Origin of the sequence: Intestinimonas sp. (genome assembly GCF_026169115.1) — a bacterium.
Classification (GTDB): domain Bacteria; phylum Bacillota; class Clostridia; order Oscillospirales; family Oscillospiraceae; genus Intestinimonas.
In genome coordinates this window covers 1-56476 of sequence record NZ_JAPFEA010000153.1, presented here as the reverse complement: position 1 = coordinate 56476, position 56476 = coordinate 1, and the positions used below count along the sequence as shown (strand labels likewise).

Annotated in this window: 52 protein-coding genes, 1 other RNA gene and 1 riboswitch (1 of these 54 cut by a window edge); of the genes, 21 read left to right on the top strand and 32 right to left on the bottom strand. The window is 62.1% G+C overall.

Annotated elements, in window-relative coordinates; genetic code table 11:
* Positions 1-833, top strand: partial view of a PepSY1/2 domain-containing protein gene (locus Q0Y09_RS12840; protein WP_297722488.1) — the 3' portion only. 538 nt of this gene lie to the left of the window's left edge; only the last 833 of its 1371 coding nucleotides appear in the window; its start codon lies beyond the left edge, outside the window; its stop codon occupies positions 831-833.
* 70 nt (positions 834-903) lie between these two features.
* Here Q0Y09_RS12840 and Q0Y09_RS12835 read toward each other — a convergent pair whose 3' ends face one another.
* From Q0Y09_RS12835 to Q0Y09_RS12820, 4 genes are all read right to left on the bottom strand, one after another.
* On the bottom strand, positions 904-1314 hold the full coding sequence (locus Q0Y09_RS12835; RefSeq protein ID WP_297722486.1) for a GNAT family N-acetyltransferase: 411 nt from the start codon (positions 1312-1314) through the stop codon (positions 904-906).
* A gap of 8 nt (positions 1315-1322) precedes the next feature.
* On the bottom strand, positions 1323-4010 hold the full coding sequence (locus Q0Y09_RS12830; protein WP_297722484.1) for a DNA translocase FtsK: 2688 nt from the start codon (positions 4008-4010) through the stop codon (positions 1323-1325).
* Positions 4011-4066: 56 nt separating this feature from the next.
* A complete protein-coding gene (locus Q0Y09_RS12825) occupies positions 4067-4912 on the bottom strand; it encodes an undecaprenyl-diphosphate phosphatase (RefSeq protein WP_297722482.1) in 846 nt (281 codons plus the stop codon).
* Between the two features lie 221 nt (positions 4913-5133).
* Positions 5134-5832: a hypothetical protein gene (locus Q0Y09_RS12820; RefSeq protein WP_297722480.1), complete on the bottom strand. Its 699-nt coding sequence runs from the start codon at positions 5830-5832 to the stop codon at positions 5134-5136.
* Between the two features lie 194 nt (positions 5833-6026).
* On the opposite strand from Q0Y09_RS12820, the gene Q0Y09_RS12815 reads away from it, so the two are divergent.
* The 8 genes from Q0Y09_RS12815 to Q0Y09_RS12780 all read left to right on the top strand — a co-directional run bounded on the left by Q0Y09_RS12815 (position 6027) and on the right by Q0Y09_RS12780 (position 14875).
* Complete coding sequence (locus Q0Y09_RS12815) at positions 6027-6893, top strand: class I SAM-dependent methyltransferase (RefSeq protein ID WP_297722477.1); 867 nt, start codon at positions 6027-6029, stop codon at positions 6891-6893.
* A gap of 37 nt (positions 6894-6930) precedes the next feature.
* On the top strand, positions 6931-7806 hold the full coding sequence (locus tag Q0Y09_RS12810; protein ID WP_297722474.1) for an energy-coupling factor transporter ATPase: 876 nt from the start codon (positions 6931-6933) through the stop codon (positions 7804-7806).
* Positions 7807-7820: 14 nt separating this feature from the next.
* Positions 7821-8687, top strand: coding sequence for an energy-coupling factor transporter ATPase (locus Q0Y09_RS12805; protein WP_297722471.1), 867 nt, complete (start codon positions 7821-7823; stop codon positions 8685-8687).
* Positions 8687-9493 (top strand): energy-coupling factor transporter transmembrane protein EcfT, encoded by an 807-nt coding sequence (locus Q0Y09_RS12800; RefSeq protein WP_297722468.1) that lies wholly within the window; start codon positions 8687-8689, stop codon positions 9491-9493. The genes Q0Y09_RS12805 and Q0Y09_RS12800 overlap by 1 nt, the downstream gene beginning before the upstream one ends.
* Positions 9494-9533: 40 nt before the next feature.
* A complete protein-coding gene (truA, locus tag Q0Y09_RS12795; RefSeq protein ID WP_297722464.1) occupies positions 9534-10286 on the top strand; it encodes a tRNA pseudouridine(38-40) synthase TruA in 753 nt (250 codons plus the stop codon).
* Between the two features lie 42 nt (positions 10287-10328).
* Complete coding sequence (locus Q0Y09_RS12790) at positions 10329-11504, top strand: DUF5711 family protein (protein WP_297722461.1); 1176 nt, start codon at positions 10329-10331, stop codon at positions 11502-11504.
* Between the two features lie 28 nt (positions 11505-11532).
* Positions 11533-12279: a CvpA family protein gene (locus Q0Y09_RS12785; RefSeq protein WP_297722458.1), complete on the top strand. Its 747-nt coding sequence runs from the start codon at positions 11533-11535 to the stop codon at positions 12277-12279.
* A 103-nt stretch (positions 12280-12382) separates the two neighbouring features.
* Positions 12383-14875 carry an ATP-dependent Clp protease ATP-binding subunit gene (locus Q0Y09_RS12780; protein WP_297722455.1) on the top strand — a complete coding sequence of 831 codons (2493 nt, stop codon included), beginning with the start codon at positions 12383-12385 and terminating at the stop codon, positions 14873-14875.
* A 51-nt stretch (positions 14876-14926) separates the two neighbouring features.
* On the opposite strand, the gene Q0Y09_RS12775 is transcribed toward Q0Y09_RS12780, so the two are convergent.
* From Q0Y09_RS12775 to Q0Y09_RS12765, 3 genes are all read right to left on the bottom strand, one after another.
* A complete protein-coding gene (locus Q0Y09_RS12775; RefSeq protein WP_297722452.1) occupies positions 14927-17125 on the bottom strand; it encodes a M23/M56 family metallopeptidase in 2199 nt (732 codons plus the stop codon).
* Complete coding sequence (locus Q0Y09_RS12770) at positions 17122-17502, bottom strand: BlaI/MecI/CopY family transcriptional regulator (RefSeq protein ID WP_297722449.1); 381 nt, start codon at positions 17500-17502, stop codon at positions 17122-17124. The genes Q0Y09_RS12775 and Q0Y09_RS12770 overlap by 4 nt, the downstream gene beginning before the upstream one ends.
* A 140-nt stretch (positions 17503-17642) precedes the next feature.
* Complete coding sequence (locus Q0Y09_RS12765; protein ID WP_297722446.1) at positions 17643-18143, bottom strand: SLOG family protein; 501 nt, start codon at positions 18141-18143, stop codon at positions 17643-17645.
* Between the two features lie 163 nt (positions 18144-18306).
* Positions 18307-18449, top strand: a riboswitch (FMN riboswitch).
* Between the two features lie 125 nt (positions 18450-18574).
* Between Q0Y09_RS12765 and Q0Y09_RS12760 the strand changes: the two genes are divergently transcribed.
* The 4 genes from Q0Y09_RS12760 to dinB all read left to right on the top strand — a co-directional run bounded on the left by Q0Y09_RS12760 (position 18575) and on the right by dinB (position 22239).
* A complete protein-coding gene (locus Q0Y09_RS12760; RefSeq protein WP_297722443.1) occupies positions 18575-19261 on the top strand; it encodes an ECF transporter S component in 687 nt (228 codons plus the stop codon).
* A 138-nt stretch (positions 19262-19399) separates the two neighbouring features.
* Positions 19400-19717 carry a PadR family transcriptional regulator gene (locus Q0Y09_RS12755; RefSeq protein WP_297722440.1) on the top strand — a complete coding sequence of 106 codons (318 nt, stop codon included), beginning with the start codon at positions 19400-19402 and terminating at the stop codon, positions 19715-19717.
* Positions 19714-20913, top strand: coding sequence for a DUF2812 domain-containing protein (locus tag Q0Y09_RS12750; protein ID WP_297722437.1), 1200 nt, complete (start codon positions 19714-19716; stop codon positions 20911-20913). The genes Q0Y09_RS12755 and Q0Y09_RS12750 overlap by 4 nt, the downstream gene beginning before the upstream one ends.
* A gap of 69 nt (positions 20914-20982) precedes the next feature.
* Complete coding sequence (dinB, locus tag Q0Y09_RS12745; RefSeq protein ID WP_297722434.1) at positions 20983-22239, top strand: DNA polymerase IV; 1257 nt, start codon at positions 20983-20985, stop codon at positions 22237-22239.
* A 68-nt stretch (positions 22240-22307) separates the two neighbouring features.
* On the opposite strand, the gene Q0Y09_RS12740 is transcribed toward dinB, so the two are convergent.
* From Q0Y09_RS12740 to Q0Y09_RS12715, 6 genes are all read right to left on the bottom strand, one after another.
* On the bottom strand, positions 22308-22841 hold the full coding sequence (locus tag Q0Y09_RS12740; RefSeq protein ID WP_297722430.1) for a hypothetical protein: 534 nt from the start codon (positions 22839-22841) through the stop codon (positions 22308-22310).
* A 58-nt stretch (positions 22842-22899) separates the two neighbouring features.
* Positions 22900-23265, bottom strand: a complete 366-nt coding sequence (locus Q0Y09_RS12735) for a type II toxin-antitoxin system PemK/MazF family toxin (RefSeq protein ID WP_204739285.1) — start codon at positions 23263-23265, stop codon at positions 22900-22902.
* 196 nt (positions 23266-23461) lie between these two features.
* On the bottom strand, positions 23462-24577 hold the full coding sequence (alr, locus tag Q0Y09_RS12730; protein ID WP_297722423.1) for an alanine racemase: 1116 nt from the start codon (positions 24575-24577) through the stop codon (positions 23462-23464).
* A gap of 3 nt (positions 24578-24580) precedes the next feature.
* Positions 24581-25213, bottom strand: a complete 633-nt coding sequence (locus Q0Y09_RS12725; protein ID WP_297722421.1) for a hypothetical protein — start codon at positions 25211-25213, stop codon at positions 24581-24583.
* A 30-nt stretch (positions 25214-25243) separates the two neighbouring features.
* Positions 25244-26782 (bottom strand): NAD(P)H-hydrate dehydratase, encoded by a 1539-nt coding sequence (locus tag Q0Y09_RS12720; protein ID WP_297722419.1) that lies wholly within the window; start codon positions 26780-26782, stop codon positions 25244-25246.
* Between the two features lie 13 nt (positions 26783-26795).
* Complete coding sequence (locus Q0Y09_RS12715; RefSeq protein WP_297722416.1) at positions 26796-28178, bottom strand: MATE family efflux transporter; 1383 nt, start codon at positions 28176-28178, stop codon at positions 26796-26798.
* A 597-nt stretch (positions 28179-28775) separates the two neighbouring features.
* Here Q0Y09_RS12715 and Q0Y09_RS12710 point away from each other — a divergent pair.
* From Q0Y09_RS12710 to Q0Y09_RS12695, 4 genes are all read left to right on the top strand, one after another.
* Positions 28776-29453 (top strand): polysaccharide deacetylase family protein, encoded by a 678-nt coding sequence (locus Q0Y09_RS12710; protein ID WP_297722413.1) that lies wholly within the window; start codon positions 28776-28778, stop codon positions 29451-29453.
* Between the two features lie 15 nt (positions 29454-29468).
* Positions 29469-30494, top strand: coding sequence for a phenylalanine--tRNA ligase subunit alpha (gene pheS / locus Q0Y09_RS12705; RefSeq protein ID WP_297722410.1), 1026 nt, complete (start codon positions 29469-29471; stop codon positions 30492-30494).
* 72 nt (positions 30495-30566) lie between these two features.
* The gene (pheT, locus tag Q0Y09_RS12700; protein ID WP_297722406.1) at positions 30567-33254 is read left to right on the top strand and encodes a phenylalanine--tRNA ligase subunit beta; all 2688 of its coding nucleotides are present in this window, start codon (positions 30567-30569) and stop codon (positions 33252-33254) included.
* Between the two features lie 212 nt (positions 33255-33466).
* Positions 33467-33715 carry an IreB family regulatory phosphoprotein gene (locus Q0Y09_RS12695; RefSeq protein WP_297722402.1) on the top strand — a complete coding sequence of 83 codons (249 nt, stop codon included), beginning with the start codon at positions 33467-33469 and terminating at the stop codon, positions 33713-33715.
* Positions 33716-33891: 176 nt separating this feature from the next.
* Here Q0Y09_RS12695 and Q0Y09_RS12690 read toward each other — a convergent pair whose 3' ends face one another.
* The 5 genes from Q0Y09_RS12690 to Q0Y09_RS12670 all read right to left on the bottom strand — a co-directional run bounded on the left by Q0Y09_RS12690 (position 33892) and on the right by Q0Y09_RS12670 (position 39597).
* On the bottom strand, positions 33892-35067 hold the full coding sequence (locus tag Q0Y09_RS12690) for an aminotransferase class III-fold pyridoxal phosphate-dependent enzyme (protein WP_297722398.1): 1176 nt from the start codon (positions 35065-35067) through the stop codon (positions 33892-33894).
* A 122-nt stretch (positions 35068-35189) separates the two neighbouring features.
* The gene (argJ, locus tag Q0Y09_RS12685) at positions 35190-36452 is read right to left on the bottom strand and encodes a bifunctional glutamate N-acetyltransferase/amino-acid acetyltransferase ArgJ (protein WP_297722395.1); all 1263 of its coding nucleotides are present in this window, start codon (positions 36450-36452) and stop codon (positions 35190-35192) included.
* A 20-nt stretch (positions 36453-36472) separates the two neighbouring features.
* A complete protein-coding gene (gene argC / locus Q0Y09_RS12680) occupies positions 36473-37414 on the bottom strand; it encodes an N-acetyl-gamma-glutamyl-phosphate reductase (RefSeq protein ID WP_297722394.1) in 942 nt (313 codons plus the stop codon).
* 156 nt (positions 37415-37570) lie between these two features.
* The gene (locus tag Q0Y09_RS12675; protein WP_297722389.1) at positions 37571-38275 is read right to left on the bottom strand and encodes a DUF6320 domain-containing protein; all 705 of its coding nucleotides are present in this window, start codon (positions 38273-38275) and stop codon (positions 37571-37573) included.
* A complete protein-coding gene (locus Q0Y09_RS12670) occupies positions 38275-39597 on the bottom strand; it encodes a hypothetical protein (RefSeq protein ID WP_297722386.1) in 1323 nt (440 codons plus the stop codon). Before Q0Y09_RS12670 ends, Q0Y09_RS12675 begins: the two co-directional genes overlap by 1 nt.
* Before the next feature lie 161 nt (positions 39598-39758).
* Between Q0Y09_RS12670 and Q0Y09_RS12665 the strand changes: the two genes are divergently transcribed.
* Entirely contained in the window at positions 39759-40724 is a 966-nt protein-coding gene (locus tag Q0Y09_RS12665) for an alpha/beta hydrolase (protein ID WP_297722383.1), read from the top strand.
* An 83-nt stretch (positions 40725-40807) separates the two neighbouring features.
* Here Q0Y09_RS12665 and Q0Y09_RS12660 read toward each other — a convergent pair whose 3' ends face one another.
* The 9 genes from Q0Y09_RS12660 to aspS form a co-directional block, all read right to left on the bottom strand.
* Positions 40808-41746 carry a transketolase family protein gene (locus Q0Y09_RS12660; RefSeq protein ID WP_297722380.1) on the bottom strand — a complete coding sequence of 313 codons (939 nt, stop codon included), beginning with the start codon at positions 41744-41746 and terminating at the stop codon, positions 40808-40810.
* Position 41747: 1 nt separating this feature from the next.
* Positions 41748-42593: a transketolase gene (locus tag Q0Y09_RS12655; RefSeq protein ID WP_297722377.1), complete on the bottom strand. Its 846-nt coding sequence runs from the start codon at positions 42591-42593 to the stop codon at positions 41748-41750.
* A 285-nt stretch (positions 42594-42878) separates the two neighbouring features.
* On the bottom strand, positions 42879-44810 hold the full coding sequence (locus Q0Y09_RS12650; RefSeq protein WP_297722374.1) for a bifunctional UDP-sugar hydrolase/5'-nucleotidase: 1932 nt from the start codon (positions 44808-44810) through the stop codon (positions 42879-42881).
* Positions 44811-44898: 88 nt separating this feature from the next.
* Positions 44899-45096, bottom strand: a complete 198-nt coding sequence (locus Q0Y09_RS12645; RefSeq protein WP_297722371.1) for a helix-turn-helix transcriptional regulator — start codon at positions 45094-45096, stop codon at positions 44899-44901.
* A complete protein-coding gene (locus tag Q0Y09_RS12640) occupies positions 45093-45449 on the bottom strand; it encodes a hypothetical protein (RefSeq protein WP_297722369.1) in 357 nt (118 codons plus the stop codon). Before Q0Y09_RS12640 ends, Q0Y09_RS12645 begins: the two co-directional genes overlap by 4 nt.
* 137 nt (positions 45450-45586) lie before the next feature.
* Entirely contained in the window at positions 45587-47023 is a 1437-nt protein-coding gene (gatB, locus tag Q0Y09_RS12635) for an Asp-tRNA(Asn)/Glu-tRNA(Gln) amidotransferase subunit GatB (protein ID WP_297722366.1), read from the bottom strand.
* On the bottom strand, positions 47020-48501 hold the full coding sequence (gene gatA, locus Q0Y09_RS12630; RefSeq protein WP_297722363.1) for an Asp-tRNA(Asn)/Glu-tRNA(Gln) amidotransferase subunit GatA: 1482 nt from the start codon (positions 48499-48501) through the stop codon (positions 47020-47022). The genes gatB and gatA overlap by 4 nt, the downstream gene beginning before the upstream one ends.
* 12 nt (positions 48502-48513) lie before the next feature.
* Complete coding sequence (gene gatC, locus Q0Y09_RS12625; RefSeq protein WP_297722360.1) at positions 48514-48801, bottom strand: Asp-tRNA(Asn)/Glu-tRNA(Gln) amidotransferase subunit GatC; 288 nt, start codon at positions 48799-48801, stop codon at positions 48514-48516.
* Between the two features lie 15 nt (positions 48802-48816).
* The gene (gene aspS, locus Q0Y09_RS12620; RefSeq protein ID WP_297722357.1) at positions 48817-50139 is read right to left on the bottom strand and encodes an aspartate--tRNA(Asn) ligase; all 1323 of its coding nucleotides are present in this window, start codon (positions 50137-50139) and stop codon (positions 48817-48819) included.
* 505 nt (positions 50140-50644) lie between these two features.
* On the opposite strand from aspS, the gene Q0Y09_RS12615 reads away from it, so the two are divergent.
* The 3 genes from Q0Y09_RS12615 (at position 50645) to Q0Y09_RS12605 (ending at position 52429) form a co-directional block, all read left to right on the top strand.
* Entirely contained in the window at positions 50645-50806 is a 162-nt protein-coding gene (locus Q0Y09_RS12615; protein ID WP_297722354.1) for a DUF6440 family protein, read from the top strand.
* A 340-nt stretch (positions 50807-51146) separates the two neighbouring features.
* Entirely contained in the window at positions 51147-51758 is a 612-nt protein-coding gene (locus Q0Y09_RS12610; RefSeq protein WP_297722350.1) for a uracil-DNA glycosylase, read from the top strand.
* Positions 51755-52429, top strand: coding sequence for a YoaK family protein (locus Q0Y09_RS12605; RefSeq protein ID WP_317380333.1), 675 nt, complete (start codon positions 51755-51757; stop codon positions 52427-52429). Before Q0Y09_RS12610 ends, Q0Y09_RS12605 begins: the two co-directional genes overlap by 4 nt.
* A 48-nt stretch (positions 52430-52477) precedes the next feature.
* Here the strand turns inward: Q0Y09_RS12605 and Q0Y09_RS12600 are convergent, their stop codons facing one another.
* From Q0Y09_RS12600 to Q0Y09_RS12580, 5 genes are all read right to left on the bottom strand, one after another.
* Positions 52478-53032, bottom strand: coding sequence for an FUSC family protein (locus tag Q0Y09_RS12600; RefSeq protein WP_297722348.1), 555 nt, complete (start codon positions 53030-53032; stop codon positions 52478-52480).
* A 17-nt stretch (positions 53033-53049) separates the two neighbouring features.
* Positions 53050-53397 carry a YbaB/EbfC family nucleoid-associated protein gene (locus Q0Y09_RS12595; RefSeq protein ID WP_297722345.1) on the bottom strand — a complete coding sequence of 116 codons (348 nt, stop codon included), beginning with the start codon at positions 53395-53397 and terminating at the stop codon, positions 53050-53052.
* Positions 53398-53403: 6 nt separating this feature from the next.
* The gene (gene dnaX / locus Q0Y09_RS12590; protein WP_297722342.1) at positions 53404-55119 is read right to left on the bottom strand and encodes a DNA polymerase III subunit gamma/tau; all 1716 of its coding nucleotides are present in this window, start codon (positions 55117-55119) and stop codon (positions 53404-53406) included.
* Positions 55120-55207: 88 nt separating this feature from the next.
* An RNA gene (ffs, locus tag Q0Y09_RS12585) (signal recognition particle sRNA large type) lies at positions 55208-55472 on the bottom strand.
* Positions 55473-55760: 288 nt separating this feature from the next.
* Positions 55761-56132: a hypothetical protein gene (locus tag Q0Y09_RS12580; RefSeq protein WP_297722340.1), complete on the bottom strand. Its 372-nt coding sequence runs from the start codon at positions 56130-56132 to the stop codon at positions 55761-55763.
* Positions 56133-56476: the final 344 nt, after the last annotated feature.

The window sequence follows — 56476 nt, the reverse complement described above, 5'->3', positions numbered from 1 at the left end:
CCAGGGAGCCCGCCGGGCAGGAGCTGGCCGGCTCCGTCTATCAGACAGTGGAAAGCGACTTCCCCGCCCTCCCTGCCCTGATCTATGACGGCCCCTTCTCCGACCACATCGCCGACCGGTCTTCCCGCATGCTGGCCGGACTGCCGGAGGTCACCCAGGAGGATGCCCGCCTCGCCGCCGCAAAATTTTTCAACCTGGAAGCGGCTCTGTTCTCCCTGGTCTCCGCCGGTGAAGGAACACTGCCCGCCTACGGCTTTTCCGCCGCAGTGGACGGCGGGGAGCTGTATGTGGAGGTGACCAGGCGGGGCGGCCTGGTGCTGGAAGCCATCAGCTCCCGCTCTGCCAGCGCCGCCGTCCTCACCCAGGAGGAGGCCGCAGCTCTGGCCCGGGATTTTCTGGCCCGGCGTGGCTACCCCGACATGCGGGAGAGCTATTTCATCGACCAGGGCGGCGTGGTCACCATCAACTTTGCCGCGACTCAGGGGGACGTGATCTGTTACCCGGACCTGGTCAAGGTCTCGGTGGCCCTGGACACCGGCCGTGTGGTTGGCTTTGAGTCCAGGGGGTATCTTATGAACCACGTGGTCCGGGATCTCCCCTCCCCGGCTGTCGCTGCGGAGGAGGCCCAGACCATCGTCTCCCCTGATCTCACAGTTCTCTCTCACCAGCTCGCCCTCATCCCCACCGGAGGGGCATATGAAGTCCTCTGTCATGAGTTCAAATGCGAGGACGCAGACGGCCATCACGTCATCGTCTATGTCAACGCCCAAAACGGTCAGGAGGAAAAGCTCCTTCTGCTGCTGGAAGATGAAAACGGCACCCTGGTCCTCTGAGCCGGGTCTCTGGATACAGAAAGTCCCTGTCCTCGCGGCCCATCAGGACCGCGAGGACAGGGACTCTTCATCACTCTTTCAGCTCTTTGACATAAAAGTAGTGGCCGTAGGTCCCTGCCGCCGGCTCCACCGCACCGAAGCGCCGGTAGCCCAGCTTTTCATAGAATCCGGGGGCCTGAAAGCCGAAGGTATTGAGCTCCAGCCTCCTGGCTCCCTTCCCGGCGGCGGTCTCCTCCAGCTCTTTCAGGATACGCAGACCCAGCCCGGCGCCCCGGTGCTTTTCATCCACCCAGAGCACATCCAGCAGGGCCAGCGTACCCATACGGAAGGCGTCACAGCCGCCGATGACGGCTCCCGTCTCATCGGTCACCGCCAGGGAAAGATCCTCCGTATCCGGTACAAAGGTCCTGTTATAGGCCCTCAGACCGGCATGCACGGCCTTGGTCTCCGGCTCGCCGGCAGGTATGATCCTGTACTCCATCCGTCTCCTCACTCCATATCAAAGGGGGGCATGTCCCGGCTCTGCGGGACGGCGTCTCCCTCAAATTCCAGCTCATCGGGGACCGGCTCAGGGGCCCGGTCCACCAGACCCTGCTTGAACTGCATCTCCTGCCACTGCTCCTTGGTGATGAGGACCTGCCTGGGCTTGGAGCCCTCAAAGGGGCCCACTACACCCTTTTCCTCCATCTGATCCACCAGACGGGCGGCCCGGGAATAGCCCAGCTTCAACCGCCGCTGGAGCATGGAGACAGAAGCCATCCCTGTCTCCACCACCACCTCAATGGCGGAGGGGAGCAACTCGTCATAATCATCTCCCACTTCCTCGGGGGCAGAGCCTCCCACGCCCTTTCCGCCCTTCTCCTTCTCGGCGGCATGCTGCTCAATTTCATGGATGACAGCTTCGTCATACTCCACGGTGCTCTGCTCCTTGATGAAGCCGACCACCGCCGCCACCTCCTCATCGGAGATGAGACAGCCCTGGACACGCTGGGGCTTACCGGAGCCCAGAGGGAAATAGAGCATATCGCCCCGGCCCACCAGCTTCTCTGCGCCGGTGGTGTCCAGGATGATGCGGGATTCCAGGGCGGAGGCCACGGCGAAGGCGATCCGGCTGGGGATATTGGCCTTCATGAGGCCGGTAATCACATCGGCAGAGGGGCGCTGGGTGGCAATGATGAGATGCATGCCGGCGGCACGGCCCATCTGGGCCACCCGGCAGATGGACTCCTCCACCTCCTTGGCCGCCACCAGCATCAGGTCGGCCAGCTCGTCGATGACCACTACGATCTGGGGCAGCTTCTCCATCCCCTCTGTTTTGACGGCATGGGCATTGTAAGAGGCCAGGTCCCGGACCCCCACCTCAGAAAAGGCCCGGTATCGCTTCATCATCTCGGTGACTGCCCACTGGAGGGCGCCCGCCGCCTTTTTGGGGTCTGTGACCACTGGGATGAGCAGGTGGGGGATCCCATTGTAAATGCCCAGCTCCACCATCTTGGGGTCCACCATGATAAGGCGGACCTCCTCCGGAGTCGCCTTGTAGAGCAGGGAGATGATGAGGGAGTTGGTGCATACCGACTTACCCGAGCCGGTGGTACCGGCGATGAGCAGGTGGGGCAGCTTGGCGATGTTGCCGACAATACAGTTGCCCGCGATGTCCTTGCCCACGGCAAAGGCCACCTTGGAGCTGTGGTCCCGGAATGTTTTGGAATCAATGACCTCATGGATGTGGACGGGGCTCACCAGCTTGTTGGGCACCTCAATGCCCACGGTGGCGATCTTGTCCGGGATGGGGGCAATACGGACGCCGGTGGCCCCCAGGGCCAGGGCGATGTCGTCGGAGAGGTTGGTCAGCTTGTTGAGACGGACGCCCTGATCCAGCTCCACCTCATATCGGGTCACAGAGGGGCCCCGGGTCACATCGGTGATCTGTGCCTCGATGCCGAAGGAGCGTATGGTATCTGCCAGACGCTCCTGGTTCATTTTCAGCTCGGCCTGAGCCCCCGCCCCCACGTCGCTGCCGCCCTCGGTAAGGAGGGAGACCGGCGGATATTGGTACACGGCGGGCACCGAATCGGACAGATTCTTCTCAATGTCCTCCCCTACCTGGACTGCCTCCGCATGAGCCTCTTTGGCGGAGACCTTCTCCACCGCCGGCTCCCGGACGATCTCTGGCATGGGCTGTGGGGCCGCAGGAGCCTCGGGGGTCGGCTGGATCTCCGGCTCCGGGGCAGGTGTGGGGATGGGAGCAGGTTCCGGCTCAGGCATGGAGACTGCCACTGGCTCAGGTGTAGAAATGGGCTCCGGCTCTGCCACCATGGGTCGAGCGCCGGTGAGCACCTGATCCGGAGGCATGGCGCCGGCCTTTCGATCAAACAAACGTTCCTTCCGCGGGGCAAAGAGCCCCCGGGCCTGGGGCCTTTCCTCCTGAGGTATGGGGACGTCATCCACAGGGATATCGATGGCGCTCCGCCGCCGCTCCGGCTCCGGACGCCGGCGGACGGGCTTTTCCTCCGCCTTCGGCTCCTCTACATACTCATATTCGGGGCGGGGACGGTCACGGATGGCGTCCACGATCTCCGGAATGGAGAGGTGGAAAGCGCCCAACAGCATCAGCGCCTGGAAGAGCACCAGGATCAGACCAGCGCCGATGCCGCTGAACACCAGGGAAAGCGTCTCTGCGATGAGACCGCTCACCGCCCCGCCGCACCGGACCTCCAGGCCCAGCTTCCACAGCCCCTTGATCGCCTCCAGTCCGAAGACAAACTCCTCTTTGTAAAGGATAAGATGGAGAATCGCACCCATGACCAGGGGGGTCAGCAGCGCGCACCACAATCGCAGCCGCACCGGCCGGCCACGGTGAAACGCCAGGATATAGCTGGCAACCACCAGCATAGGGGGCGCCAGCCAAAAGCCGTAACCAAAGAGCCCTTTGAGCAGGCTGCAAAAAAAGTCAATAAAGATCGCCTGAATGTTGAAATAGCCAAACGCGGCAAAAAAGGCCAGGAGCAGACAGACCACCGCTCCCACCTCCCGCCGGATGGGCCTGGGCGGCGGCGCGGCGCTTCTGGTGCGGCTGCCGCCGCTCTTTTTGGCGCTGGAGCTTCCAGAGCCGCTCCGCTTGCTGCCGGAGGAGGCCGTCCGCTTTCCTCCTGTGGTCTTCCTTTGTGTGGTCGCCATGGAACCATCCTTTCCAGAATACGGCGGGCACGTCCGCCGGGATCAATCAGCCTTGCTCAGACCAGGAAGCTGGCCACCAGGGAGACAAGCCCCACCGCCCAACAATAGTAGGCGAAGGCTCCGAACTTCCCCTTGTTCGCCAGCAGATTCACCAACCGAATGGCGAAGTAGCCCACCACGCCGGCCACCGCCATACCGACCAGATACATGGGAAGCTTGGACACGTCCACACCACCCGCCTGAACGGCGTCCACGATCTCCAGAATGTTGGCGCCCAGCACCGCCGGCAGGGACATGAGGAAGGAAAAGCGCACCGCGAAGGTGCGGTTAAAGCCGCAGAGCATACCAGCAGAGATGGTGGAGCCAGCCCGTGAGATACCGGGCAGGGTCCCCACCGCCTGGGCGCAACCCACCAGCAGGGCGTCCATCATGGTGGCGTTGCGGGCAGTCTTCCGGCCTCTGGCCATCCGGTCAGAGAAGAAGAGCAGGAAGCCGGTGGCGATGAGGGCCGCCGATACGAAGGTCACATTGGAAAAGGCCGCGTCCACCACGTCCTTCACCAGCAGCACAGCAAAGAGGGGCAGGGTAGCCACCACGATCATCAGCACCAGCCGTCTGGCCTCCGGCGGTTGGCCCAAAATGCGCCCCCGCCCGGAGATCAAATCCCCCAGGCCCAGGAAAAACTCCCGGATCATGTCGATGACGTCCCGCCAATAATAGACGCATACCGAGAGCAGCGTCCCGAAATGCAGCAGGATGGTGAAGAGCATATCCAGCTCCTCCGGATTCTGCTCCGGGGAAAAGAAATACTGAAACAGGGTCAGATGGCCAGAGCTGGAGATGGGCAGAAATTCTGCCACGCCCTGCAAGAAGCCCATGGCGATGGAAAAGAGATAATTCAAGGTCTGGTCCTCCCAAGTTCAGATCCGCCGTACCGGCGGCCCTTCAAAATGATATGACAATATATTAGCACAGGGGGAAAAACATTTCTACCCCTATCCTGCCCGGAGGCCCCCGCTGTTCCAACGGGCAGGTCCCTTTTTCGGCACAGGCACAGAAAGACCGCCACCTCGTCGGTATCCCGGCGAGGTGGCGGATCGTCATTTCTGGGGTGATCCTGTACTTATCGTTCCTTTGAGGGCGTAGAATCAGTCGCCTTTGGAGCCACCTCGCGGCAGGACTGGAGGAGCTTTTCCAGCGCGGCGTCGTGCTCGGCAAACTCAGACCGGACCTGCTCCAGCGCCTTGTCCACCCGCCCCAGCTCTCCGCTGGCATGGGTGATGGTGGCGTCCACGTCCCCCCGCAGACGGCCATAGCCTGCCTGCACCTTATAGAGGATCTGTTCCGCCTCGGTGCGCAGCTTTCTGGCCTTTTCCTCTGCGGCACTCTCAATGGACCGGGCCCGTTGCCGCGCTTCCAGCTCAATGGTGGCGGTGCGGTCCTTGAGGTCGTCGTAGGCTTTGGCCCCGCCCTCCCACCTGGCACACTGGTCCTTGTAGCCGTCCAGCTCCTTCTGAAGGGACTCACGCTGCTCCCGTTCCAGGGTAAGCGCCGCCTGGACCTCGCCCAGCTCGGCGCCCTGGTCGGTGCCTGTCTTGCGCAGTCTGTCGCTCTCCTTCCGCAGGGCCTCGTTCTGATGCTCCAAGGCAGTCTTCTCCTGAAGGAGCTTCTCCCGTTCCTCCTTCAGCAGCTGTAACTCCTTTTGAAGGGCGGCTGTCTTCTCCCGGCTCTCCCGCACGGTATTTTCAATATAATTGAGCACATCCTGACGGTTGAATCCCCCCACCACAGCTGTGCGGAAAGCATGTTCTCCTCGCTCCATGCGCATATCCTCCATTTCCCGTTCTCCATGGGCGGTGGCCGCCCGGATCTCTTATTTTTTTTATTTTATCACAACATGTGCCGCAACTCAACGGGTTCCGACAAATCTCCCCGCAGTGGAATGAATTGACCCTCTTCCTTTTTTGTGGTATAATCAAGCGATTTGCTTGAGAGAGAATGAGGAGGCGCGATACCATGTGGGTCTCGGACAAATGGCAGGACTATGAATTGATCGACTGCGGCAGGGGCGAAAAGCTGGAACGCTGGGGGGACCGTATCCTGGTCCGGCCCGATCCCCAGGCCATCTGGGACACCCCCAGAGAAAACCCCATGTGGCGGAGGCCGGACGCCCGCTATGCCCGCTCCTCCACTGGCGGCGGACAGTGGGAAAAGAAGGACGTCCCCGAGCAGTGGAAGATCCGCTACCGGGACCTCACCTTCCAGGTCAAGCCCATGAACTTCAAGCACACCGGTCTCTTTCCAGAGCAGGCCGCCAACTGGGATTTCTGCGCCGACCTCATTCGGACCGCCGGTCGCCCCATCTCCGTGCTCAACCTCTTTGCCTACACCGGCGGGGCTACGGTGGCCTGCGCGGCGGCGGGCGCCTCCGTCTGTCATGTGGACGCCGCCCGCGGCATGGTCTCCTGGGCCCGGGAAAATGCAAAGCTCTCCGGCCTGGCCGACGCTCCCATACGCTGGATCGTGGACGACTGCGGCAAATTTGTGGAGCGGGAGATCCGCCGGGGCCGCCGGTATGACGCCGTCATCATGGACCCTCCCTCCTATGGTCGTGGTCCCTCCGGTGAGATCTGGAAGCTGGAGGAAAATCTGTGGCCCTTCGTGAACCTGGTATCCGGGGTCCTCTCCGACGAGCCGCTCTTCTTCCTCATCAATTCCTACACCACGGGCCTTGCCCCTTCCGTGCTCACCTATATCCTGGAGACTGTGGTCTCCAAACGCTGGGGCGGCTGCACCCACAGCCAGGAGCTAGGTCTCCCGGTCACCGACACCGGACTGGTCCTTCCCTGCGGCGCCACAGGCCGCTGGACCAGCCGGGGCTGAGCTCCGCCACTTTTTCCAGACTGCGAGGTCTTTTACCATGTCTGACATCATTGAGACCCGGGCCCTCCGGTTTTCCTATCCTGCCGCCGAGGGCGTCACCCCTGTGGTGCTGGACGGCGTGGACCTGAACATCCGCGCCGGCTCCTTTGTGGCGGTGCTGGGCCACAACGGTTCCGGCAAATCCACCCTGGCCAAGCACATGAACGCCATTCTCCTCCCCACCGGCGGCGCCGTCTATGTGGACGGCATCGACACCGCTGACGAGGACCGGCTTCTGGACATCCGGCGTACCGTGGGCATGGTCTTCCAGAACCCGGACAACCAGATCGTGGCAAATGTGGTGGAGGAGGATGTGGCCTTTGCCCCGGAGAACCTGGGGGTCCCCCCGGAGGAGATCCGGAAACGGGTGGACGACGCCCTCAAAGCCGTCGGCATGTATGAGTTCCGAGAGCATGCCCCTCACCTTCTCTCCGGCGGTCAGAAGCAGCGGGTGGCCATCGCCGGCGTGCTGGCCATGGCGCCCCGGTGCATCGTACTGGACGAGCCCACCGCCATGCTGGACCCGGTGGGCCGCCAGGAGGTCCTGGACACCATCAAAAAGCTCAACCGCACCGCCGGCGTAACGGTGGTCCTCATCACCCACCACATGGACGAGGCCGCTCAGGCTGACCGGCTGGTGGTCATGTCCGGCGGCAAAGTGGTGGCCGACGGCACCCCCAAGGAGGTCTTCTCCCACGTGGAGACCCTCAAATCGGTGGGGCTCACCGTCCCCGAGACGGTGGAGCTGTGCTGGACCCTCCGGCGGGACGGTCTGGATCTCCCCCTGGACGCTCTCTCCGACGAGGAATGCGCTCAGGCCCTCTATAATCTGCTCACAGGAGCGAAAAACTCCACCACTACTTCCAATATGTAAGGACTGATCCACCTTTGGACGCCATCATACAGACGGAACAACTCAGCCACATTTATTCCTCCGGCACTCCCTTTGAGCATGCCGCCCTTCGCGACGTGGATTTTGCCGCCTACCGGGGCGAATATCTGGGCATCATTGGCCGGACCGGCTCCGGCAAGTCCACCCTGATCCAGCACCTCAACGGCCTTTTGAAGCCCACCTCGGGCAGGGTCCTCTTTGAGGGGCAGGACATCTGGGCGAGCAAGGAGCGCACCCGCCAGACCCGGTTCCAGGTGGGGCTGGTCTTCCAGTACCCGGAGTATCAGCTCTTTGAGGAGACGGTCTACAAGGACATCGCTTTCGGCCCCAGGAACATGAAGCTGGACGAAAACGAGGTAGACCGCCGGGTACGCTCTGCCGCCGCCTTCGTCGGTCTCCCTGACGCCATCCTGGAGAAGTCCCCCTTCGAGCTCTCCGGCGGACAGAAGCGCCGGGTGGCCATTGCCGGCGTCATCGCCATGGAGCCCGCCGTCCTCATCCTGGATGAGCCCACCGCCGGGCTGGACCCGGTGGGCGTGGAGTCCATTCTGGGGAATATCCGGGACTACCATAAGGCCAAAAACGCCACCATCATTCTGGTCTCCCACTCCATGGAAGAGGTGGCCCGGAGCGTGGACCGTCTGGTGGTGGTGAGCAAGGGGCAGATCCCCTTCTCCGGCACTTCCCGGGAGGTCTTTGCCCACGGCGCCGAGCTGGAGGCCATGGGCCTGGGCGTCCCCCAGGTCACCCGGGTCTTTCACCGGCTGCGGGCCATGGGCGTAGACATCGACCCTTCGGTCTATACCATTGACCAGGCCCGCACCGCCGTCCGGGACTACCTGGCACGAAAGGGGGCGGTGTAATGGCCCTCAAGGACATCACTTTAGGGCAGTATTTCCCTGGCAATACCGTCATCCACCGGCTGGACCCCAGGACCAAGCTGCTCTTCACCGTTCTCTATATCGTCGCCCTCTTTTCTGCCAAAGGCATTGCAGCCTACGCCGTGCTCTTTGCGGTGCTGTGCGCCTGCATCGCCATCTCCAAGATCCAGCCCAAAACCATTCTCCGGGGTATGAAGCCCATCCTGTTTATCATCGTACTCACCGCCGTGCTCAATATCTTCTATACCCCCGGCACCCCCATCTGGCAGTGGAAGTTCCTGAAAATCACCGTGGAGGGCCTGTGGGCTGCCTTCTTCATGGTGCTGCGCATCTCCTTCCTCATCACCTGCACCTTTATGCTCACCTATACCACCTCGCCCATCATGCTCACCGACGGCTTGGAAAGGCTGCTGGGCCCCCTTAAAAAGCTCCACGTCCCCGTCCATGAACTGAGCATGATCATGTCCATTGCCCTGCGCTTTATCCCCACCCTCATCGAGGAGACCGACAAGATCATGTCCGCCCAAAAGGCCAGAGGGGCCGACTTTGACACAGGCAATCTCTTTCAGAAGGCCAAAGCCCTGGTCCCCCTTCTGGTGCCGCTTTTCATCTCTGCCTTCCGCCGGGCGGAGGAGCTGGCCACCGCCATGGAGTGCCGCTGCTATCACGGCGGCGAGGGGCGTACCCGTCTGCGGCAGCTCCGGTTCCGGGGCGCTGACGCAGCCGCCCTTCTTCTGGGCGGCGCCCTGGTGGCGGCGGTGCTGATCCTCCGGTCCATCGGGCTCTGATAATGACAAGGAGTATGGCTTTACTGCCATTGAATTGCTTATGACAAGGAACATTGCCCTCAAACTCATGTACGTGGGCACCGCCTACCACGGCTGGCAGGTGCAGAAAAATGCCGTCACCGTGGAGGAGACGCTGGAAAAGGCCCTCGCCACCGTGGTCTGCCACCCGGTGAAATGCACCGGCGCCGGGCGTACCGACGCCGGAGTACACGCCGAGACCTACATTGCGAACTTCCGCACCACCTCCTCCATCCCCTGTGACCGCATTCCCCTGGCAGTGAATACCCGCCTGCCGGACGACATTGTGGTGGTGAAGGCCACCGAGGTCCCGGAGGACTTCAACGCCATCGGCTCCTGCATCAAAAAGGAGTACACCTACCGCATCTACAACTCCCGGCTGGGCAACGCCTTTTATGTGGACCGGGCCTGGTTCTATCCCAAGCTCCTGGACGAGACCGTGATGCAGCGGGCGGCCGACTGCTTCGTGGGCACCCATGACTTCTCTGCTGTCCGGGCAGTGGGCACCGACGTCCGCTCCCCTGTCCGCACCGTCCATTATTTCAACATCAGCCGCAACGGCGAGCTCATTGAATGCAGGGTATGCGCCAACGGCTTCCTCTACAACATGGTGCGGGCCATGGTGGGCACCTGCGTCTACGCCGCCGAGGGCAAGTTCGCTCCCGAGGAGGTCAGCGCCATCCTGGAGAGCAAAAACCGCACCGCTGCCGGCCCTACTGTGCCCCCCGGCGGTCTCTATATGACCAAGCTGTGGTACAATGAGGACGTGCTGTGATCCTCCTTTCCCTCCATTCCACCACGATCAGGAGCGCATAACATGGAAGAACTCAGGCCGGTCCCGCCGGCACCCAAGAAAAAAACCAATCCCATCCTGCGCCTTCTGGCCTTTCTCCTCACACTGGCCCTCTTGCTTGGCGCGGTGGCCCTGGTGGCCTACCGGGACTGGATCAATCTGGACGCCGTCAAACGCTATTTCACCTACCGTTCCCTGGAGCGGAGCGACTCCGGCCAGATCGACGCCTTCCAGTTTGACAGCTCTGGACGGGGCGGCTTTTCCAGTCTGGAGGACGATCTGCTGGTGTGGTCCTCTGCCGGCGTCCGGCTGTATTCCTCCAGCGGCGTGGAATATCTCAATGAAGCCGTATCCCTCCTCCGCCCAGTCGCCGACGTCCGGGGCGACGCCGCTGTGGTCTACGACGCCGGCGGCACGGTGCTGCGGGTCTACGCTGACCGCAGCTGCGTCTTCTCCCTCAACGCCCAGCAGGGCCACGAGATCCTTTCCGCTCACATGGGGCCAAACGGCTCCCTCACCGTGGTCACCCGGGAGACCGGCTATAAAGGGGTAGTCACCCATTATGGGAGCGACTATCAACCCTATATGGCCATCCGGATCTCCACCAGCTACATCATGGACAGCATCCTCTCACAGGACGGAAAGACCACCGCCGTTCTCACCGTGGGACAGACCGGCAACGCCTTTGAAAGCATCCTGAATCTCTACGCCAGGGGCGACGAATCGGCCTTCGCCCAGTGTTCTCTGGGCAACAACGCCATTCTGGACCTGAGCTGTTCCGGGAACTCGTTCTGGGCCCTGGGGGAAACCGGCCTGAGCATCGTGAGCGCCGACGGCGCATCCAACGCCACTTATGATTACGGCGGGGCCTATCTGAAGGACTACGCCATGGGTGGAGACGGCTTCGCCGCCCTTCTTCTGGGCAAGTACCGGGCGGGCAGCAGCGCCGCGCTGACCACTGTGGACAGCACCGGTGAGACCATCGCCTCCCTGGAGCTGGAAGAGCAGATCCTGGATGTCTCCGCCTCTGGCCGGTACGTGGCCGTGCTCACCGCCGCCCATCTCACCATCTATACCAAGGACCTCCAGCCCTATCAGGTCCTGGACAATACCGCAGGCGCCCGGAGCGTGGTCCTCCGCAGCGACGGCACCGCCTATCTTGCCAGCGGTGAGACCGCTCAACTCTATATTCCCAACTGACCCTTTTGTGTTTTTCCGAGGTGTGACCATGCTGACGACTCCCCTTCTCATTGACATTATCCTGCTCATTCTTCTCCTGGCCTTCACCATCCGCGGCGCCTCCCGGGGACTTCTCCTCTCCCTGTGCGGCCTTGTGGCCGTTTTGGTTGCCTTCCTTGGTGCCGGTTTCCTGTCCGGCGCCCTCTCCCCCATGGTGGCTGACTATCTGGAACCCCGATTCGCCGCCGCCATTGAGGAGCATCTGGACCAGGAGATCGCCGAGCACGACCTTCTCCCTGACGGGGGCGACGATGCGCAGACCAACGACATTCCTCTCACCGAGATTCTCGAAGCCCTCAAGGACATGGGCTTCTATCAGAGCGCCGTGGACGCCGTCAACAGCGCGGTGGAGCAGGGTATGACCCAGGCAGCCGCCAGCGCCGCTGCGGCTGTGGCCGCTTCCATCGCCGGGACTGTCGCTTATATGATCCTTTTCGTGGTCTTTTTTGTCCTCATTCTTATCGTCTGGACTTTACTCAGCCACGGGCTGAACTTGGTGGCCCGGCTCCCCGGCCTGCATTTTCTCAATAAGACCGGCGGCGCTGTCCTGGGGCTGATAAAGGGCTGTGCCATCCTTTTCCTGTGCGCCTGGGTCCTCCGCTATCTGGGCAAGGTCATCCCCGAGGAGACAGTGAGACAGACCTACCTGCTCAAATTTTTCATGACCACCAATCCGGTGGCCCTGGTCCTGGGGGGACTGGCCGCTGCGGCGGAGACCGCCTCCCGACTGGCCTAAAAAGTTTTTATGCGAAATTCATCACCAGTTCATATTTCCGTGATAGATTCGATTCTCCGGGGGATGTATGCAGCGCGACCCATCTCCCGAAAAGGAGTTAAGTATGCAGCCTACACTTTGTTCCCGTTGCCATAAAAACGTGGCCGTGATCTTCGTCACTCGCATCGAAGGGGGAGAGACCAAAAACGAGGGTCTCTGTCTCAAGTGCGCCAAGGAGCTGGGGATCAAGCCCGTAGAGGATATGATGAAGAAAATGGGCATCAGTGAGGAGGACCTGGAGGGCCTCACCAATGAGATGATGTCCGCTTTCGGCGGCGCTGAAGGCATGGAGGGCCTGGCTCCCCAGCCCGACGACGATCAGGAGGACGATGAGGGCCGCACTGCCACCTTCCCCTTCCTCAACAAGCTCTTCGGCGGGCAGCCTGCCTCTGAGCCCTCCGGCGGCGAACAGACCCGCCAGCAGAGGGAGGAAAAATCCGCCGCCAAGGAGCGTCAGCCCAAGCGCAAGTTTTTGGAGAACTACTGCATCTCCCTCACCAACCGCGCCCAGGAAGGAAAGCTGGACCGCATCGTGGGCCGGGATGCCGAACTGGAGCGGGTGGTGCAGATCCTCAACCGCCGCCAGAAGAATAACCCCTGTCTCATCGGCGAGCCCGGCGTGGGTAAAACTGCCATTGCCGAGGGTCTGGCCCTGCGCATTGCCGAGAAAAATGTGCCCTACAAGCTGCTGGACAAGGAGGTCTATCTTCTGGACCTCACCTCCCTGGTGGCGGGCACCCAGTTCCGCGGCCAGTTTGAAAGCCGGATGAAGGGCCTGATCGAGGAGATCAAGAAGCTGGGCAACATTATCCTGGTCATTGACGAGGTCCACAATCTGGTGGGCGCCGGCGACGCAGAGGGCTCCATGAGCGCCGCCAATATCCTAAAGCCCGCCCTCTCCCGGGGCGAGATCCAGGTCATCGGTGCCACCACCCTCACCGAATACCGCAAATACATCGAAAAGGACTCCGCCCTGGAGCGCCGGTTCCAGCCGGTCATGGTGGAGGAACCTTCCGTGGACGACGCCATAGAGATCATCAAAGGCATCGCCCCCTACTATGAGCAGTATCACCATGTGACCATCTCTCCTGAGATGTGCCGCCTGGCGGTCACCATGTCGGAGCGGTATATCACCGACCGCTTCCTCCCCGACAAGGCCATTGACCTCATTGATGAGGCTTCCTCTGACGTAAACCTCCACAACAAGGCCCTCACCCGGACCATGCAGATCGACAAAGAGCTGGCCGACATTGCCAAGGAGCGGGAGGTCATGCTGGCCGCCGCCAACGACAAATCCGGCGAGCCCTTTGAAAAGCTGCGCCGCCGGGAGCAGGCCCTCCAGCAGCAGAAGGAAAAGCTGGAAAACACCCCCGCTCAGCCGGAGGATACCGAGCGCCAGGACAAGCTCTCCGAGCTGCGGCAGCAGCTGGAGCAGGTGAATCAGGAGCGCAATGAGCTGGAGCGCATCAACAGTGAGAAAGCCTATCAGCGTCTGGCCGTTCTCAAGAGCCAGGAACTCCAGCTCAACCAGGAGAAGGACGCCCTGGCCGATCAACTTACCCCTCCCCTCACTGTGGCCCACCTGGCCCGGGTCATTGAGCTTTGGACCAAAATCCCCGCCACCCAGATCCAGGAGCAGGAATTTGAGCGGCTGGCTCACCTGGAGGACCGGCTCAAGAGCCATATCATCGGCCAGGACGAGGCCGTCCACGAGGTGGCCAACGCCATCCGCCGGGGGCGGGTGGGCATCGCCTCCAAGCGCAAGCCCGTATCCTTCATCTTCGTGGGATCCACCGGTGTGGGCAAGACCGAGCTGGTCAAGCAGCTGGCTCAGGATATGTTCAACTCCCCCGAATCCCTCATCCGGCTGGATATGTCGGAGTTCATGGAGAAGTTCGCCGTCAGCCGCATCATCGGCTCCCCGCCGGGCTATGTGGGCTACGATGAGGCCGGTCAGCTCACCGAAAAGGTCCGCCGGAAGCCCTACTGCGTCATCCTCTTCGACGAGATCGAGAAGGCCCACCCCGACGTGCTCAACATCATGCTCCAGATCCTGGACGACGGCCATATCACCGACGCCCAGGGCCGGAACGTGAACTTTGAGAACGCCGTCATCGTCATGACCTCCAACGCCGGCAGCGACAAGGGCGGCGGCTCTGTGGGCTTTGGCCGCACCGACAAGGAGCAGGGCAAGGACAAGGCCATGAAGGCCCTGGGCTCCTTCCTGCGGCCTGAGTTCATCAACCGGGTGGACGAGGTGGTCTACTTCAACCGCCTCAGCGAGGACAACTTCAAGGAGATCGCCAGGATCATGCTGGGCGAGCTCACCGACAACCTCCGGGATAAAGGCATCACCTTCACCTGGGATGAGAGTGTTCTGGACCACCTGGTCAAGACCTCCTACTCCCTCACCTATGGCGCCCGGAACCTCCGCCGTCAGGTCCAGAAGGACCTGGAGGACCCCATCGCCACCAAGATCATTGACAGCTACCTGGAGCCCATCACCCAGCTCAAAGCCGTAAGCAAGGATGGCAAGATCGAGCTGCTGGCGCTCTAACATACAGCGTGAAAAGGCCCGCCATACGGCGGGCCTTTTGCTGTCTTTGGATCAGGTCAGGGAAAGCAGCTGGGTGCTGCTGACCTCATTCTGGGTGACGGTCACCACTATCTGAGTCTTATCATCTGTAAAGGACAAATCACTGACATAGCCATCTGTTCCAAGGTCTACTGTGGTCAGCACGGTGCCGCCCCAGGTGCAGATATCGCCCCAGAAGGCATAGACCGCCGTGGTCAGATCCGCCCCCTTCCAGATGAGGTGGGTCCCGGCCAGTTCCTTCACAAAGGTCTCGGTCCGGGGATCAAAGACCAGGTAGAGGTTGTTTTTGGGGCCGGTGTGGCACTCCAGGAGGAGCTCCTCCCCCACCCACTCCATCCGGGTCACAGCGGTGATGGCGGGCGAACGCTCGGTCAAATCGTAGTTGTGGCCATTGCAGGTCAGGGTCAGCCCCTGGAGGGTGACGGCCTCCGGCTTCAAGGCCGTCTCCTGCAGCACCTGGAACCAGCTCAGGGGATCATACAGGGCACCGTCCTGAGCCGCCTCCAGGTGGAGATGGGGGCCAGTAGCAGCGCCGGTCTGGCCTACCGTCCCCAAGACATCTCCCTGCGCCACGGCATCCCCTGTTTGGACGGAGACCGCACTCAGACAGCCATACCGGGTGGTGAGGCCCTCCCCGTGGTCCAGAAGAACGTAATTTCCATCGGTGTCATCCCAGCCGGTCTCGGCCACGGTACCGCTGCGCACCGCCAGCACCGCCGCTCCTTCCGGGGCGGCGAGGTCCACGCCGTCGTGGCTGGTGGTCTCCCCTGTAATGGGGTGGACACGGGTACCGAAGGTTTCCGTGACCTCCTGATACTCCGGCACTGGCCAGACCCAGACGGGCTCAACAGCATCAGAGTCCACCCATTTGATGATGGCATCTGCCCCATCCGTCAGAACGCCGCGTCGGAGCGCCAGCAGGTCCACCTCCCGCTCCAGCTCCTTCCCATCCTCGTCGGTAAGGAAGGCCCACAGAGTCAAGTCCTCAAACTGGTCCAGATCGTAGTCGGTGAGGGGGACGGAGTAGGCTCCCTCTCCCCCCTTCCAGCGTCCGGCAGTGCCATCGTTGCTGATGAGGTGGATGCTCGTGGCCTCCCCCTCCCCCATCTGATAGCGTCCCGACACTTGAATCCGCCAGTCGTCGGCTTTTTCATAGGCCGCAGGAATGGTAAAGGATAATTCCTTGTCGGTAATCGTCACGCTTTCGGCCAGGGTGTCCAGGGCCTCTTGGGCCGTCATGGGCGTCTCGGCCCGGGCAGGCTGGAAGGTCACCAGAGAGCCTACGGCCACGGCGGCACACAGAGCTACCGCCACCAGCAATACGCCGGTCTTTTTCTTGAGAAACAGATTCATCAGCCTTCCTTTCATCTGCCGGCCCCCGCTGCTCAGCCGGGTGGCGTACAGGGGGACGCCGGCGCCGTGGGCGGCGTACCGCAGGAGGAGCTGTCCGTACGCATGCCGAAAGGCAGCATCCCGACCATCCACCACTGCGTCGTCGCAGCAATATTCCAGGTTCTGTCCCGCCTGCCGGCACATCCACCACACCAGAGGGTTGAACCAGTGTGCGGCGTTGACCAGCAACAGGAGAAATTTATACCAGAGATCGCGCCGGCGAACATGGGCGAGCTCGTGTGAGAGGACCAGATCAGTCTCCTCCTCCCCCAGCCCAGCGGGCAGGAAGACCAGTGGCTGAACAAGCCCCAGCGACAAAGGTGCAGCCGGGTCCGCCGTCCTCAGCACCTCCGGCTGACCGTGCTCACCCGCCCAGAGAGCGGCCATCAAAGCCTGGTCTCCCGGCTCCTCCCAGCTCCCTGCCCGCAGCCGCCGGCGGGCCAGCAGGTAACCCGTCCCGTGCCACAGCAACAGCCCCAGGGCTCCCGCCAGCCAGGTCCCGGCCAGGACTTGGACCGGGGTAAGTACGGTCTGACGGGCAGGAGGCTTCGCCATTCCAGTCTCTGCCGTCGTGATGGCCGGCTCCGCCGGCGCTGCCCACACCTGGGACGTCTCCGGCACCGTGATGGTGACGGCGTGCTCCGGCAGGGACCAGTCCACCGGCAGCAGGAGCCACACTGCCAAAGCCAGCCATAGGACATAACCGGTCTTTGCAGTATAGCGTTTCTGGATGAGGGGACACAGCAGCAGCAGGGGCAGCAGGACCACCGATGTCATCAGAGAGAGGCGCACCAGCCGTCCGGCCAGTTCTGCGATCATCGCTCCCCCTCCTTCATCTGGTCCAGGAGGGCCTGGAGGGCCTCCACCTCCTCAGGCGCGATCCGTTCTCCGCCATAGAGGGCGGCGGCAAACCGGGAGAGGGACCCGCCGTAGAGCTTTTGCAGAATGCTGCGCCCCTCGCTGCGCTGGTAGTCCTCCCGGCTCACCAGGGGCGTGTAGACATTGACCTTTCCCTCCTTGGTGCAGGTGAGAAAGCCCTTTTCCTCCAGCCGCTTGAGGTAGCTGTGGAGGGCGCTGGCCGTCAAAGGCCGCTCCAGGCCCTCCAGGATGGCGGGCGCGGTGACCCCTCCCCCACCGGCCCACACCACCAGCATGATATCCAGCTCTGATTCCGGCAGTCGTTTGTTTTCCTTCACTTTGGGATCCCCCTATATTTTGCATTTGCAGAAGTCTTCTGTAAGCATATTCTACATTTGCAGAAACGAATTGTCAAGAGAAATTTTGCAAATGCAGAAAGAGACCCTGCGCCGGCGTTTACCGGCGCAGGGTCTCTTTGTTATAGATCCAGGATCACTGTCTCCAACCCCTGGCGCATGGCATAGGTCAGGGTGTACAGGGTCCCTCCCGCAGTCCTCCCGTCATAGGCGGCAATGATGCGCTGGGACCGGTCCACCATATATCGGTCCCGTCGCTGCATGCACCCAGGGGTGTACTGGTGCTGGACCAGGGTCTCATAGTCGCACCGCTCCAGCAGTGAGGCGTATCGTGCCCGGTCCCTTTCCCGCCACCGGGCAGCCTGTTCCTCGCAGGGGACAGCGGCCTCCACCGTAACCCCCTGGCGCCGGTCCCGCAGGTCCAGCACCGCTTCACAGAAATAGAGGTCGCAGCCCAAGGCCATACCACAGAGAAAATGGCGGTAGCCGTCGTCGTAGGCCACTTTTAGGGATTCCCTCAGCCGCTCCTTCAGGGCAATGCACCGGGGATCGCCCTCGTTACTCCCCCAGGAGAGCTTATTGGGCCGGTGCCCGGTGAAGCAGCAGGTGGTCTCTCTCCGCACGCAGTTCCCCCCTTTCCCATTCTCACTGTCACCTTGTCTCTGATATTGTAGTATATCCCGCCGCCCAAGTCAACGGGAATCGAACATTTGTTTTCTTGAATTTGGGGCTTGCATTTTTCGCGCGGCTATGTATAATAGCAGGTAGAGAGAACAACTGAATCAAAGATGTCTTCAGGGCAGGGTGAAAATCCCGATCGGCGGTACAGTCCGCGACCCGCGCTTCCGCGCGGCTGACCCGGTGGAACTCCGGGACCGACAGTGACGTGCTTTCCTCGGTGCACGAAGTCTGGATGGAAGAAGATGTGTTCAAACGCGCACCTCTCCCCATGTAACGTGTTTAACACCTGGAAGACATTGGGTCTTTCAGGTGTTTTCTACTTTACATAGGGCGCGGCCGAAGCAGGCCGCGTCTGGAAGGAGCGCGTATTTTCATGTCCGATCCCACCTTGGTCAAGAGCCGTTCTACTGCCAACACAAAAACCATTACCACCCTGGCCATGCTCTCCGCCATTGCCTTTGTGGTCATGCTGCTGTCCAAGCTGCTGCCCAGCGTCAACGGTTTTCTGGACTTCGACTTCAAGGACGTGGTCATCTGCATCGGCGGCTTTGTCTTCGGGCCCATGGCCTCCGCCTCCATGGCCATCGTAGTGGCCTTCGTGGAGATGATTACCATCAGCCACACCGGTCTCATCGGTTTTGTCATGAATGCTCTGGCCACCTGCGCCTTCTGCTGCACCGCCACTTTTATTTACAAGAAGCGCCACACCATGGCGGGCGCCGTCCTGGGTCTGGCCGCCGGTACGGCTGCCCTCACTGTCATCATGCTGCTCTGGAACTACTTCCTCACCCCCATCTATCAGGGAATGCCCAGAGAGGCCATCGCCGACATGCTGGTGCCCATCTTCCTCCCCTTCAACCTGGTCAAGGGCGGGATGAACATGGCCGCCACCCTCCTGCTCTACAAGCCCGTGGTCACCGCTTTGCGCCGGTCCGGTCTGATCGCCCCCTCCGCCAGTGACCAGCCCTCCCGCCGCTCCAGCGCCGGCTTCCTCCTCTTCTCCCTGGTGCTGCTGGCCACCTTCGTCCTGCTGGCCCTGGTCCTCTGGGACGTCATCTGAATCTGTCTTCCCTATTACGGTTTGCGCCCTCCGGCTTTTCCCGCCGGAGGGCGCTTTTTTGCTTGACGATATCGTGCCTCGATGTTATAATATCGATAGGCGATATCGAGATATGATATTAAGAGAGGAGGCCGGTCCATGGGCAAAAAAGCGATGGAATCCCTCACCGAGACCATGTTTTATGTGCTCATGGCCTTCCGGAAGCAGGCCCTGTGCGGCACCGAGGTGGCCGACTTCGTCGCTCGGAAGACCAAAGGCCGGGTGAACATGGGCCCCGGTACCCTCTACACCATTCTGGCCAAGTTTCAGGAGGAGGGCTTCCTCAAGGAGGTGGCCGTGGAGGGGAGAAAACGGACCTATCAGCTTACGGAATCCGGGGAAAACCGATACCAGGAGGAGGTGGCCCGGCTGCGCGCCTGCGTGGCCGACGCCGACAGCGAGGAGGGAGAGACATGAAGCAGCACGACATGGTACGCAGACTCATCCCGGTAGACTATCTGGATTTGGCTGGCGTGGAGCTGTGGCTGGAGGAGATGGCGGCCAAGGGGCTCCACTTCCAGGGGGTAGGGGTTTTCTTTGCCCACTTCCAGGCCGGACAGCCGGCTCGGGTCCGCTACCACGCCGAGCCCACGGAGGAAAAGGGGGACCTCCCCCCTGCCCAGACCGCCGAGTATGGCGACATGGGCTGGACCTATGTGGGGCGGCTGGGCCATCTGGCCCTGTTCCGGACGGACGACCCGGACGCCCCCGACTTCCACACCGACCCGGTGGCCCAGAGCTACACCCTGGACCGGATCACCAAAAGGCTGAGCCGTGCGGTCTGGCTGCTCCTGGCCCTGATGGCCGCCCTGGCGGCCTTTCTGGTGTGGGGTGCTCTGGACAGCGCTTTCGGCCCGGTGCTGCGCCTGGTCAAATTCAGCTCTCTCTACTCCGGCACAGTCCTGCTATTGGAACTGGTCTTCATCCTCCATTTTACCTGGGAAGTGTGGGGCCTGTGCCGCCTGCGGAAGCGGCTCCGGGCTGGGGTCCCGGCCCAACGGCCAGACCGCTGGCGGCACACCGGACTGGTGCGGCAGGGCTATACTCTTCTGCTGTCTGTGGCCGCCCTCATTCAGATCGGCTCCACCGCCGCCTATTTCGCCGGGGTGACCAAGTGGGATCTGGAGCTCTCCGCCCTGGACCGCCCCGCCCCGGTGCTCTCCCTGGCGGAGCTGGAGGGAGACGGCTATGCTCCAGACCCCTTCGGCTATCCCGGCTATGAGGGCCCCGACCGGAACAACTTCGTCTCCTATGAACGCAAACCCCTGGCCAGGATCTACCAGGTAGACCAGGCAGGGACCGTGGCCGGGGAGCGCCGCCGTTTGGATCTGGAGTGGTACGACCTGACCCTCCCCTTCCTGGCCGGTCCCCTGCTGGAGGACCTGATGGACTACGAGCTCTATGACCTCCGCTATGTGCCGGAGTGGTATACTGTGGAGGAGCTGTCCGCCCCTGGCTTTGACCAGCTGGTGGTGGCGGAGGACGTGGACTACGGCGGCCAGTGGCTCTTCGCCCGACTGGGGAGCCGGGTGCTCTGTCTGGACTACACTGGAGACCACGACCTGACGGAACAGCTGGACCGGGTGGCCGCCCTTCTCCAATGGGATGGGTAAGGATTCCATCGAACAGGTGTTTGACTAACTGGATTTCCTGTGATACACTGGAACAAAGGGGGTGGGGACATGGACCGGACCATTCTACACTGCGACCTCAACGGCTTTTATGCCTCGGTGGAGTTGCGGGACAAGCCGGAGCTGAAAGACAGACCGGTAGCGGTGTGCGGCGACCCGGAGAGCCGACATGGCATTATCCTGGCCAAAAATGAAGTCGCCAAGAAATTCCAGGTCAGAACGGCGGAGACCATCTGGCAGGCCCGGCGGAAATGCCCCGACCTCGTCCTCCTCCCCGCCCATCACGACCAGTACCGGCTCTGGTCCAAGCGGGTCAACGCCATCTACGAGCGGTATACCGATCTGGTGGAGCCCTTCGGCATCGACGAGAGCTGGCTGGACATTACCGGCTCCATGCACCTCTTCGGAGGAGACGGCAGAGCCATCGCCGACCAGATCCGCAGGACGGTGCGGGAGGAGACCGGCCTTACCATCAGCGTAGGGGTCTCCTTTAACAAGGTCTTCGCCAAGCTGGGCAGCGACCTGAAAAAGCCGGACGCTACCACGGTCATCACCCGGGCCGACGTGCCGGAACGGGTGTGGCCTCTGCCGGTGACTGATCTTCTTTTCGTGGGCCGGGCCTCGGCCAGAGTACTCAGTCAGTACGGCGTCCACACCATCGGGGATCTGGCCGCCTTTGGGCGGGAGGGCCTGGAGCGGCTGCTGGGCAAGCAGGGCGGACAGCTCTATGAGTACGCCGCCGGCCTGGAGCACAGCCCGGTGACCCGCGCTGGGGAGACTCCGCCGCCCAAATCGGTGGGCAACGGCATTACCTTCCGGCGGAACCTGGTGGGCTGGCAGGACGTCCACACCGGAGTGGCCCTCCTCGCCGACAGCGTAGCCGCCCGACTGCGGAAGCATGCCATGCGGTGCGCCACCGTTCAGGTCACCATACGGGACCCAAATTTCAAGGACATCTGCCGCCAGACCCGTCTGGAGGTCCCATCCTGTACCGCTCAGGACATTGGCCGGGCGGCTCTGAGCCTTATCCAGTCCTCTTGGAGCGGCAGCGCCCCCATCCGCGCCCTCACCATCACGGGACAGAATCTGATCCCCGAAGGGGAATCCGGGGAACAGCTGGACCTCTTTGCCGCTGACGCACCCCCGCGTCGGGAACGGAGGGAGCAGTTGGAGCGGACGGTGGACGGCATCCGAAGCAAGTACGGCAAAAGCGCCATTCGTTCCGCTGTCACCATGGGAGAGGACATCGACCACCCCGCCGGCCACGCCGGCAGCATCCCGCCCCCCGGCGGCTCCGGGCGGGATTAGCACACAGAGGCAAAGAGACCCTCCGCGCTTCGACGCGGAGGGTCTCTCATTTCCCGCTTTGTTTGCTTTTAAGAGATGGTGTAGCTGCCCCGGACCATCACCGTGGCGTCCGCAGCGGCCTGGAGCCCACGGCCATCGGCGGTAATCAGGTAAAGGTGATTGAGCTGGAGGGCGCCGCCGGAGACCAGCGTGGAGCCGTCCGTGGAGTCCACCAGTCCGGGGGCGGAGTCTGCCACACAGACGGCAGAGCCGCCCCGCAGCAGCAGCTCACAGCCGGTAGCGCCCAGAAGCTGCTGCCCCGCCTTTACGGTCACCACAGAAAAGGCCGACGTGGAAGTATTCGTCCCGCCGGAGGAACCCAAGAGCGCCTCCACCTCCTGGACATAGGCATCCGCAACCCCACCCAGCTTGTCCACCAGGGCCTGCTCCCGGCTGTCCAGCTTGGATTCCACCTGTTTCAGGATGGCAGGGGCGTTCACATCATTGAGATAGCTCATCGTGACCAGAGGGTCGGTCTGACCGCCAGCCGCAGCGCCCAGCAGCAGAGCCAGGGCGCCCACAGAGAGGACGGCGGTGAGGACCGTTTGGGGACGATTCTTCATATGTAACCTCCAATTTACAAAGGAGGGAGGCGGCCGGACCGATGGCCGGCCACTCCCCTTATACCAGTTCTTCCGGATGCAGGCCAAAGCTGACGGCGATGGCAGAATCCACCCGGTGCATCAGTTTTTCGTCCAGGCGGCCCATCCGTTCCCGCAGCCGCCGTTTGTCCAGGGTCCGGATCTGCTCCAGGAGAATCACCGAATCCTTGGGCAGACCATAGCTCATGGCGGCCAGTTCAATGTGTGTGGGGAGCTTGGCCTTCCCTGTCTGGGATGTGATGGCGGCTGCAATGACCGTAGGGCTGTGCCGGTTCCCGGTGTCATTCTGAATAATCAGCACCGGGCGGACGCCGCCCTGCTCACTTCCCACCACGGGGCTCAAATCGGCATAAAAAATATCGCCGCGTTTCACGCTGTTGTCCACGTATGCTCACACTCCGCTGGAAGATAGTGCCCAGCGTCACCAAGGCCAAAGCCCTATGTAACGCCGACACTATGATTCTCCCACGGGGCGGCGGGAATTATACGCCAGGTCTCTAAAATCGGGGCGCGGCGGGCCATCCCGCCGCCTGCCCGGCGGATCCTCCCCCTTCAGCATATGCCAAACAGAGGAGCTGCGTTCAGCTCTCCCGGTAGAGCCGGGGCACCCGGGGGGAGACGTCGCAGAGGAGCTCGTATGGAATGGTGCCCGCCAGCGCAGCGCCGACCTCCACCGGCACATTGTTGCCGTAGAGGGTCGTCTCATCGCCGGGCTGAACCTCCATCAGATCCGTGACATCGGCCATGCACATGTCCATACATACACGGCCCACCAAGGGGGCCTTCCCTCCCCGGACCTCCACCGCCAGCTGATCGGAAAACAGCCGGAAGTAGCCATCCGCGTAGCCCACGGGCAACACAGCCAACCGGCTGTCCCGCCCCAGAACATGGGTGCAGCCGTAGCTTACCGGCGTACCGGCAGGCAGGGTCCGCACCGCCGCCACACGGGTCTTCAGCGTCATCACCGGCTCCAGAGGACAGGTGTGCTCCATACCGGGGGCGGGATAGTGTCCGTAGAGGGCGATCCCAGGCCGGATCATATCCAAATGGGTACACGGATAGTTTAACACAGCGGCGCTCGCGGCGCAATGGCGAATTGGGAAGGTCACACCCTCCTCCTTCAAGGCGTCCAGCAGGTCCAGGAACCGGGTGAACTGCGCCATGGTATACGCCTCGTCCCCATCCGCATCGGCAAAGTGGGTGAAGATACCCTCACAGTCCAGGCCGGGCAGGGCGTACACGCGGCGGATGTCCTCCTCCGCCCCCTGGCTCCACAAAAAGCCCAGCCGGGACATCCCGGTATCCACCTTGAGGTGGACCCTGACCCTTTGGCCCGCCGCTGTACCCGCGGCGGAGAGGGCCTGTGCCGTCTCCAGATCCCCCACCGTCTGGGTGATCTCATACTCCATCAGAACGTCCGCGTACTCCACCGGCGTCACGCCGAGGATCAGGAGCGGAAGGCCGATCCCCGCCGTGCGGAGCTCCACTGCCTCGTCCAGGCAGGCCACCGCCAGATAGTCCGCTCCCAGCTCCTCCAGCTTCCTGGCCACCGGCACCGCTCCGTGACCATAGGCATTGGCCTTCACCACGCCCAGGAATTTACAGTCCGGCTCAGTCAGGTCCCGCAGGGCGTGGTAATTTCGCGCCAGCCGCCCCAGGTCGACCTCCGCCCAGGTCCTCTTTTGTGCACCCTCCATGGTCTATGTCTCTCCTTCATTTTGGGGCTGCCTCTCCCCCGCTTTTTCTTTGACAAAGGATCTGACCTCGCAGGTAATGACCCTCTGTCCATCTACGCTGATCTCTCCCCGCAGCAAATTTCCGGTTGAAGGATCAAACCAGAGGGTGTGCTCTGTCCCCACCCCCGGCTCCCCCTCCGGGTCCCGGCAGAGAAGCCGCAGACACTCCTGCTCGCCCAGAATGTCAAAGCCGCTCTCGGCAATAAAGCCCTCTGCCGCCGCACGGAGCAGCTCAGGGGCGGCGCTCAGAGGGGAAAGCCCACTCTCATCCAATGGCCCCGTCTCCAGGCTCACGCCGTCAAACTCCAAAAAGGTCTTCCCCTCGGCAATTCGGGCGGTGATCCCCGCCAGTTCCTCCGGCTCTGTCACGGAAAGGGTCGTTTCGCCCTCCCTCTGCCAGTCCAGCGCGATGGTATAGTCGTATACACGGCGACCATAGTCCGCCTCCACCTCCATCTGGGCCGTCACCCGCTCCAGACCGAGATACTCGCCCCGGAGATCCAGGGTCAGCTGATCTGCCTTGTCCATGCTCCCCCCACCGCAGCCGGAGAGCAGAAGACACAGGGTCATCATCAGTGCGGATGCCGTTCTGCGCACAGCTCCGCCTCCTGTTCTGATTTTCGGTGCTCAGCTCTGCTGCCCGGCGATCTCCTTGAGCACAGCGGGAAGGCAGTCGATCATATCCCCCGGGGTCATGCCGTATTCTCCAAGGGTCTCGGCGCACCGGTCCCCCGCCATGCCGTGCAGGCAGACCGCCATCGGAACCGCCGTCCGGGGTGGGAGTCCCTGGCCTAACAGAGAGAGGATGATTCCGCTGAGAACATCGCCGCTCCCTCCCTTGGCCATGCCGGGATTTCCGGTGGTGTTCACATAGGCATCACCGTCCGGGAAAGCCGTGATGGTCCGGTGACCCTTGAGCACCAGCACGCATCCGTGTTCAGCGGCAAAGGTCCGTGCGGCCAAGAGCCGGTCCCCGGCGGAGAGGTCCCCGCCCAGCCGGGCAAATTCTCCGTCGTGAGGCGTGAGCACCGTACACGCGCCACGGCGGGCGTCCAGTCCATCTATATGCCCGGCCAGGGCATTTATGCCGTCGGCGTCCACCACCATGGGGAGATGGGCTGTGCGCAGCACATGCCTAACCACCGAGCTTACGCTGTTGCTCCGCCCCAGTCCCGGGCCGACCAGGCAGACCCCGCAGAGCTCCAGCCGCCGCAGGACCTCCTCCGCCGCCTCCAGAGAGAGCATGCCGTCCTTAGAGGACGGAAGGGGGTGTGGCATGGCCTCATCCAGCTTCTGAGCCGCCACGGGCCACACCGGAGCCGGGACCCCCAGTGTGACCAGACCGGAGCCCGTCCGCACCGCCGCCCGGGCGGCCAGCACCGGAGCGCCGCTGTACCCCACACTGCCAGCAAGGATATATACTTTACCATAGTTCCCCTTGTGGGAATCCCTGGGACGCCGGGGCAGATGGAGCTCCCATGGGAACACGGCGTGGAGATCGCTTTCCACCCTGCGCACCAGGTCTGCTGGAATGCCGATGTCGGCCACAGTGAGCCGTCCAGACAGGACGCCCCCCTCCCCCAGCAGATGGCCCGCCTTGGGCAGGGTAAAGGTCACGGTCTCCTCCGCCTCCACCGCACAGCCCAGGACTCGACCAGTGTCGGCCTCTACGCCGCTGGCGATGTCCACCGCGACCACAGGGACGGAACAGGTATTCATCATCTGCACGGCGGTATAGGCGTCTCCCCGCAGCTCGGTGTTGAGCCCGATGCCAAAAAGGGCGTCCACCATCAGATCGCAGTCCAGACACCAGGCAGCAAAGTCCGGATCTACTGTAAAGTCTTCTAGCTTTCCACCCACTGCCTCCAAACGACGTTCCATCTCCCGGCAGTCGGGCGTCATCTTCTCCCGGCGGCCCACCAGAAAGCAACGGATCTCCACGCCCGCCTCCAGCAACAGCCGGGCGGCGGCTACACCGTCGCCTCCGTTGTTTCCGGCGCCGCAGAAGATAGCCGCCCTCCCACGCCCGGTCTCCTCCAGCCGCTCCAGACAGCGTTCTGCCACCGCCGAGGCCGCGCGCTCCATCAAGAGAAGGGACGGAATGCCCCGGTCCTGGATGGCAGCCCGGTCCAGGGCCCGCATTTGTTCCGCAGTGGCGATCTTCATGGGTCCATTCCTCCTAAATCGTTTGCTGTCCCTGCCCCTCTATCTCCATACGGAGGGGGGTAAAGTCTACCCTGCGGTACAGAAAAGCGCCCAGGAACAGGATGATAAAGTTGCTCAGCACCATGGCATACCAGACGCCGGCGCTGCCCACCTCGGTGAACTGTTTGAAGAGCGTAATGAGCGGCAGGCGGACCAGCCACAGCCGCGCGGTAGACATCCAGAAGGCATAGATGGTCCTTCCAGACCCGTTGAACACCCCCAGATAGTTCTGAAACAGAGACATGAGCGGCTGGGTCAGGAGGACCCAGAACATATACTCCACCGCAGCAGTTTGGGTGGCGCTGTCATTGCTGAGGAGGGCCACCAGCTCCTCTCGGAAGGGCAGCAGGAGCAAGCTGCCCGCCACAGCGATGGCCAGGCCGATGTTCCGACTCACCCGATATGCCTGCCTGGCCCGGTCACCGTTGCCGGCGCCGATGTTCTGTCCCACATAGGCCGCCAGCACCGACCCCAGCGCCAGTACTGGCATGAGCAGGATATTGGAGATCTTATTGCCGATGCTGAAGGCTGCCGTCACTGCCTCGCCGTAGCTGAGGATAACCGCTTGGAGTACCAGAAAGCCCAGAGAGCTCAGCGCCTGGCTGAAGGCTGCCGGAGCGGCAATTCTGGTCAGGCGGCAGAGGATGGGCCACGACAGGGTGATGCGTCCCAGCTCCAGGCAGAGCGGCTGCCGCCTGGCAAAGAGAAGATACAGGCACACCGGCGCCACCGCTACATTGCCCAGCACCGTGGCCAGACCAGCGCCGAAGACCCCCAATCCCATACCCTGGACAAAAACAGCGGTAAGCACGATATTGAGCACCACGGCGCTCACCGAAAGTGTCACCGGCGTCACCGTATCCCCCTGTGCCTGGCGCACCGCCTGAAACGCTGCAAAAACAAAGGTAAATACCAGCTCAAAGGAGCGCACCCGCAGATAGGAGACGCTGCAATGCAGGACATCGCCGGACGCGCCGGTGATCGCCATGACCCATGGCGCGCTCAGGTAGAGGAGCACATTGAGTACCACGCCGAAAAGGACCGCCACCATCAGAAGGACACCGGCGTTTTCCCTGGCCTCCTCCTTACGCCCCGCTCCCAGCAGCTGGCTCACCACCGCCACACCGGCCACACCAAAGCCTACCTGAAAAGAGGCAAAAATATTGATGAGGGGCCAGGAGAGGGAGACCCCCGCCTGGGCCGCCACAGAGTTGGCGGTCTGGCCGATAAAAAAGGTATCCACCAGCTCATTGAACGCCTTCATGAAATTGGCCCCGAAGACTGGCAGCGCCAGCGTGAGGAACGCCTTATACAGGTTGGGCTCGTAGAGCAGCAGCGTCCGCCGATCCTGCTTCATACCTCCACCACCTTCTTTTGGGTGCTGAACTGCCCCCCATTATAGTCCTTGGATGCTCTCCCGTCAATTTTATCTTGCATTTTTCTCTCTGATGTGATATAAAGTACATTTGTAAATGTGTAGAAGGGGAAAATAGTGCGTACTCGCCGCCAAGAGAGGTCTGGTCACCGGCTGAAAGCCAGACTGCGGACGCCGCGCTTGGTTCGCCCCGGAGCGGCCCTGGAGACAGGGACGGCGTGGCCCCACGTTATCGGGGCCGAGAGTGCCCGCGCCTGTGCGCGGGAATTGCGGGTGGTACCGCGGAAGGTTTGCCTTTCGTCCCAGAGTGTTGGGACGGAGGGCTTTTTTGTTTATCATAACAATGAAAAAGGAGGTTTCTGTGATGCGTTTGATGGACACCCCCATTCGGGCCGGCTGTTCTCTCTTTCTCACCCTCGGGCTTCTCTGCGGCGGCTGTACCCATCAGCTCCCCACCGCCCAGTCCCCGCTTCCCTCCCAGTCATCCGCAGAGCCGGAACTCGAAGTGTCTACCCTCCCCCCGTGGTAAATTCGCCTAAATTTTCCTATAATTCACATTCTGGCTCGATCTACATTCTCATGTATCATCACTTCGTGGAAAACCCCGAATCCTGCAACGATGTGACCACGACGGCAGAGCGATTCCGTTCTGATCTCCAATGGCTCCGTGACAATGGCTACACCTTTCTCCTGCCGCAGGATCTGGTCTATGGAGCGACGCTCCCGGACAAAGGCATAATGGTCACCATTGACGACGGTTACGCCAGCTGCTACCATACTGCATTCCCCATACTCCAGGAGCTGGAGGCCAAGGCGGTCATCTCCCTCATCGTATCCGGCCAGGAAAGCGGGGACCCCGGCTTTCTCTCCTGGGATATGTGCAGAGAGATGGTCGACTCCGGTTTGGTGGAGTTTGGGTCTCACACCTTTGACCTTCACCGCTATGATGAGACGTATCACACCTACGGCATTCAGCGCCGCCCGGGAGAGACGCAGGAGGATTATAACAGCCGGGTCCTTCCAGGCCTCCAGCAGAGCGTAGATACCATACAAAAGGAATTGGGACAGGAGGTCCTCTTCTTTGCCTACCCACACGGAAAAACCGAGCCCTGGGCAGATGAATTTCTCCGCACACACTTTTCCGTCACCGTAACCACCCAGGTGGTGCCGGCTTCGCTCAGCGAGGGCTTTTATGCGCTGCCCCGCTATAACATCAATACCACAAACAGCCCCGCCTGCTATCTGCCGGAGGGGTAAAAAGGAGTTATCATCATGAAAGAACAGTTAGCAAACATCCGTGCGACGGCCCTGGCTGCCTTCGACGCCGCCAACGATTCCGCCGCCCTGGACGCGCTTCGTGTCCAGTACCTGGGCAAGAAGGGCGAACTCACCGCCGTATTGAAGCAGATGGGCAAGCTCACCGCCGAGGAGCGCCCCGCCATGGGTCAGCTGGCCAACGAGGTCCGCTCCGCCCTGGAGGAGGCCCTGGAGCGCCGGGGCAGCGAGCTGAAGACCAAGGCCCTGGAGGACCGTCTGGCCGCCGAGGCCCTGGACGTGACCATCCCCGGAACGCCCTACCGGGAAGGCCACCGCCACCCCATGTATATCGCCCTGGACGAGATCAAGGAGATCTTCATCGGCATGGGCTTTACTGTGCTGGACGGCCCCGAGGTGGAGCTGGCCGAGCTCAACTTTGACCGGCTCAACGCAGAGGAGGGGCACCCCTCCCGGGATTGGAGCGATACCTTCTACTTTGATGAGGACTCCCGTGTGATGCTCCGCTCCCAGACCTCCCCCATGCAGGTCCGGGCCATGGACACCATGGAGCTGCCCATCCGCATCATCGCCCCCGGCCGGGTCTACCGCAAGGACGAGGTGGACGCCACCCACTCCCCCATGTTCCATCAGGTGGAGGGCATGGTCATTGACAAGGGTGTCACCATGGCCGACCTGAAGGGCACCCTCAACACCGTGGTGGAGAAGCTCTACGGCAAGGGGACCAAGACCCGCTTCCGCCCCCACCACTTCCCCTTCACCGAGCCCTCCTGCGAGATGGACGTCCAATGCCACAAGTGCGGCGGCGTGGGCTGCCCCACCTGCAAGGGCGAGGGCTGGATCGAGCTGCTGGGCGCCGGGATGATCCACCCCCGTGTGCTGGAGATGGCCGGCATCGACACCAATGTCTACTCCGGCTGGGCCTTCGGCATCGGTCTGGAGCGCACCGCCATGCGCCGCTTCAAAATCGCCGACCTGCGGCTTATCTTTGAAAACGACGTGCGTTTCCTGGAGCAATTCTGAGGCGTCGGTCTCAAAACCTCAGGGCGCAGGATATGCGCCCCCACAAAGCCTGATGTAAGGGAGTTTTATAATATGAATCTATCTCGCAAATGGCTCCGCGAGTTTGTCACTGCGGAGGCCAATGATAAAGACTTTGCCGAAGCCATGACCCTCTCCGGCTCCAAGGTGGAGCTGACCCACGACCTGGGCGAGGAGATCTCCAACGTGGTGGTAGGCCGCCTGCTGTCCATGGAGCGTCATCCCGATTCCGACCACATGTGGGTCTGCCAGGTGGACGTGGCCCAGGACGAGCCCATCCAGATCGTCACCGGCGCCTGGAACATCCATCCCGGCGACCTGATGCCGGTGGCCCTCCACAAATCCACCCTGCCCGGCGGCGTGAAGATCACCAAGGGCAAGCTCCGCGGCGTGGTCTCCAACGGCATGTTCTGCGGTCTCTCCGAGCTGGGCCTGGACACCCGGGACTTCCCCTACGCCGAGATCGTCCCCGCCGCCATCCTGGGGGACTACAAACCCCTGGACAAGGACAAGCCCTCCATTTCTGCCGATATCCAGCCCGGAGACAAGGTCTATGGACCCGTGGTCTGTGCCAAGGTGACTGCGGTCACGGCCACCGGCTACTCCACCTATGAGGTGGCTCTGGATACCGGCGACGGCTCCGCCGCCGTCTCCACCACCTGTCCCAATCTCCACGCCGGCGATCTGGTGGCCTACAACACCAAAACAAACGCCATCTGCACCCTCTCTGACCTACACGCCGAGCAGAAGGAGTTCCCCCACTGCATCCCCGACGGCATCTTCATCCTCCACGAGGACTGCCAGCCCGGCGACGACATCAAGCCCGTCATTGGCCTGGACGACCATGTGGTGGAGTTCGAGATCACCCCCAACCGCCCCGACTGTCTGTCCGTCATCGGTCTGGCCCGAGAGGTGGCCGCCACCTATGACGCCCCCCTCTCCCTCCACCAGCCGGTGGTGAGCGCCGAGGGCGAGGGCTCCCTGGTGGAGCTGCTGGATGTGGAGACCCCCGCCGCCGACCTGTGCCCCCGGTACACCGCCCGGATGGTCCGGAACGTGAAGATCGGCCCCTCCCCCAAGTGGATGCGGGAGCGGCTGCGGGCCATGGGGGTGCGCCCCATCAACAACATCGTGGACATCACCAACTATGTCATGCTGGAATACGGCCAGCCCATGCACGCCTTTGACTACCGCTATGTAAAGGGCGGAAAGATCATTGTCCGCCGGGCGGAGGAGGGCGAGAAGCTCACCACGCTGGACGGCAAGGAGCATACGCTCAGCGCCAACCATCTGGTCATCGCCGACGAGCACCGGGCCGTGGGTCTGGCCGGCATCATGGGCGGCGAAAACTCCGAGATCGTCTCCGACACCGCCGACGTGGTCTTTGAGTCCGCCTGCTTTGACGGCACCTGCATCCGCAAGGGTGCTCTGGCCCTGGGCATGCGCACCGAGGCCAGCGCCAAGTTTGAAAAGGGCCTGGACCCCATGAACACGCTCCCCGCCGTGGACCGCGCCTGCGAGCTGGTGGAGCTGCTGGGCGCCGGTCAGGTCCTGCCCGGCGTCATCGACATCCTCAATTATGTGCCCCAGCCCAGGGTCCTTAAGCTGGAACCCAACCGCATCAACGGCCTGCTGGGCACCGACATCGCCGCCGACGAGATGGTCCGCATCCTGAAAAAGCTGGACTTCACCGTGGAGGGCGACCAGGTCACCGTCCCCTCCTGGCGCGGCGATGTGATCGGCATGGCCGATCTGGCGGAGGAAGTGGCCCGTTTCCACGGCTACAACAACATCCCCACCACCCTCATGCGGGGACAGACCACCCTGGGCGGCTACTCCGAGGAGGAGAAGCTGGAGCGCCAGCTGGACTCCATGTGCCGGGCCATGGGCCATGACGAGATCATCACCTACTCCTTCATCTCCCCCACCGCCTACGACAAGATCCGCTGGCCCCAGGACTACTTTGCCCGCAAGAGCTTCAAGATCCTCAACCCCCTGGGGGAGGACACCTCCATCATGCGCACCACCACCCTCCCCTCCATGCTGGAGATCCTCACCCGCAACTACAACTACCGCAACCAGAACGTGAAGCTCTACGAGGTGGGCCGGATCTATCTCCCCGGCGGAGAGGACGGCCTGGCCAACGAGTCCAAGGTCCTCACCCTGGGCGCTTACGGCAGCGACATGGACTTCTACGCCATGAAGGGCGTCATCGAGGCCATTCTCAAGGACCTGCGGGCGGCGGACGTCCGCTTCGAGCCCTGCACGGACAATCCCTCCTACCACCCTGGCCGCTGCGCCGCGGTGTGGGCCGGCAGCGACTGCATCGGCGTGTTCGGCCAGGTCCACCCCCTGGTGGCCCAGAACTACGGCGTGGACGCCGAATTTTACTGCGCCGAGCTCAGCCTGGACGAGCTGGCTCTGGCCAAGGGTCCCGACCCGGAGTATGTCCCCCTGCCCAAGTTCCCCGCCGTCACCCGGGATATCGCCGTGGTGTGCGAGGAGAAGGTCACCGTGGGCCAGTTGGAGGAGTCCATCCGCAAGGGGGCCAAGGGCCTGCTGAAGGACGTCTCCCTCTTCGATATCTACCGCGGCAAGGGCGTGGCCGAGGGCAAGAAGTCTGTGGCCTTCAACCTGGTCCTCCGGGCCGATGACCGCTCTCTCACCGCCGAGGAGGCTGACCAGGATGTAAAGAGCATTCTGGAGACCTTGGAGAAGGAGCTGGGCGCTGTTCTGCGCTGAGCAGTTGACTTGCCTCATGGGTCCCCGCAAATGCTCTGCATTTGCGGGAATGCCCTCTAAAACGCCAAGACCTTAAATCTTCATAAATTTTCATCCCCACCCCCTTTACACCTGAGCACATTTCGAGTACAATAAGAGCATCTCTGCTGGATGGTGCATACTATATTTTGTGTGCCTGTCCAAAATCGTACCAAACGGGAGGTGTTTCCGACATGGAGATCGATTTTACGCGCAAATTCAACCTCAATGAGGACCGGGATGAGGAGATCAAGGCCATTTTGACCGCCGTCTACAATGCCCTCCAGGAAAAAGGGTACAACCCCATCAACCAGATCGTCGGTTACATTCTGTCCGAGGACCCCACCTATATTACCAACTACAACAATGCCCGCTCCCTCATCCGCAAGCTGGACCGGGACGAGCTGCTCCAGGAGCTGGTGAAGAAATATCTGGCGACCTGACCGCGTAAACAGAAGCAAAAACGTGCCTGCGTGTGACCACGCAGGCACGTTTTTTATCTGTTGCAAATATAAGTCAAACGGGACGGCAGATATGTCTGCCGTCCCGTTTGACGGTCCTCTGCCTGCGGCAGAGCTGAAACTTGCAGTCGGTGACCGTCCGGGTAAATTCCAGCCCCTCAGGAAAAGGTCTGCTTCAAGATGGCAAGCCCCTTGTCCATTTCATCTCTGGTGATGGTCAGCGGCGGCAGCAGCCGCAGGGCGGGGCCCGCCGTCAGCACCAGCAGTCCATTGTCCATAAGCTGGCCTGCGATCTCCCGGTTGGTCTGGCCGGGTCTCACCTCCACGCCGATCATCAGTCCCCGTCCCCGGGTCTTGCCCAGGCAGGGCAGATCCATGGCCTCGATGGCGCTGCGCAGGTAGTTCCCCTTGTCAGAGATCTCCCCCATCATCTCCTCGCTGAGGATGTCCAGGGTGGCCAGGGCGGCAGCGGCACAGATGGGGTTGCCCCCGAAGGTGGTGGCGTGGGTACCGGGCCCCAGCACGTTCCTGCACTTCTCCCCCACCAGGAAGCCGCCGAAGGGCAGACCGCCGGCGATCCCCTTGGCAAAGGAGACGGCGTCGGGCAGGATGCCGTACTGCTGATAGCAGAACAGCGTGCCGGTCCGGCCGATGCCGGTCTGGACCTCGTCCACCAGCAGCAGCCAGTCCCGCTCGGCGCAGAGAATGGCCAAATCGTGGACGAAGGATGGCTCCAGGGGCCACACGCCGCTCTCCCCCTGGATGAGCTCCAGCATCACGGCGCACACGTCATGGCCGGAGACCTGGGCGATACCGTCCATGGTGGGTTCGGCGCAGCGGAAGCCATCGGTAAAGGGAAAGAAATAGTTGTGGAACACGTCCTGGCCGGTGGCGGACAGGGTGGTCACCGTCCGGCCATGGAAGGAGTTGGTCAGGGTGAGGATGGTCCCCCTCCCCTTCCCATACTTGTCAAAGGAGTATTTCCTGGCCAGCTTGATGAGCCCCTCGTTGGACTCGGCGCCGGAATTGGCAAAAAAGGCCGCCGACATCCCCGCCCGGCGGCACAGCCGCTCAGCCAGAGCCCCGCAGGGCTGGGTATAGAAGAGATTGGACATGTGGCCCAGCTTGGCCGCCTGCACCGCCACGGCGTCCACCCACCTGGGATCGGCCACGCCGATGGAATTGACGCCGATGCCAGAGGTGAAGTCGATGTACTCCTTCCCCTCGGCGCTCCAGAGGGTGGCGTTTTTTCCGTGGTCAATGTCCACCGGGAAGCGATTGTAGGTATGCATCACATACTGGTCATCCCGGGCTTTTATGGTCTGAAAATCCATAGTATTCACCTCATAGCAGCATGGTAGTGCGGACTCGTCCCCCGGGTCTTGCAGAAGGCCCCAAACATCAGCGAGTGGGGATCGGACCTTTCCGTTGTCTCCATGGGGACGACCAACCAGGGTCAGGTCCGGTAGTCCCCGTTGATCTTCACATAGTCGTAGGTGAGATCGCAGCCCCAGCAGGTGGCCTCATGCTCGCCCTCGCTGAGGTCCACGTCGATGACCACCTCGTCCTGGCTGAGGATGCGCTTGGCCGTCTCCTCGTCAAAGTCCACTCCGGCCCCCTGCCGGCACACCAGGAGCTCTCCCACAGCGGAGGAGAACTTCACATCCACATGCTCCGGTCGGAAGGGGGCCTTGGAGTAGCCCATGGCGCAGAGGACCCGTCCCCAGTTGGCATCGGAGCCGAACATGGCCGCCTTCACCAGAGAGGAGCCCACCACCGCCTTGGCCAGACGCTCGGCGGTCTCCTCACTGCGGGCCTTTCGGACCGTGCAGGTGATGAGTTTGCTGGCGCCCTCGCCATCGGCGGCGATAGACCGGGCCATCTGCTCAAAGACGCTGTAAAGGGCCTGATAGAAGAGGGTGTAGCCGTCGTCCTTCCACTCAATAAGGGGGTTTTCCGCCATGCCGTTGGCCAACACCACGCACATGTCATTGGTGGAGGTATCCCCGTCCACCGTCACCCGGTTGAACGTGCGGGGGACGATCTCGTGGAGGGCGTCAGAGAGCAGCTCGTGGGTGATGGCGCAGTCGGTGGTGACGAAGCACAGCATGGTCCCCATATTGGGGTGGATCATACCGGAACCCTTGGCGATGGCGCCGATGGTCACCGTCTTCCCTCCAATGGTACAGGTCACCGCCGCCTCTTTTTTCACCGTGTCGGTGGTCATGATGGCGTTGGCCGCCGCGTCAGAACCATCCTTGGAGAGGGCGGCGGCACAGGCGGGCAGCCCGGCCCGGATGGCGGCAATATTGAGCTCCTGGCCGATGACGCCGGTGGAGGCCACCACGAAGTCGCCGGGATTCAGACCGGTGGCCTGGGCGGCCAGCCTGCACATCTCCTCGGCGTGCGCACGGCTGTTGGGGGCGCAGGCGTTGGCGTTGCCGGAGTTTGCCACGATGGCCTGGGCCTCGCCATTTTCCAGGTGGTCCATGGTGACATACAGGGGGGCCGCCTTCACCCGGTTCATGGTGTAGACCGCCGCTGCGGCGCAGGGCTGCTCGGAGACGATGAGGGCCAGGTCCCTCTTGCCCTCCGGCACCTCCGGCATCTCGCCCATGGGGGGCTGATCGACGTCCCCCTTTCCCTTTTTTACGCCGCAGTGGACGCCCGAGGCGGTAAAGCCCTTTGGGGCGGTCACGCCGCCGGAGACCTGCTTCATATCACACAACTCCTTCGTCATCACAGGCTCAGCCCCGTGGTCTCAGGGAAGCCCAGCATCAGATTCATATTCTGGACCGCCGCACCGGAGGCCCCCTTGCCCAGATTGTCGAAGAGGGCAGTCACGATGATCTGCTCCTCATGGCCGGAAACCACCAGCGCCAGGCTGTCCTTCCCCGCCATGGTGTTGGCCGCCAGGAAGGCGGCCTCCTTCTGATAGGGCAGCACCTTCACTGCTGCCTCCCCCTCATAGTACCGGGCCAGCATCTCGCTGACGTCTTCCGCCGCGGGATGGCCGGACAACAGGGAGACCGGCAGCATCAGGGTGGTGGCCATTCCCTTATCATAGTCGTCCACCACGGGACAGAAAACCGGCGGCTGGGTGAGACCGGCGTAGGTCTTCATCTCTGGCAAGTGCTTATGCCGGAGCGTGGTGCCGTAGATCCTGGGACTGTACAGGTCTTCCGCCTTCTCACTCTTTTCGTAGTCGGCGATCATCTTCTTCCCGCCGCCGGAATAACCGGTGAGGGAGAAGCAGGTGACAGCGGCCTCTTTGGGCAGAACGCCCATGGCAGTCAACGGGGCGGCGGCGGCCAGGAATCCAGTGGCGTGGCAGCCCGGATTGGCCACCCGCCGGGCAAATTTGATGCGCTGGCGCTGTCCGGCCAGCAGCTCCGGAAAGCCGTACGTCCACCCCTCCGCCGTCCGATGGGCGGTGGAGGCGTCGATGACCCTGGTCTTCTCATTTTCAATGAGCCCCACTGCCTCTACGGCTGCGGCATCAGGCAGACAGAGGAAGACCAGGTCGGCCTCATTGAGGAGCTTTTTTCGCTCCGTCAAGTCTTTTCGCTTGTCAGGCTCGATGCGAAGAAGCTCAATGTCCTCTCGCTCCCCCAGCCGTTCATAGATCTGGAGGCCGGTGGTGCCCTCCTGTCCGTCAATGTAGATCTTTGGTCGGTTCATATGGTCAGTTCCCTTCTGCACATCCGGTTTGCCGCATGCTCCATTTTTCTGGTCGTCTCAAATGCGACGTGCCAATCATACGCCCAATGGAACCGGATTGCAACCATAAATCCTGTCCCGCCCATTGATGCAGGTCTTTGCGCTCCCCCGGTGGCGTCACATATGGAACCGACGGCGGACCTCATCCCGGAGCGCGGGACGGCGGCGGACGATGACCAGAGGAATGATGAGGGCCACGCACACGGCGCCCACCACCAGGGACCACCCGGGAGCATAGTCCTGGTGGAGCCAGCGGTCTACATAGAGCTCAATGCTCATGACAAAAAGGCCGATGGCGCCGATGATGAGGGTAACACTGGTGAGGATGGAGCGGCCCCGACTGAGGATGAAGCCCAAAAGCACAACAATGGCTCCGCCGGTAAGGATGATGGGCAGGGCCAGTCCCAGATACCAGCGCAGTCCGTGGAGATCGATGGAAATGAGGTACACATACACGCCCACAGCGCAGGCATCCAGACCCAGGCGGACCCACAGGGGCATGCTGCGGAAGAGAAGGGGCGGCACCAGCCAGATCCACAGCATCCCCGCCGCGCCGATGACATAGAGGGACCAGGGGCGGTCAGCGTGGAGGAAAAAGAGGTTCAACAGCCCGCAGACCACCGCCACCGAACCCAGCATGGCGGTGAGTAGCAGCGCCAGCTCCAGCTTGTTGACTGGCTGCACCTCTGCCCGGCGGCTGGGGAATGGCGGCGGAAGCTCCGTGTCCACCGGCTGCCTGGGGTTGACCACCGGGGTCTGGCAGAGGGGACAGCTGCTTGCAGTGGGGTCCAGCTCCACCCCGCAGTTGACACAGTATGACATCAAAGCGCCTCCTTTTCAGGCGGTCCGGCGGGCCGGGCCGGCCCATTCCGGTTTGAGATGATATTTACATGGATGCCGTCCCGGACCAGGTGACGGAAAAAGTCCCGCTCCACATCGGACTCCTTCACCGTCCCGGCGAAAGTGATCTCCATGGTGTTGCCGTAGCTGATGGAGGCGCAGTTGCTCCGGGCGTTATAGGATTGGCCCAGGACCACCTCCATACGCTGGATGTGGGGGGCCATCTCCGGCGGCACGGTAAAGGCGCCGGGGTTGGTATAGGTCGTGGAATAGGGGCGGCAGCCCACTAGCTTATAGCTCAGGGCCATGCCCAGATTTTTCAGCGGCGCCGGCACGATCTGGAGCAGCCGGTTCTTCTGAAGCATCACATTCCGTGTGATGACGGCCTGCATCTCCTGACGATTGATGTGCAGGCGCATGTGGTGGTGGACCTGGGAGACGATCTCCGAGAAGGTGTAGTCCCCCAGCTCCGGGTCGATCACAGGCCGGACCGTCAAAATAAAATTGCGCAACGTGTGGGAGGGAAAATGGGGCCGCAGATTGATGGGCACCGCCAGCGCCACCGGCAGTTCCCGGCGGCGTCCCTCCCGGCGCTGCTTGGCCAGGATGGACTCAATGAGCACCGCCGAAAGATACTCCGTTACCGAAGCGCCATAGCCCTTGGCCACCGTCCGGAGACGGTCCAGGGGAACCAACCCCATGGTGACGTTGAGGGTATAAAACGGCTCCGGTGTCCCGGTGTTCTGGTACGCCTTGCCCTCCCCCATACCCCGCCGCACCCGGGACTTGGCGTAGCGAAAATAGGAGTCCTCCTGTTCCTCCGCCGCAGGCGGCGCATCCACATCCAACACGCCTCCGGTGTTGGGGATCTGATGGCCCAGTTCCCGGAGGTAGACCGCCAGCAGCGTGCGAAACAGGGTCAGGGCCCCAGCCCCGTCGGCCAGCGCATGAAAGACCTCCAAAGAGATGCGGTGTCCGTAGTAGAAGAAACGGATGAGCCAACCGTCGTCCTCCTTGAACCGCACCGGCTGGCAGGGGTTGCTCATGTCCTCCTTCACAAAGGGGCCGGGGGCGTCGTTCGGCTCAAAATAGTACCAGAACAGTCCCCGCTTGATGTGGACCCGAAAGCCCGGAAAGCGGGGCATGGTCCGATCAATGGCCCGCTGGAGCGCCCGAGGGTCCACCAGCTCTGTCATCACGGCTGAGAAGCGGTAGATTGCCGAATAATTCTCCCGCTGGATGGCGGAGTACATCATGGCAGCGTTGTCCAGACGGTACCATTCCTTTTTCTTTTTCCCAGACACAGCAGCGCCCCCCTTTCCCGCTGGCGCCTGGGCCGCCGTGCCCCCCGCGCCAGAATTTCATTCCCATTATACTATAAGTTCTCCGCCCTTGCAATCCAGGCCGATATCCTGTAAGATAAGGCGTACGGACCACCACACCTGAAGTGATGACAGGAGCATCTATGGAACAAAAAAACAAGATCCGAAAACGTCTCTCTCCTCTCTCCCGCGAGAGCCGCCAGGCCGCCGAGCAAAAGCGTGCCAATGCAGTGATGAACGCCCTCAAGTCCATCCACTCAGCCGCCTCACCCGACTCTATGGCCCCCGAGGATCTGGAGCGCCAGCGCAAGGGTCAGGAGCTGCTGGGCCATCTGGTGGCCCCCATGCTGGGCATGAGCTGGGAGCCCTTCGACCTCCAGGGGATGCCCGCCGCCTGGGTTCGGCCAGAGCGCGGGCACGACAAGCGCCACGTCATTTTATACTGTCACGGCGGCGGATATACCAGCGGAAACCTGGGATATGCCCGCATTCTGGCCGCCAAGCTGGCCGGGGTCACCGGCTATGAGGTGCTGGCGTTTGAATACCGTCTGGCCCCGGAGCACACCTATCCCGCCCCCCTGGAGGACGCCATGAGGGCCTGGGACTACCTCATGCACCTGGGTTACGGCGCCCGGAACGTGGTGGTGGCGGGTGATTCCGCCGGCGGCAATCTGGCCCTGGTGCTCACCATGCGGCTCCGGGATGCTGGCCGCATCCTCCCCCGCCGGCTGGTCCTCCTCTCCCCCTGGACAGATATGACCGCCAGCGGGAAGTCCTACCAGGAGCATCAGGAGGATGACCCCATGCTCACCATGGACTATATCCGGGCTGTGCGGGGCGTCTATGCGCCCGGTCGGGACTTCTCTGTCCCGGAGCTCTCCCCTCTTTTCGGCGATCTGCGGCGGTTCCCTCCTGTACTCATCCAGGTCGGCACCAACGAGATCCTCCTCTCCGACTCGGTACAGCTTCGGGACCGTCTGATCCAGGCCGGCACTCCCTGCCAGCTGGAGATCTGGCCCGACATGTGGCATGTCTTTCAGATGTTCCCCATCAAAAAGGCCGCCCAGGCCATGGACCACGTTGGTCGGTTCCTGCTGGAGCTGGACTAAACGCAAGACCATGACAAATGACCGCCGTCCGGCTGTGCCGGACGGCGGTCTGTTTTCTGCGTTCTGTTCTATCTGCCGGTGCTTCAGCGCAGGTCCTTCACCGCCTGCGCGATGTTCTGGGCGGTGAGACCATAGTGCTCCAGCACCTGGGCGGCGGGGCCGGAGCAGCCGAAGACATCCTGCACGCCCACCCGGCGCACGGGGGTGGGCAGCTTCTCGCTGAGGAGGGCGCACACCGCCTCGCCCAGTCCGCCGATGACGCTGTGCTCCTCGCAGGTAACGATCCGTCCACAGGTCCGGGCACAGTCCAGCACCAGCTCTTCATCCAGCGGCTTCACCGTGGCAAGATCGACCACGCGGACAGAGATGCCCTCTGCGGAGAGCAGCTCGGCGGCGTTCAGGGCTTCCGCCACCATGAGGCCGTTGGCCAGGATGGCGGCATCGGCGCCCTCCCGGAGAATTTCGCCCTTGCCAATTTGGAAGTGGAAGCTGTCCTCGTCATGGATGACGGGGACGGCGGAGCGTCCAAAGCGCATGTAGACCGGTCCCTGGTGCTCATAGGCGGCCTGGACCATGGCACGGGCCTCCACTGCGTCAGCGGGGGACATGACCACCATGCCGGGGATGGAACGCATAACGGCAAAGTCCTCACAGCACTGGTGGGAGGCGCCGTCCTCGCCCACGGAGAGCCCGCCGTGGGTCGCGCCGATCTTCACGTTCAAATGGGGGTAGCCAATGGAGTTCCGCACCTGCTCAAAGGCGCGACCGGCGGCAAACATGGCAAAGCTGGACACAAAGGGCACCAGTCCCATGGCGGCGGCGCCGGCGGCGGCGGCCATCATATTCCCCTCGGCGATGCCGCAGTCAAAGTGCCGCTCGGGAAACGTCTTCTGAAAGGTCCCAGTTTTGGTGGCACCGGCCAGGTCGGCGTCAAAGACCACCAGGTCGTCATGGACCGCGCCCAGCTCCTTGAGGGCGCTGCCATAGCTTTCCCGGGTGGCGATCTTCTTTACATCGGCCATGTTACATCGCCTCCACTTCCGCCAGCCGGGCCTTCAGCTCGGCCATGGCCTGCTCATATTCCTCGTCGTTGGGGGCCTTGCCGTGCCAGCCGGCCTGGTTCTCCATATAGGAGACGTCCTTGCCCTTGACGGTCTTCATCACGATGGCGAAGGGGACGCCCTTCGTCTCCCGGGCCAGGGTAAAGGCGGCCTCCATGGCGTCAAAGTCGTGGCCGTCGATCTCAGCCACAGCAAAGCCGAAGGCCCGCAGCTTCTCGGGGATGGGATAGGGACTCATCACATCGGCAACATTACCGTCGATCTGGAGTCCATTGTTGTCGATGACCACACACAGGTTGTCCAGCTTGTAGTGGTGGGCAAACATCATGGCCTCCCAGACCTCGCCCTCCTGGATCTCACCGTCGCCCAGCAGGGTATAGACCCGGCAGGACTTGCCCTGATACTTGGCGGCCAGAGCCATACCGGCAGCGGCGGAGATCCCCTGTCCCAGGGAGCCGGTGGACATATCCACACCGGGGGTCTCATTCATATTGGGGTGGCCCTGGAGACGGCTGCCCAGGTGGCGCAGGGTCTTGAGCTCCTCCCAGGGGAAGAAGCCCCGGAGGGCCAGCGCGGCATACAGGCCAGGAGCAGTGTGGCCCTTGGAGAGGACAAAGCGGTCCCGGGCTTCCCACTGGGGATGCTCGGGGTCCACCTTCATCTCCTTAAAATAGAGGTAGGTGAAGAGCTCGGCAGCGGACAGGCTGCCGCCGGGGTGACCAGCCTTGGCGGAATGGGTCCCCTCAATGACACCCATGCGCACCCGGCAGGCCAGGGCCATGAGGCGTTTCTTTTCATCTGCGGTCATAGCGCGGCTCCTTTCATACTTCGTTTCCGGCACGCCTTATGGGAGACAACCGAAGCGGCCAGAGAATGGTGTGCTGATATTCCCCACCTCCGGCCGGCGGGACCGGAGGAATGTGAGGCCAATGGCAGGGCGGCTGGAAGGGCCCTGCGGCCAGCCGCCGTCAACTACTTTTAGTGGATATCCCGATCATATTGATTCTAAGATACACCCTGGAGCGCACTTTTTCAAGTATCATCGCGGCAAATTCCCCGTCAAACACCTGTCAGAGTGCCGTTCTAGCCCCTCTTACCACCGCCGGCGGCCCCGGTAGCCCCGATAACCGCCGCGGCGTCCGGCGGGCCGGAGGATGCGCCGCAGCAGCAGGACCACAAGGACCAGCACCAGGACCGCAGCGCCCAGGGCGGCAAGGGTGATCCAGCCGGGACTGCGCAACAGCTCCACCGGATTCCAGGACCGGGAGACCGTCTTCCGCCCCTCAGGGGCGGCATAGCGCGCCTCCACGGTGCCCATGCTCCGCAGGTAGGAGGCCAGAGCATACCACTCCTTGACCTCCGTCCCGTCGGGATTGTGAATGATATGGGCCTCCAGCTCCTCGATGGGCTGCCCCTTCTCATCCCGTGGGGTGATGGTCAGAAGGCCGAAGCTCTTTCCGTTCACCGTCCCCAACATCTGGCCGGAGTAGAGTCCGGTGACCACCCGATAGAGCTTGTCGTCCTGAATGGGGACCTCCGTTCCGTCGGGCAGGACCTGGGCGCAGTCGGTCACCTTGTCAAAGAGCATGCGATGGGGATTGAAGGACCACTTCATACCCCCGCCGTAGAGCTGGGCCGCCGACATGAGGGGCGTCACCGAGGCGTCCACCTCAAAGGCGTCCTTGAGCTCCCGTCCGGTGATATAGACCCCCACCAGGGGATAGCCCGGCGTACCGTCTGCGCCGGAGCCCAGGGAGGACACGTCAAAGGCGTCGGAGACGGTGACCTCCCCCTTGGCCAGAGAGGCCCGGACCACCCCGGAGGCCACCACTGCAAAGTCCACCGGCACATAGTCTGCCCCCTCCGCCTGCTCCACGGCGTAAATGTAGGAATCGGCGATGAGGTTTCCCAGGGCGTCCTCCTCCTGGACGGCGCCAAACTGGCCGATGGGCGTAAAGTCATGGGGATTTTCGCACAGGACCTGGTCAAAGGTGAGACCATAGCCGGAGAGATAGGTCTCATCCACCGTGCGCTGGAGTCGTCTGGTCAGGGCTTTCATGGCCGGGTCTTCGGCCACAGTCTCATCCACAGGGAGAAGCTGATGGTCTACCAGCTTTACTTTCCCATCTGCCTTGGACACGGTCAGCACACCCAGGTTCTGGGTATAGGCCCCGCAGGAGACGATGAGGGTATCGTTGACCTGGAGCGGCTCGTCCAGAGTGGTGTGGGTATGGCCGGAGACGATGACGTCGATGCCGTCCACCTCCTTGGCCAGCCGGTAATCCTCTCCCTTTCCAGACGCATCGGTCCCGCCATGGGAAAGGCAGATGATATAGTCCGGGTCCTCTTTCTCCCGGATCTCCACAACCACCCGTTTGGCGGCGTCAGCAACGGGCTCAAGCTCCATGCCCGACATGGGCGCGCAGTCGTCTGCGTCCTCCCCCAGCACGCCGAAGACCGCCACCCGCAGTCCGTCCCGCTCCAACACGGTATAGTCGGTCACCGGATAGTTCTCCAGGGCCGCCGTCAGGTCCGCCCCCGCTGACTGGTCCAGCGGCACAGTGTAGTTGGCCTGGACGATGGCAGGCAACGGGTCACCGCTGGCCTTGGCGGCTGTGAGCATATCGGTCAGCCCCTGCTGGCGGTAGTCGAACTCATGGTTGCCCAGGGTGGTCACATCATAGCCCATGGCCCCCAGCGCCCGGAGCTCCGGGGCGTCGGAGGCGTAGATGGTCTGGAAGAGGGAGCCCATGGAGAAGTCGCCCCCGTCCAGAGTAATCACAGTCCTCCCCTGCTCGACACCGGCCTGCCGCTGCTCCTTCAGCAGCGTGGCCAGCCGGACATAGCCGCCGTATTCCCCGCCCTCCTCGTCGTCAGCCGGCAGAAAGTGGTCATGGGTGTCGTGGGTGAACAGGATGGTCAATTCTCCCGGCGTCTGCGCCGCAGCAAGGGCGGCCGGCATGCCCGCGCCCAGAAGCATGAGCATGCTCAGTATCAGGACAAACATGGAACGGAGGTATCTCATATCTGTCTCTCCTTCCCCAGTTAAGATCGTTCCTTCTGGTAGCATAGCATGAAACCGGAAGAATCGCAAGGGCAGGACCCGCCTCCCCCTAACCCTCCTCCAGCTGGAAGATCTCCTCCACAGGGGTCTCCAGCAGCCGGGCCAGGCGCATAGCCAGGGCCAAGGATGGATCATACTTGTCGTTCTCCATGGCAATGATGGTCTGGCGGCTCACCCCCAACAGCATCGCCACATCCTCCTGCCGCAGGCCCCTGGCCTTGCGGAGGGCCTTGATACAGTTCTTCATCCCAGCACCAGCCAGGTCCCAATCGTCAAAAGCAGCGCCAGAAGGAAAAGGGCAGGCAGGAAAACACGCAGAAATCCCCCGGTCAGTTCTTTTTCCTCCTCACTGCCGGAAAGGGCCTTATGCCGATAGTAAAACTGGGAGCCAATGAGCACCAGCACAGCGGTGGTCAGGAGCAGGCTGGGCGTGTTGTCCAAAGGCACATGCTCCCGGATGGTGCGCAGGCTGCTGTGCAGGCTCCAGAGCACCAGAAAGATCACCATATAAAGGAGCGTGTTGCGCTGGGCTTTGAGGGCGATGAGCCGCTCCATCTCGTCCATTTTTCGGAAGCCCAGCTTTTCCAACCATTTTTTCATTGGGATACACCTCCAAAATGTCTAACTTTCTTTACATTCAGAGGATACCTCTGTTTCTGCAAAAAGTCAAGATCTTTTTACATTTTGGGAACAGGAAGCGCCCCTCCTCTATACAAAGAGGAGGGGCGCTTCCCTTCTTACAGCTGCTCCAGTTTTTCCCGCAGGGTCTGATGGACCACCTGGGGAGACGCCTGGCCCTTGAGCTCCCGCATGACCTGACCCACCAGGAAGCCGAACGCCTTTTCCTTCCCGGCCCTGAAATCCTGGACGGACTTGGCGTTGGCGGCCAGGACCCGCTCCACCGCCCCGCCCACCAGTCCGGCGTCGGCGACCTGCTCCAGGCCGTGGGCCTTCACATAGGCGTCCACGTCGCCGTCGTCCGAAAAAACGGCGTCAAAGACTCTGACCGCGGTGTTCCGGTTGAGTGTGCCCGTCTGGACCAACTCAATGAGCCGGGCCAGCGTTCCAGGGGTGAGGGCCATGTCCCCAGCCTCCAGGCCGTCGGCGGAAAGCCGGCGCAGGACCTCGCCCATGATCCAGTTGGCGGCCTGCTTGGGCGGGGCGCCCAGGGCCACCACGCTTTCAAAGAACTCCGCCAGGGCCTTCTGGCTGGTGAGCATTTGGGTATCATAGACGGGCAGGCCCCAGTCCGCCTGGTACCGGGCCATCCTGGCCTCGGCCAGCTCGGGCTGCTCCCTCCGAAGACGCTCCAGGTCGTCCTCACCGATCTCCAGGGGCAGAAGGTCCGGCTCCGGAAAGTAGCGGTAGTCCTGGGCGTTCTCCTTGGAGCGCATGGCAAAGGTGGCATCCTTGTTCTCGTCCCAGCGGCGGGTCTCCTGGACCACCCGTCCGCCCTCCTCCAGCAGTTCGATCTGCCGTTTGGCCTCATACTCAATGGAGCGGGCGATGGCCTTGAAGGAGTTGAGGTTCTTCATCTCGGTGCGGGTGCCCAGCTCGGCGGAGCCCACGGGGCGCACGGAGAGGTTCACATCGCAGCGCAGGGAGCCCTCCTGCATCTTGCAGTCGGAGACCCCAAGGTACTGGAGGACAGAGCGCAGCTTTTCCAGATAGGCGATGACCTCCTCCCCCGAGCGGAAATCGGGCTCGGTGACGATCTCGATGAGGGGGACGCCGCAGCGGTTGTAGTCGCACCGGGTCTGGTCGAGCCAGGGATCGTGGACCAGCTTTCCTGCATCCTCCTCCATGTGGAGCTCGTGAATGCGGATGGTCTTGCAGCCGCCACCCTCCAGAGAGATGCTCACCGCTCCGTTCCGGGCGATGGGCAGGTAGAGCTGGGAAATCTGGTAGGCTTTGGGCAGATCAGGGTAGAAGTAGTTCTTCCGGTCAAATTTGCTGGATCGGGTGATGTCGCAGCCCAGGGCCAGACCGGCCTTCACGGCATACTCCACCACCTTCTCGTTGAGCACCGGCAGGGCGCCGGGCATGCCCATGCACACCGGGCAGCAGTGGGTGTTGGGCGCGCCGCCGAACTCGGTGGTGCAGGCACAGAAGATCTTGGTCTTGGTGGAGAGCTCCACGTGGGTCTCCAGTCCGATGACAGTTTCCCAGATCATTGGACCGACGCCTCCTTTCCGGTGGGGCTTTGTCTGTGATAATCGGTGTCCAGTTGGAAGGCATGGGCGGCGCCCAGGACCTTGGCCTCCCCCAGGGCGGGACCGATGAGCTGGGCCCCGATGGGTAGACCCTTCCTGTCAAAGCCGCAGGGCATGGACAGCCCCGGCAGTCCGGCCAAATTCAATGGAACGGTATAGATATCTGAGAGGTACATTCTGAGAGGGTCCCCCAGGCTATCCCCCAGCCTGGGGGCGGTGGTGGGGGCCACCGGGGTGAGGAGCAGATCATAGTACTCAAAGGCCCTGTCATAGGCTCCTTTGATGAGGGCCTTGACCTGGAGCGCCTTTTTGTAATAGGCGTCGTAGTAGCCGGCGGAGAGGACGAAGGTCCCCAGCAGGATGCGCCGCTTGACCTCGGCGCCGAAACCCTGGGTGCGGGTCGCCTCGTAGAGGTCAGTCAGGCCCTCATAGCCCTCGGCCCGCCAGCCGTACTTGACGCCGTCAAACCGGGACAGGTTGGAACTGGCCTCGGCGGCGGCAATGATATAATAGGCAGGCACCACATACTTCATCATGGGGAAGGAAAAGGTCTCCACCACGGCCCCCCGGTCCTTGAGGACTTCCGCAGCGGAGAGAACGGCGGACCGTACCTCCCCGTCTAGGCCGTCGCCGAAGCAATCGGCAGGCAGACCCACCCGCAGTCCCCGCAGATCTCCGTTGAGCCCTGCTGTCAGACCATCCCAGCCGGCGTCCAAGCTGGTGCCGTCCCGGCGGTCCTTCCCCGCCATCAGCTCCAGCACGGCGGCACAGTCGGCGGCAGACCGGGCCAGAGGCCCCATCTGGTCCAGGGAGGAGGCGTAGGCGACCAGCCCATACCGGCTCACAGCGCCGTAGGTAGGCTTGAGCCCGGTGACGCCGCAGTAAGAGGCGGGCTGACGGATGGAGCCGCCGGTATCTGAGCCAACGGCATACCAGCACTCCCCTGCCGCCACGGCGGCGGCGCTGCCGCCGGAGGACCCGCCCGGGACCCGGTCCAGGTCCCAGGGGTTCCGGGTGGGGCCGTAGTAAGAGGTCTCCGAGGTGGAACCCATAGCAAACTCGTCCATGTTCAGCTTGCCCAGCAGCACCCCGCCGGCGGCCTTGAGCCGTTCTGCCGCCGTGGCGTCGTAGGGTGGCGTGAAGTCCCCCAAGATCCGGGAGGCACAGGTGGTGGGCACCCCTTTGGTGCAGATGTTGTCCTTGAGGGCCATGGGCACCCCGGCCAGGGGGGAGAGCCTCTCCCCCGCCGCCAGGCGTTTTTCCACGTGGTTGGCCTGGGCCAGAACCTGCTCCTCGTCCAGGCAGATGATGAAGGCGTTGTTCCGGTCCTGCTCCGCCGCCACGCGGTCCAGAGCGGCCCGGGCGGCCTGGGTGGGCGTGACCTCCCCCTTTTGAATGAGTCCGCCCAGCTCCAGGGCGGTATATTCCAAAAGTTCCATTTTCGCTCCCCCTTATTCCACTGTCCTGGGCACCAGGAAGGCCGCTTCGTCAGTCACCGGTGAATTGGCCAGCAGTTCCGCCCGGTCCCCGGAGGGCTCCACCTCGTCGGGCCGCATCACGTTTTTCAAGGGGAAGACGTGGCTCATGGGCTCCACGCCCTCGGTGTTCAGACCATTCAGTACGTCCATATAGGCCAGGAGCTGTTCCAGCTCGCCGGTCATTCTTGTCTTCTCCGCCTGGGGCAGCTTCAGTCGGGCCAGAGCGGAGATGTAATCTACCATCTCTTCTGTAATTTTCATTCTAAAACCTCCGTCTCATGGTTCCAGCCGGCTCAGGTCCCGGGGAAACAGACTGGCACAGCGTACGTTGTCCAGGCCGCACAGCTGCATGGTCAGCCGCTCCAGCCCGATGCCCAGGCCGCCGTGGGGCGGCATGCCGTGCCTGTGGATCATAAGGTAGCTCCCAAATTCCGCCGGGTCCATACCCAGCTTCTCCAGCTTGGCCACCTGTTGTCCATAGTCGTGGATACGCTGTCCGCCGGTGGTGACCTCCATCCCCCGGAACAGGAGGTCAAAGGAGAGGGTGTATCTGGGGTCGTCCGGGTCGTCCATGGCGTAGAAGGGCCGCTTCCTCCCCGGGTAGTGGGTGACAAAGACAAAGTCGCTGCCCCACTCCTCCCGGGCATAGCGCCCGATGGCGTGCTCCTCCTCCGGCTCCAGGTCATAGGGGTCCCGGATCTGGTAGCCGTACTTCTCCGCCGCCAGGCGCTTGGCCTCGTCGAAGCGGATGGCAGGGATCTCCGTTACCTCCGGAATGTCGATATCCAACCGGGCCGCATCGCCGGCATACTCCCGCCTCAGCAGGTCCATGGCGTACCGGAGAAAGCCTGTTTCCATTTCCATCACGTCGGTGAAGGACCGGAGAAAGCCCATCTCGAAGTCCATGGAGGTGTACTCGTTGAGATGCCGGGTAGTGGCGTGCTTCTCCGCCCGGAAGACAGGGGCCACCTCATAGACCCGCTCAAAAGCGCCCACCATGGTCTGCTTGTAGAACTGGGGGGACTGGGCCAGGAAGGCTTTTCGCCCAAAATAGTCCAGCCGGAAAATGTTGGGGCCGCCCTCCGCCCCAGCGTGGACGATCTTGGGGGTGTGGACCTCGGTGAAGCCCTCCTTTTGGAGATACTCCCGAAAGGCCCGGCTCAGGCCGGCCTGGATACGGAAAATGCTGCGCGCCCGCAGGTGGCGCAAGAGGACTGGCCGCAGGCCCAGCTCGGTGTCCAGGTTGACGTTGAGCCTGGCCTTGGCCACCGGCACCGGCATGGGCTCCGCCGGCCGGGAGAGGACCTCCACCGACTCGGCGGCAAGCTCCACCCCGCCGGGGGCCCGAGTCTCCTCCCGCAGAGCGCCGGACACCGTCACGGCAGACTCCTCCGGGACCCCCGCCAGGTCCAGGCCGCTGCACACACACTGGAGCAGGCCGTCCCGGAGCCGCAGCTTCAAAAACGTGAGACCACCGCCCACAGGCCGCTTTACATGGACCATACCGGAGACTTGAACGGTCTGGTTTCGCCGTCCGCCCTCCAGGAGGTCATTGTATGCCGGCCCTCCGCACATTCTGGTCCCATTGATGAATTCCATACCGTTCACGTCCTTTCTTTTTTCGTGGGCGGGACCCGTCGAAGGATAAAAAAACGTCCCGGAGCTGTCTGCAACAGCTTCGGGACGGAATGCTCCGCGGTACCACCCAAAGATTGCCGTCTCTCTATGGAAACGGCCCCTTTTTCCCCTTAACGCGGGAAGACGTGGGCCCCTCCCCTGCCGGTCGCAGGCTCGAAACCCCGGCTCACAAGTGTTGCGTCTCCCCATCCTGCCGGACCGGGCTCTCAGTCGGTGACCCGGATTCTCTGGCGGCCCTCACGGGGGACGGTCTCGTTCATCGCCTTTGTTGGACGTAGTATATGCGCTTTCCATCAAAATGTCAACTCCCACTTTTCTGCCTTCTCCTGTCTCCGGCGAACCGGCAGAGCAGGTCTCTGTCGATTCCATCCTGTGTTGATTGGAGCAAGAGAATATGATAAAATAGATTTTGACATGATGAGCGCATAAAAGCATGCGAATGATTTCATTTTCAGGAGGGATACCTATGAATCGCTTTCAGAAAATTTATCAGCAAGGCACCATCGATGTAATCGAGATTTGGGTCGATACACAAACCGGCGTGAACTATGTCTTTCACCGGAACGGCAATGCGGCAGGATTCACTCCGTTGCTTGATAAAGAGGGAAAGCCCGTCGTAACTCCCTAAAGCGCAGTCCCCTGTTTGCCGCCCCACGGCGGTCTGAATGGATCTCTCTCCGTCGAATTCGACCTGGAGGGAAACTTTTTGTCCCGAAATAAAATGGTGTTTTCTGTCGAAATGGGTTTTGATCGCCGGTCTTTTGCTATGCATTGCATCGCAAAATTGTCCATGTGCCGCTTTCAGCGGCACGGCCATGCAATCAAAGCGCATGGGCCGGGACGGCCCATATGCGCATAAACTTCATGCGCCACAAGCCTTTGCCCGTTTTCGTGGTGCGCTCTTGGCGCATGAAGTTTTATACTATACTGCTGGTACGCAATTTATCTGGGAAAGAGGCGTTATGCTCATGCTCAACTGGAACGATCTGGAGACCGCCTGCACCGGCTGCCGAAACTGCTCCCTCTGTGAGACGCGCCATCATGTGGTCTTCGGCGAGGGGCTCCGCACCGCCGACGTCATGTTCATCGGCGAGGGCCCCGGCGAGCAGGAGGATCGCACTGGCCGCCCCTTCGTGGGGCGGGCCGGCCAATTTTTGGACGAGATGCTCTCCATCATCGACCTGGACCGCTCCCGCTACTTCATCGGCAACATGGTCAAGTGCCGTCCTCCCCAAAACCGCGATCCCCTCAACACCGAAATTGAGGCATGTATCGGTTATCTCCGCAACCAGGTGGCTTTGATCCGACCCAAGATCATTGTCTGTCTGGGCCGCATCGCCGCCATACGGCTCATCCGTGAGGACTTCAAGATCACCCGTGAGCACGGCCAGTGGGTGGAAAAAGCCGGGGTCCACATGATGGCCATGTACCACCCCTCCGCCCTCCTCCGGGACCCCCGGAAACGTCCCGAGGCATTCGAGGACCTGAAAGCCCTCCAGGCCAAGATCTGGGAGGTCTGTCCGGAGACCTATGCAGGGATCACCCCGCTGGGGCGCAGCGCCGGGAGGCCCCAGCCGTGAAGCGTCCCGCCGTCCAGATGTCTGAGACCTATTTCCTGGGCGCGCTGCTCACGGTGGGCGGTGGGTTTCTGGACGCCTACACCTACTTTACCCGGGGTGGGGTCTTTTCCAATGCCCAGACCGGGAACCTGGTACTGCTGGCCATCCGCCTTGCCCAGGGGGACCTGACCGCCCTCCCCCGCTATCTGCCGCCCATCCTGGCCTTTGCCCTGGGCGTCGTGGCCGCCGAGCTGATCCGGGACAGACTCCACACTTCCCGCACCCTCCACTGGAGGCAGGCAGTGGTCGCCCTGGAGGCCCTGATCCTTCTGGTTACTGCCTTTCTGCCCCAGGGCCCTTGGGACGCTGCCGTCAATGTGACCGTCTCCTTCGTCTGCGCCATGCAGGTGGAGACCTTCCGAAAAATCCGGGGCAACGCCCTGGCCACCACCATGTGTACCGGCAACCTGCGCAGCGGCACCGAACTCCTCTATCATGGTCTCCGGAGCCGGGACACCGCCGCCCTCAAGCGCAGCCTCCAGTATTACGGGATCATCCTCTGTTTCCTTCTGGGCGGCGCGCTGGGAGTCTGGACCACCGATCTGCTGGCCGAACGGGCCATCCTCCTCTGCTGCGCCCTGCTGGGCGTCATCTTTCTGTCCATGTTTCGCACCCCGGAGGAGGATAAATGACCGCTTTTTACACAAAAATGTGCCCGGACCGACTGGTCCGGGCACATTTTATTTCCCACTGTTCTCTCCTTCCGGTCCGCCGCGTTCTTCCTCCGACCGATGGTCGGGAAGAACGGCATTGACGCCGAAGGCAATGGCCACCCCCACCACCGTCTCAATGATCCGGGCGGCGGCGTAGTAATACCGCTCCACCCCCACCATGTCGTTGATAAGGATCACGCAGGGTACGATGCAGGCCATGCCGCAGGCGGTGGGCCGCTTGATGAGCAGACAGCACCAGATCCCCGCCACACAGACCAGGCCCAGAATAATGGTCTTCACCAGCGGATGCCGAGCAGCCTCCCCCAGAGAGAGGGCCAGGACGCCCAAAATGCCGCCCACAGCCACCCCGATAAACCGGGAGATCCCCTGCTGCATGGTCTGTCCCAGCGAGCTCTGCATGCAAACCACGCAGGCGATGCAGGCATACATGGGGCCGATCTGCCCCAATACACCGCCCAACTCCTCCCGATAGAGAAGGCCGAAGGGCACAAAAACCAGATAAGAGAGCATGACGGCCACCGCCGTCTTCACAGTACGCATCCCCACGCCGGGGAGCCTCATGGTCCCGCCTCTCCTGTTCAGAACGGCAATCCCAATCCCCCGGTGATCTGCCCCATGGCGGAGGCCGCATCGGAGGAAGCGGTACGCATGGCCTCGTTCACCGCCGCCACGATGAGGTCTTGGAGCATCTCCACATCGTCGGGATCCACGGCCTCCGGGTCGATGGTGATGCTCCTGAGCTCATGCTTGCCGCTCACCGTGGCAGAGACCACGCCGCCGCCCGCCTGAGCGGTATACTCCTTGGTCTCCAGCTCGGCCTGCATCTTCTGCATGTCCTGCTGCATCTTCTGGGCCTGCTTAATCATGTTCATGTTGATGCCGCCGCCCATGCCGCCCATACCGCGGCTGCCAAATCCCTTTGCCATAATCGGTCACTCCTTGATGGTAATATTGTCAAATCGCTGGCCCATAGCCAACAGGTCATCCAGCTTGTCGTGCACCGGCTCCGCCTCCCCTGCGGGCGCCTTCCCCACCTTGGCCTGGATGCGCACCGGTCCGCCCAGTCGGGCCTGAGCCAGGGTGCGGATGGTCTCCATCACCGCCGGACGGCTCACCACGCCCTTTACCAGCTCATCGTCCACCCACAGCGTGAGGACGCCGCCCTCCAGGACCCCCTGGACCATACCTGCATTTCCCAGGAAAGACCAGGCATTCCGGGGCACCTTATCCTTCAGCGCCGGGACAAGTCCCTTCCAGAAGCTGCCGTCCGGGGTCGGAGCGGCCATCGGCTTGGCCGCCTCACTTTGCTGGGGCGCTTCCGGCGCTGCCGGCGGCGAAGCGGCAGCCAAAACTGGTTGTTCCGCCACTGTCTGAGGCTGCGCCGGCATTTTTTTACTGACAAGCACTTCTGCTTTCTGGCTATTGGAATTTATCGCTTTTTTCTGCTCTTCTTCGCTAGAGTTCTGTAATGTAAAATTACTTTGCATCGTTTGCAGGGGCGCCCCGGCTGAGAGCTGCTGCTCCACCCGGTCCAGCCGGGCAGAAAGGGCTTGAACACTCTCGTCCAGCCGCTCATCGCACAGCCGAAGCAGACAAAGCTCGGCGTCGGTGCGGCGGTTGCTGCTCCGGGGCAAATCGGCCAGGACCCCCTGGAGCACAGTCAGCATCCACACCAACCTGGGCGCGGTAAAGCTCTCTGAGAGTCCCCGCATGGTCGTCTCGTCCCAGTTTCCGCTGAGAAGCGCGCCGCCGGAACGCGGCGCCGTCTTTCGGATCAGGAGATCACGGCCCAGGGCGGAGAGCTCCCCCAACACCGTGGAAATATCCTTTCCGCCGCTGTATAGCCGTGCCAGGTCCTCCAGGGCCCCCTGGCTGTCCCGCAGCGCGATCCGCTCCATGAGCCGGGCCGATTCCAGATTCCCTGCCAGGCCCAGGGCGTCCAGGATGCGCCCCTCGTCCACCGTTCCAGTGGTGCCGGCACACTGGTCCAGCAGAGAGAGCGCATCCCGCAGGCCGCCGTCTGCCAGCCGTGCCAGCAGGCCCGCTCCCTCCTGGGTGAGCTGGATGCCCTCCTGCTCGGCTACGTAGCGGAGCCGTACAGAGATGTCTCCCGGCAAGATCCGCTGAAAGGAAAACTGCTGACAGCGGGATTTGATGGTGGCCGGGACCTTGTGGAGCTCGGTGGTCGCCAAAATGAACATCAGGTGCTCTGGCGGCTCCTCCAGGATCTTCAGCAGCGCATTGAAGGCCGCTGTGGACAGCATGTGGACCTCGTCCACAATATAGACCCGCTTGCGGACGGCAGCCGGGGTGTAGACCGCCTCGTCCCGGAGGGCGCGGACCTGGTCCACACCATTGTTAGAGGCCGCGTCTAACTCCAGCACATCCAGAATAGAACCGTTTTCGATCCCCTGGCAGGCGTCACACTGATTGCAAGGGTTCCCATCCACGGGGTGCTCGCAGTTGACGGCCCTGGCCAGGATTTTGGCGCAGGTGGTCTTTCCGGTGCCGCGGGTACCAGTGAAGAGGTACGCATGAGAGAGCCGTCCGGCAGATACCTGCCGCTTGAGCGTCTCCGTGATATGGGTCTGGCCCACCACATCATCAAAGGTGCGCGGCCGCCATTTTCGGTAGAGCGCCTGGTACATGCCCATTCCTCCATAAAACAGCAAGAGAGGGACGCGGTTGCGCCGTGCCCCTCCCTCTCTATCCGACTTCTTCCGACGCAGAACAAGACCGCACACCGGCCTTTGAATACCATCCTATGTCCGTAACCCCGGCAGCCAGCTCAAAAACGGCAACCCTGCGGCACACGGAAGGGTCCGCTTAATGCTGCTCGGTTCCCCGCCTGACATGGTTCACGGGTTTCCGTTGCGCAGGACCGATCTATCATCGCCGCTTACCGGGGGCAGACGACACAGCACAGCTCCGGGGGCCGGGATTCATCCCTGCTTTAGCGGGTTGCAGGTACAGGGCACCGCTATCTCCCCAACTAGTGCGGTCTTGCTCCGCGCCGGACCCCGTCTGGGCCCAGCAAAGTCGGTATAGGGTATTGTACTACACTTTTCGCGATTTATCAATCCTGTTTTTTTACTCTGGAAAAAAGACTTGCAAATGAGAGGAAACCATATCCTTCATGAGCAAGCGTATAATACAGAATATGACATATCGGCAATCCCTGATGAAATATGCGGAGAAATACGGCGTCAGCCGTACCTCTTGGAAATACAACAGGAGCCGGTCGTACATCTGCTTCTGGAAGGCCCGTTGGGACAAAACAGTGATGTCCTTAGCCTGCCAACCTAGGTGGCCCCACAGTCACCCCAACCAGCACACAGAAGCAGAACTCAAGCTGAGTCGGGACATACGCTGCCGCGATCCTGGCCTTGGTGTAGTGAAGTTGTGGCACCGCCTGCGCCTGTTCCAATACACCGCCATTGATGAGTTCACCCGCCTGCGCTTTCTGGCTGCCTATCCTGAGCAGACCACCTACTCTTCTGCCGACTTTTTGAAACGGCTGGTCAAGTGGTATGTCCGCCGGGGCATCCGGGTGGAGTGTTTCCAGACTGACAGCGGTTTTGAGTTCACCAACCGTTTTTCTAAAAGCAAGCGAGACCTGAGTACTCTGTTTGAGACCACTGCTGCCCAGCTCGCGGCACATGTTACAAGCTCGTGCGTTCCTATACGCCCCGGCACAACGCTGAGGAGAGCAACCGCCAGCATAAGGCGTTGCGATTCTGAATCAAGGAGAAGAAAAAGGTAGGCACCGGACTGAGTAGTCACGGTGCCTGCAACCTTGAGCAGTGGTCAGATTTTTTCCCTGTCTGTGGTAAAATTGTGGTCAAACGAAAAATCACCGCCAATTTGAACTGAACCAGTAAAAACGGACAGTGACAAAATACCCCCTGATGTAGGAAAATAGACTACATCAGGGGGTATCGTTATGCGGAAACGAAATTACACACAGGTTCAGGGGCTGCTGCCGGAAATCAAAGTCATGCTGTC

Coding starts and splice junctions, on each gene's coding strand:
- Q0Y09_RS12835 (WP_297722486.1), bottom strand. CDS start 1,314: ATGGAGTACAGGATCATACCTGCCGGCGAGCCGGAGACCAAGGCCGTG.
- Q0Y09_RS12830 (WP_297722484.1), bottom strand. CDS start 4,010: ATGGCGACCACACAAAGGAAGACCACAGGAGGAAAGCGGACGGCCTCC.
- Q0Y09_RS12820 (WP_297722480.1), bottom strand. CDS start 5,832: ATGGAGCGAGGAGAACATGCTTTCCGCACAGCTGTGGTGGGGGGATTC.
- Q0Y09_RS12815 (WP_297722477.1), top strand. CDS start 6,027: ATGTGGGTCTCGGACAAATGGCAGGACTATGAATTGATCGACTGCGGC.
- Q0Y09_RS12810 (WP_297722474.1), top strand. CDS start 6,931: ATGTCTGACATCATTGAGACCCGGGCCCTCCGGTTTTCCTATCCTGCC.
- Q0Y09_RS12800 (WP_297722468.1), top strand. CDS start 8,687: ATGGCCCTCAAGGACATCACTTTAGGGCAGTATTTCCCTGGCAATACC.
- truA (WP_297722464.1), top strand. CDS start 9,534: ATGACAAGGAACATTGCCCTCAAACTCATGTACGTGGGCACCGCCTAC.
- Q0Y09_RS12790 (WP_297722461.1), top strand. CDS start 10,329: ATGGAAGAACTCAGGCCGGTCCCGCCGGCACCCAAGAAAAAAACCAAT.
- Q0Y09_RS12785 (WP_297722458.1), top strand. CDS start 11,533: ATGCTGACGACTCCCCTTCTCATTGACATTATCCTGCTCATTCTTCTC.
- Q0Y09_RS12780 (WP_297722455.1), top strand. CDS start 12,383: ATGCAGCCTACACTTTGTTCCCGTTGCCATAAAAACGTGGCCGTGATC.
- Q0Y09_RS12775 (WP_297722452.1), bottom strand. CDS start 17,125: ATGATCGCAGAACTGGCCGGACGGCTGGTGCGCCTCTCTCTGATGACA.
- Q0Y09_RS12760 (WP_297722443.1), top strand. CDS start 18,575: ATGTCCGATCCCACCTTGGTCAAGAGCCGTTCTACTGCCAACACAAAA.
- Q0Y09_RS12755 (WP_297722440.1), top strand. CDS start 19,400: ATGGGCAAAAAAGCGATGGAATCCCTCACCGAGACCATGTTTTATGTG.
- Q0Y09_RS12750 (WP_297722437.1), top strand. CDS start 19,714: ATGAAGCAGCACGACATGGTACGCAGACTCATCCCGGTAGACTATCTG.
- dinB (WP_297722434.1), top strand. CDS start 20,983: ATGGACCGGACCATTCTACACTGCGACCTCAACGGCTTTTATGCCTCG.
- Q0Y09_RS12740 (WP_297722430.1), bottom strand. CDS start 22,841: ATGAAGAATCGTCCCCAAACGGTCCTCACCGCCGTCCTCTCTGTGGGC.
- alr (WP_297722423.1), bottom strand. CDS start 24,577: ATGGAGGGTGCACAAAAGAGGACCTGGGCGGAGGTCGACCTGGGGCGG.
- Q0Y09_RS12720 (WP_297722419.1), bottom strand. CDS start 26,782: ATGAAGATCGCCACTGCGGAACAAATGCGGGCCCTGGACCGGGCTGCC.
- Q0Y09_RS12715 (WP_297722416.1), bottom strand. CDS start 28,178: ATGAAGCAGGATCGGCGGACGCTGCTGCTCTACGAGCCCAACCTGTAT.
- Q0Y09_RS12710 (WP_297722413.1), top strand. CDS start 28,776: ATGTATCATCACTTCGTGGAAAACCCCGAATCCTGCAACGATGTGACC.
- pheS (WP_297722410.1), top strand. CDS start 29,469: ATGAAAGAACAGTTAGCAAACATCCGTGCGACGGCCCTGGCTGCCTTC.
- pheT (WP_297722406.1), top strand. CDS start 30,567: ATGAATCTATCTCGCAAATGGCTCCGCGAGTTTGTCACTGCGGAGGCC.
- Q0Y09_RS12695 (WP_297722402.1), top strand. CDS start 33,467: ATGGAGATCGATTTTACGCGCAAATTCAACCTCAATGAGGACCGGGAT.
- Q0Y09_RS12690 (WP_297722398.1), bottom strand. CDS start 35,067: ATGGATTTTCAGACCATAAAAGCCCGGGATGACCAGTATGTGATGCAT.
- argJ (WP_297722395.1), bottom strand. CDS start 36,452: ATGAAGCAGGTCTCCGGCGGCGTGACCGCCCCAAAGGGCTTTACCGCC.
- argC (WP_297722394.1), bottom strand. CDS start 37,414: ATGAACCGACCAAAGATCTACATTGACGGACAGGAGGGCACCACCGGC.
- Q0Y09_RS12675 (WP_297722389.1), bottom strand. CDS start 38,275: ATGTCATACTGTGTCAACTGCGGGGTGGAGCTGGACCCCACTGCAAGC.
- Q0Y09_RS12665 (WP_297722383.1), top strand. CDS start 39,759: ATGGAACAAAAAAACAAGATCCGAAAACGTCTCTCTCCTCTCTCCCGC.
- Q0Y09_RS12660 (WP_297722380.1), bottom strand. CDS start 41,746: ATGGCCGATGTAAAGAAGATCGCCACCCGGGAAAGCTATGGCAGCGCC.
- Q0Y09_RS12655 (WP_297722377.1), bottom strand. CDS start 42,593: ATGACCGCAGATGAAAAGAAACGCCTCATGGCCCTGGCCTGCCGGGTG.
- Q0Y09_RS12650 (WP_297722374.1), bottom strand. CDS start 44,810: ATGAGATACCTCCGTTCCATGTTTGTCCTGATACTGAGCATGCTCATG.
- Q0Y09_RS12645 (WP_297722371.1), bottom strand. CDS start 45,096: ATGAAGAACTGTATCAAGGCCCTCCGCAAGGCCAGGGGCCTGCGGCAG.
- Q0Y09_RS12640 (WP_297722369.1), bottom strand. CDS start 45,449: ATGAAAAAATGGTTGGAAAAGCTGGGCTTCCGAAAAATGGACGAGATG.
- gatB (WP_297722366.1), bottom strand. CDS start 47,023: ATGATCTGGGAAACTGTCATCGGACTGGAGACCCACGTGGAGCTCTCC.
- gatA (WP_297722363.1), bottom strand. CDS start 48,501: ATGGAACTTTTGGAATATACCGCCCTGGAGCTGGGCGGACTCATTCAA.
- gatC (WP_297722360.1), bottom strand. CDS start 48,801: ATGAAAATTACAGAAGAGATGGTAGATTACATCTCCGCTCTGGCCCGA.
- aspS (WP_297722357.1), bottom strand. CDS start 50,139: ATGGAATTCATCAATGGGACCAGAATGTGCGGAGGGCCGGCATACAAT.
- Q0Y09_RS12615 (WP_297722354.1), top strand. CDS start 50,645: ATGAATCGCTTTCAGAAAATTTATCAGCAAGGCACCATCGATGTAATC.
- Q0Y09_RS12610 (WP_297722350.1), top strand. CDS start 51,147: ATGCTCAACTGGAACGATCTGGAGACCGCCTGCACCGGCTGCCGAAAC.
- Q0Y09_RS12600 (WP_297722348.1), bottom strand. CDS start 53,032: ATGAGGCTCCCCGGCGTGGGGATGCGTACTGTGAAGACGGCGGTGGCC.
- Q0Y09_RS12595 (WP_297722345.1), bottom strand. CDS start 53,397: ATGGCAAAGGGATTTGGCAGCCGCGGTATGGGCGGCATGGGCGGCGGC.
- dnaX (WP_297722342.1), bottom strand. CDS start 55,119: ATGTACCAGGCGCTCTACCGAAAATGGCGGCCGCGCACCTTTGATGAT.
- Q0Y09_RS12580 (WP_297722340.1), bottom strand. CDS start 56,132: ATGTGCCGCGAGCTGGGCAGCAGTGGTCTCAAACAGAGTACTCAGGTC.